The organism is Pseudomonas sp. NFXW11, from assembly GCF_049887815.1.
GTDB lineage: Bacteria > Pseudomonadota > Gammaproteobacteria > Pseudomonadales > Pseudomonadaceae > Aquipseudomonas.
On record NZ_JAGEKI010000004.1, the window covers coordinates 226,043 to 281,695 of the forward strand.

General features: G+C 62.7%; 53 protein-coding genes and 1 pseudogene (2 of these 54 only partly in view). 33 read left to right on the forward strand and 21 right to left on the reverse strand.

Annotation, left to right across the window (positions count from 1 at the left end; all coding sequences use genetic code 11):
• The 6 genes from J4P02_RS08930 to J4P02_RS08955 all read left to right on the forward strand — a co-directional run.
• Window positions 1-108, forward strand: the 3' end of a protein-coding gene (locus tag J4P02_RS08930; RefSeq protein WP_426189253.1) for a heme lyase CcmF/NrfE family subunit. 1,881 nt of this gene lie to the left of the window's left edge; 108 of the gene's 1,989 nt are visible here — the last part of the coding sequence; the start codon falls outside the window, past its left edge; the stop codon is at window positions 106-108.
• Complete coding sequence (locus tag J4P02_RS08935) at window positions 105-641, forward strand: DsbE family thiol:disulfide interchange protein (RefSeq protein WP_426189255.1); 537 nt, start codon at window positions 105-107, stop codon at window positions 639-641. Before J4P02_RS08930 ends, J4P02_RS08935 begins: the two co-directional genes overlap by 4 nt.
• Window positions 638-1,108: a cytochrome c-type biogenesis protein gene (locus J4P02_RS08940; protein WP_426189257.1), complete on the forward strand. Its 471-nt coding sequence runs from the start codon at window positions 638-640 to the stop codon at window positions 1,106-1,108. The genes J4P02_RS08935 and J4P02_RS08940 overlap by 4 nt, the downstream gene beginning before the upstream one ends.
• Window positions 1,105-2,310, forward strand: coding sequence for a c-type cytochrome biogenesis protein CcmI (gene ccmI, locus J4P02_RS08945; RefSeq protein WP_426189259.1), 1,206 nt, complete (start codon window positions 1,105-1,107; stop codon window positions 2,308-2,310). The genes J4P02_RS08940 and ccmI overlap by 4 nt, the downstream gene beginning before the upstream one ends.
• Before the next feature lie 14 nt (window positions 2,311-2,324).
• On the forward strand, window positions 2,325-2,726 hold the full coding sequence (locus J4P02_RS08950) for a hypothetical protein (protein WP_426189261.1): 402 nt from the start codon (window positions 2,325-2,327) through the stop codon (window positions 2,724-2,726).
• A gap of 124 nt (window positions 2,727-2,850) precedes the next feature.
• The gene (locus J4P02_RS08955) at window positions 2,851-3,993 is read left to right on the forward strand and encodes a hypothetical protein (protein ID WP_426189263.1); all 1,143 of its coding nucleotides are present in this window, start codon (window positions 2,851-2,853) and stop codon (window positions 3,991-3,993) included.
• A gap of 34 nt (window positions 3,994-4,027) precedes the next feature.
• On the opposite strand, the gene J4P02_RS08960 is transcribed toward J4P02_RS08955, so the two are convergent.
• A complete protein-coding gene (locus J4P02_RS08960; RefSeq protein WP_426189265.1) occupies window positions 4,028-5,233 on the reverse strand; it encodes an MFS transporter in 1,206 nt (401 codons plus the stop codon).
• A gap of 238 nt (window positions 5,234-5,471) precedes the next feature.
• Here J4P02_RS08960 and J4P02_RS08965 point away from each other — a divergent pair, with 238 nt between their 5' ends.
• The gene (locus J4P02_RS08965; protein ID WP_426189267.1) at window positions 5,472-6,101 is read left to right on the forward strand and encodes a hypothetical protein; all 630 of its coding nucleotides are present in this window, start codon (window positions 5,472-5,474) and stop codon (window positions 6,099-6,101) included.
• 134 nt (window positions 6,102-6,235) lie between these two features.
• A complete protein-coding gene (locus tag J4P02_RS08970; protein WP_426189269.1) occupies window positions 6,236-6,685 on the forward strand; it encodes a RidA family protein in 450 nt (149 codons plus the stop codon).
• Between the two features lie 63 nt (window positions 6,686-6,748).
• Here the strand turns inward: J4P02_RS08970 and J4P02_RS08975 are convergent, their stop codons facing one another.
• The 8 genes from J4P02_RS08975 to gcl all read right to left on the reverse strand — a co-directional run bounded on the left by J4P02_RS08975 (window position 6,749) and on the right by gcl (window position 16,254).
• The gene (locus J4P02_RS08975) at window positions 6,749-7,750 is read right to left on the reverse strand and encodes a sulfate ABC transporter substrate-binding protein (RefSeq protein WP_426189271.1); all 1,002 of its coding nucleotides are present in this window, start codon (window positions 7,748-7,750) and stop codon (window positions 6,749-6,751) included.
• A 90-nt stretch (window positions 7,751-7,840) separates the two neighbouring features.
• Window positions 7,841-8,665, reverse strand: coding sequence for an ion transporter (locus J4P02_RS08980; RefSeq protein WP_426189273.1), 825 nt, complete (start codon window positions 8,663-8,665; stop codon window positions 7,841-7,843).
• A 21-nt stretch (window positions 8,666-8,686) separates the two neighbouring features.
• Window positions 8,687-9,598 carry an urea transporter gene (locus J4P02_RS08985; RefSeq protein ID WP_426189275.1) on the reverse strand — a complete coding sequence of 304 codons (912 nt, stop codon included), beginning with the start codon at window positions 9,596-9,598 and terminating at the stop codon, window positions 8,687-8,689.
• A 140-nt stretch (window positions 9,599-9,738) separates the two neighbouring features.
• Window positions 9,739-11,154, reverse strand: coding sequence for a pyruvate kinase (pyk, locus tag J4P02_RS08990; RefSeq protein WP_426189277.1), 1,416 nt, complete (start codon window positions 11,152-11,154; stop codon window positions 9,739-9,741).
• Window positions 11,144-12,424, reverse strand: coding sequence for a glycerate kinase type-2 family protein (locus tag J4P02_RS08995; RefSeq protein ID WP_426189279.1), 1,281 nt, complete (start codon window positions 12,422-12,424; stop codon window positions 11,144-11,146). The genes pyk and J4P02_RS08995 overlap by 11 nt, the downstream gene beginning before the upstream one ends.
• Before the next feature lie 143 nt (window positions 12,425-12,567).
• Entirely contained in the window at window positions 12,568-13,461 is an 894-nt protein-coding gene (locus J4P02_RS09000; RefSeq protein WP_426189281.1) for a 2-hydroxy-3-oxopropionate reductase, read from the reverse strand.
• A 114-nt stretch (window positions 13,462-13,575) separates the two neighbouring features.
• Complete coding sequence (gene hyi, locus J4P02_RS09005) at window positions 13,576-14,358, reverse strand: hydroxypyruvate isomerase (RefSeq protein WP_426189283.1); 783 nt, start codon at window positions 14,356-14,358, stop codon at window positions 13,576-13,578.
• Window positions 14,359-14,478: 120 nt separating this feature from the next.
• Entirely contained in the window at window positions 14,479-16,254 is a 1,776-nt protein-coding gene (gene gcl / locus J4P02_RS09010) for a glyoxylate carboligase (protein WP_426189285.1), read from the reverse strand.
• A gap of 268 nt (window positions 16,255-16,522) precedes the next feature.
• Between gcl and J4P02_RS09015 the strand changes: the two genes are divergently transcribed.
• On the forward strand, window positions 16,523-16,951 hold the full coding sequence (locus J4P02_RS09015) for a GlcG/HbpS family heme-binding protein (RefSeq protein WP_426189287.1): 429 nt from the start codon (window positions 16,523-16,525) through the stop codon (window positions 16,949-16,951).
• 70 nt (window positions 16,952-17,021) lie between these two features.
• Here the strand turns inward: J4P02_RS09015 and J4P02_RS09020 are convergent, their stop codons facing one another.
• Complete coding sequence (locus tag J4P02_RS09020; protein ID WP_426189289.1) at window positions 17,022-17,636, reverse strand: TetR/AcrR family transcriptional regulator; 615 nt, start codon at window positions 17,634-17,636, stop codon at window positions 17,022-17,024.
• A 169-nt stretch (window positions 17,637-17,805) separates the two neighbouring features.
• Here J4P02_RS09020 and J4P02_RS09025 point away from each other — a divergent pair, with 169 nt between their 5' ends.
• Window positions 17,806-18,729: a DUF808 domain-containing protein gene (locus J4P02_RS09025; RefSeq protein WP_426189291.1), complete on the forward strand. Its 924-nt coding sequence runs from the start codon at window positions 17,806-17,808 to the stop codon at window positions 18,727-18,729.
• A gap of 90 nt (window positions 18,730-18,819) precedes the next feature.
• Here the strand turns inward: J4P02_RS09025 and J4P02_RS09030 are convergent, their stop codons facing one another.
• Window positions 18,820-19,608, reverse strand: coding sequence for an MlaA family lipoprotein (locus J4P02_RS09030; RefSeq protein WP_426189293.1), 789 nt, complete (start codon window positions 19,606-19,608; stop codon window positions 18,820-18,822).
• On the reverse strand, window positions 19,601-20,899 hold the full coding sequence (locus J4P02_RS09035) for a serine/threonine protein kinase (protein WP_426189295.1): 1,299 nt from the start codon (window positions 20,897-20,899) through the stop codon (window positions 19,601-19,603). Before J4P02_RS09035 ends, J4P02_RS09030 begins: the two co-directional genes overlap by 8 nt.
• A gap of 232 nt (window positions 20,900-21,131) precedes the next feature.
• On the opposite strand from J4P02_RS09035, the gene J4P02_RS09040 reads away from it, so the two are divergent.
• Entirely contained in the window at window positions 21,132-21,497 is a 366-nt protein-coding gene (locus J4P02_RS09040; RefSeq protein ID WP_426189297.1) for a hypothetical protein, read from the forward strand.
• A 29-nt stretch (window positions 21,498-21,526) separates the two neighbouring features.
• Here the strand turns inward: J4P02_RS09040 and J4P02_RS09045 are convergent, their stop codons facing one another.
• Window positions 21,527-23,077 (reverse strand): beta (1-6) glucans synthase, encoded by a 1,551-nt coding sequence (locus J4P02_RS09045; protein ID WP_426189299.1) that lies wholly within the window; start codon window positions 23,075-23,077, stop codon window positions 21,527-21,529.
• A gap of 328 nt (window positions 23,078-23,405) precedes the next feature.
• Here J4P02_RS09045 and J4P02_RS09050 point away from each other — a divergent pair, with 328 nt between their 5' ends.
• The 3 genes from J4P02_RS09050 (at window position 23,406) to J4P02_RS09060 (ending at window position 26,414) form a co-directional block, all read left to right on the forward strand.
• A complete protein-coding gene (locus tag J4P02_RS09050) occupies window positions 23,406-24,257 on the forward strand; it encodes a glycine betaine ABC transporter substrate-binding protein (protein ID WP_426189301.1) in 852 nt (283 codons plus the stop codon).
• 190 nt (window positions 24,258-24,447) lie between these two features.
• On the forward strand, window positions 24,448-24,759 hold the full coding sequence (locus tag J4P02_RS09055; protein ID WP_426189303.1) for a DUF485 domain-containing protein: 312 nt from the start codon (window positions 24,448-24,450) through the stop codon (window positions 24,757-24,759).
• On the forward strand, window positions 24,756-26,414 hold the full coding sequence (locus tag J4P02_RS09060) for a cation acetate symporter (RefSeq protein ID WP_426189305.1): 1,659 nt from the start codon (window positions 24,756-24,758) through the stop codon (window positions 26,412-26,414). Before J4P02_RS09055 ends, J4P02_RS09060 begins: the two co-directional genes overlap by 4 nt.
• A 293-nt stretch (window positions 26,415-26,707) precedes the next feature.
• Here the strand turns inward: J4P02_RS09060 and gltA are convergent, their stop codons facing one another.
• Window positions 26,708-27,997: a citrate synthase gene (gene gltA / locus J4P02_RS09065; protein ID WP_426189307.1), complete on the reverse strand. Its 1,290-nt coding sequence runs from the start codon at window positions 27,995-27,997 to the stop codon at window positions 26,708-26,710.
• Window positions 27,998-28,360: 363 nt separating this feature from the next.
• On the opposite strand from gltA, the gene sdhC reads away from it, so the two are divergent.
• The 12 genes from sdhC to J4P02_RS09125 all read left to right on the forward strand — a co-directional run bounded on the left by sdhC (window position 28,361) and on the right by J4P02_RS09125 (window position 42,751).
• Window positions 28,361-28,735, forward strand: coding sequence for a succinate dehydrogenase, cytochrome b556 subunit (gene sdhC / locus J4P02_RS09070; RefSeq protein ID WP_025128632.1), 375 nt, complete (start codon window positions 28,361-28,363; stop codon window positions 28,733-28,735).
• Window positions 28,729-29,097, forward strand: a complete 369-nt coding sequence (gene sdhD / locus J4P02_RS09075; RefSeq protein ID WP_159897100.1) for a succinate dehydrogenase, hydrophobic membrane anchor protein — start codon at window positions 28,729-28,731, stop codon at window positions 29,095-29,097. Before sdhC ends, sdhD begins: the two co-directional genes overlap by 7 nt.
• Window positions 29,098-29,100: 3 nt before the next feature.
• Window positions 29,101-30,873: a succinate dehydrogenase flavoprotein subunit gene (gene sdhA / locus J4P02_RS09080; protein ID WP_426189310.1), complete on the forward strand. Its 1,773-nt coding sequence runs from the start codon at window positions 29,101-29,103 to the stop codon at window positions 30,871-30,873.
• Between the two features lie 12 nt (window positions 30,874-30,885).
• Window positions 30,886-31,590, forward strand: a complete 705-nt coding sequence (locus J4P02_RS09085) for a succinate dehydrogenase iron-sulfur subunit (protein ID WP_011060051.1) — start codon at window positions 30,886-30,888, stop codon at window positions 31,588-31,590.
• A 261-nt stretch (window positions 31,591-31,851) separates the two neighbouring features.
• Complete coding sequence (locus J4P02_RS09090; RefSeq protein ID WP_426189312.1) at window positions 31,852-34,683, forward strand: 2-oxoglutarate dehydrogenase E1 component; 2,832 nt, start codon at window positions 31,852-31,854, stop codon at window positions 34,681-34,683.
• Window positions 34,684-34,725: 42 nt separating this feature from the next.
• Complete coding sequence (gene odhB, locus J4P02_RS09095) at window positions 34,726-35,946, forward strand: 2-oxoglutarate dehydrogenase complex dihydrolipoyllysine-residue succinyltransferase (protein WP_426189314.1); 1,221 nt, start codon at window positions 34,726-34,728, stop codon at window positions 35,944-35,946.
• 102 nt (window positions 35,947-36,048) lie between these two features.
• Window positions 36,049-37,485 carry a dihydrolipoyl dehydrogenase gene (gene lpdA / locus J4P02_RS09100; protein WP_426189316.1) on the forward strand — a complete coding sequence of 479 codons (1,437 nt, stop codon included), beginning with the start codon at window positions 36,049-36,051 and terminating at the stop codon, window positions 37,483-37,485.
• Window positions 37,486-37,715: 230 nt separating this feature from the next.
• A complete protein-coding gene (gene sucC, locus J4P02_RS09105) occupies window positions 37,716-38,882 on the forward strand; it encodes an ADP-forming succinate--CoA ligase subunit beta (RefSeq protein ID WP_025128638.1) in 1,167 nt (388 codons plus the stop codon).
• A complete protein-coding gene (gene sucD / locus J4P02_RS09110; RefSeq protein WP_007931513.1) occupies window positions 38,882-39,763 on the forward strand; it encodes a succinate--CoA ligase subunit alpha in 882 nt (293 codons plus the stop codon). The genes sucC and sucD overlap by 1 nt, the downstream gene beginning before the upstream one ends.
• A 363-nt stretch (window positions 39,764-40,126) precedes the next feature.
• Window positions 40,127-41,440 carry a branched-chain amino acid transport system II carrier protein gene (gene brnQ, locus J4P02_RS09115; protein WP_426189319.1) on the forward strand — a complete coding sequence of 438 codons (1,314 nt, stop codon included), beginning with the start codon at window positions 40,127-40,129 and terminating at the stop codon, window positions 41,438-41,440.
• 169 nt (window positions 41,441-41,609) lie between these two features.
• Window positions 41,610-42,347 carry a DUF599 domain-containing protein gene (locus J4P02_RS09120; RefSeq protein ID WP_426189321.1) on the forward strand — a complete coding sequence of 246 codons (738 nt, stop codon included), beginning with the start codon at window positions 41,610-41,612 and terminating at the stop codon, window positions 42,345-42,347.
• Complete coding sequence (locus J4P02_RS09125) at window positions 42,347-42,751, forward strand: MAPEG family protein (RefSeq protein WP_426189323.1); 405 nt, start codon at window positions 42,347-42,349, stop codon at window positions 42,749-42,751. The genes J4P02_RS09120 and J4P02_RS09125 overlap by 1 nt, the downstream gene beginning before the upstream one ends.
• A 64-nt stretch (window positions 42,752-42,815) precedes the next feature.
• On the opposite strand, the gene J4P02_RS09130 is transcribed toward J4P02_RS09125, so the two are convergent.
• On the reverse strand, window positions 42,816-43,067 hold the full coding sequence (locus tag J4P02_RS09130) for a hypothetical protein (protein ID WP_016968094.1): 252 nt from the start codon (window positions 43,065-43,067) through the stop codon (window positions 42,816-42,818).
• A gap of 158 nt (window positions 43,068-43,225) precedes the next feature.
• On the opposite strand from J4P02_RS09130, the gene J4P02_RS09135 reads away from it, so the two are divergent.
• The 4 genes from J4P02_RS09135 to J4P02_RS09150 all read left to right on the forward strand — a co-directional run bounded on the left by J4P02_RS09135 (window position 43,226) and on the right by J4P02_RS09150 (window position 46,937).
• Window positions 43,226-43,702, forward strand: coding sequence for a PaaI family thioesterase (locus J4P02_RS09135; protein WP_426189325.1), 477 nt, complete (start codon window positions 43,226-43,228; stop codon window positions 43,700-43,702).
• Window positions 43,699-44,151 carry a PaaI family thioesterase gene (locus J4P02_RS09140; protein ID WP_426189327.1) on the forward strand — a complete coding sequence of 151 codons (453 nt, stop codon included), beginning with the start codon at window positions 43,699-43,701 and terminating at the stop codon, window positions 44,149-44,151. Before J4P02_RS09135 ends, J4P02_RS09140 begins: the two co-directional genes overlap by 4 nt.
• 81 nt (window positions 44,152-44,232) lie before the next feature.
• Window positions 44,233-46,137 (forward strand): molecular chaperone HtpG, encoded by a 1,905-nt coding sequence (htpG, locus tag J4P02_RS09145; RefSeq protein ID WP_426189329.1) that lies wholly within the window; start codon window positions 44,233-44,235, stop codon window positions 46,135-46,137.
• 71 nt (window positions 46,138-46,208) lie between these two features.
• Window positions 46,209-46,937 (forward strand): dienelactone hydrolase family protein, encoded by a 729-nt coding sequence (locus J4P02_RS09150; protein WP_426189331.1) that lies wholly within the window; start codon window positions 46,209-46,211, stop codon window positions 46,935-46,937.
• A 118-nt stretch (window positions 46,938-47,055) separates the two neighbouring features.
• On the opposite strand, the gene J4P02_RS09155 is transcribed toward J4P02_RS09150, so the two are convergent.
• Together J4P02_RS09155 and J4P02_RS09160 are read right to left on the reverse strand one after the other, a co-directional pair.
• On the reverse strand, window positions 47,056-47,928 hold the full coding sequence (locus J4P02_RS09155) for a pirin family protein (RefSeq protein ID WP_426189333.1): 873 nt from the start codon (window positions 47,926-47,928) through the stop codon (window positions 47,056-47,058).
• A 62-nt stretch (window positions 47,929-47,990) separates the two neighbouring features.
• Complete coding sequence (locus J4P02_RS09160; protein ID WP_426189335.1) at window positions 47,991-48,407, reverse strand: OsmC family protein; 417 nt, start codon at window positions 48,405-48,407, stop codon at window positions 47,991-47,993.
• Window positions 48,408-48,581: 174 nt separating this feature from the next.
• Between J4P02_RS09160 and J4P02_RS09165 the strand changes: the two genes are divergently transcribed.
• The 3 genes and pseudogenes from J4P02_RS09165 (at window position 48,582) to J4P02_RS09175 (ending at window position 50,811) form a co-directional block, all read left to right on the forward strand.
• Window positions 48,582-49,046 carry a DUF3859 domain-containing protein gene (locus J4P02_RS09165; RefSeq protein WP_426189337.1) on the forward strand — a complete coding sequence of 155 codons (465 nt, stop codon included), beginning with the start codon at window positions 48,582-48,584 and terminating at the stop codon, window positions 49,044-49,046.
• Window positions 49,047-49,185: 139 nt separating this feature from the next.
• Window positions 49,186-49,956: pseudogene (locus J4P02_RS09170) on the forward strand (MCP four helix bundle domain-containing protein); the annotation flags it as partial.
• On the forward strand, window positions 49,948-50,811 hold the full coding sequence (locus tag J4P02_RS09175) for a methyl-accepting chemotaxis protein (RefSeq protein ID WP_426189480.1): 864 nt from the start codon (window positions 49,948-49,950) through the stop codon (window positions 50,809-50,811). The pseudogene J4P02_RS09170 and the gene J4P02_RS09175, both read left to right, overlap by 9 nt.
• A gap of 70 nt (window positions 50,812-50,881) precedes the next feature.
• Here the strand turns inward: J4P02_RS09175 and fabB are convergent, their stop codons facing one another.
• From fabB to J4P02_RS09195, 4 genes are all read right to left on the reverse strand, one after another.
• Window positions 50,882-52,102 (reverse strand): beta-ketoacyl-ACP synthase I, encoded by a 1,221-nt coding sequence (gene fabB / locus J4P02_RS09180; RefSeq protein WP_426189339.1) that lies wholly within the window; start codon window positions 52,100-52,102, stop codon window positions 50,882-50,884.
• An 11-nt stretch (window positions 52,103-52,113) separates the two neighbouring features.
• Window positions 52,114-52,629, reverse strand: a complete 516-nt coding sequence (gene fabA / locus J4P02_RS09185; RefSeq protein ID WP_038996198.1) for a 3-hydroxyacyl-[acyl-carrier-protein] dehydratase FabA — start codon at window positions 52,627-52,629, stop codon at window positions 52,114-52,116.
• A gap of 248 nt (window positions 52,630-52,877) precedes the next feature.
• Window positions 52,878-54,779: an ATP-binding protein gene (locus tag J4P02_RS09190; RefSeq protein WP_426189341.1), complete on the reverse strand. Its 1,902-nt coding sequence runs from the start codon at window positions 54,777-54,779 to the stop codon at window positions 52,878-52,880.
• On the reverse strand, window positions 54,776-55,653 hold the 3' portion of the coding sequence (locus J4P02_RS09195; protein WP_426189343.1) for an ABC transporter substrate-binding protein. Its footprint extends 52 nt past the window's final position; only the last 878 of its 930 coding nucleotides appear in the window; its start codon lies off the right edge, out of view — the gene reads right to left on this strand; its stop codon occupies window positions 54,776-54,778. The genes J4P02_RS09190 and J4P02_RS09195 overlap by 4 nt, the downstream gene beginning before the upstream one ends.

Sequence of the window (55,653 nt, forward strand, 5' to 3'; positions counted from 1 at the left end):
CTGCTCACCGGCTTTGGTGGCTTGCTGGCGGCGCTGGACCGACGTTATCGGGTCAAGGTTAAAAGCCGCGTGCGCGAAGCACTGGGCATGACAGGAGCGACCGCATGAGACGCTGGATAATGATGCTGCCCCTGGCGGTGTTCCTGGTGGTGGCGGTGTTCCTCTACCGCGGGTTGTACCTGGACCCGGCCGAGCTGCCGTCGGCGATGATCGGCAAGCCGTTTCCGGAGTTTTCCCTGGCGGCGGTCGAAGGCAAGAGCCTGCTGACCCGCGCCGACCTCCTCGGCAAGCCGGCGCTGGTCAACGTCTGGGGCACCTGGTGCATTTCCTGCCGTGTCGAGCACCCGGTGCTGAACAAGCTGGCTGAGAAGGGCGTGGTGATCTATGGCATCAACTACAAGGACGTCAACGAAGATGCGCGCAAATGGCTGGCGGAATTCCACAACCCCTATCAGCTGAATATCCGCGACGAGGAGGGCTCCCTGGGCCTGAACCTCGGCGTCTATGGCGCCCCGGAAACCTTCTTTATCGATGCCAAGGGCATCATCCGCGACAAGTACGTCGGGGTGATCGACGAGGTGGTGTGGCGCGAGCAACTGGCCGCCAAGTACCAGGCCCTGGTAGACGAGGCCAAGCCATGAAGCGCTGGTTGATCGCCGCGGTGTTCGGCCTTGCTCTTACCGGTGTGGCCCATGCCGCCATCGACACCTATCAGTTCGCGAACGATGCGGAGCGCGAAAGGTTCCACGAACTGACCAAGGAACTGCGCTGCCCCAAGTGCCAGAACCAGGACATCGCCGATTCCAACGCACCGATTGCCGCGGACCTGCGCAAAGAGATTTTCCGCATGCTCGGCGAGGGCAAGGACAATCAGCAGATCATCGACTTCATGGTCGACCGCTACGGTGACTTCGTGCGCTACAGGCCGGCCCTGACCGGCAAGACCGCCTTGCTCTGGTTCGGCCCCGCCGGGCTGTTGCTGGGCGGCCTGGTGACCATCGCCGTGATTGTCCGGCGTCGCCGCGCCCAGCGCAGCGACAGCCCGAACACGCTTTCCATCGAAGAGCGTCAGCGCCTCGACCAACTGCTGGATAAAAACCACCCATGATTGATTTCTGGCTTGCGGCAGGCTTGCTGCTCCTGATCGCCCTGAGTTTCCTGTTGATCCCGGTGCTGCGCGAGCGGCGTGCCCAGCGTGAAGAGGACCGCACCGCGCTCAACGTGGCGCTTTATGAAGAACGCGTGGCCGAGTTGCGCGGCCAGCAGGAAGAGGGCGTGCTCAGTGCCGAGCAGCTCGACAGCGGCCGCGCCGAAGCGGCCCGTGAACTGCTGGCGGACACCGAGGGTGGCGAGGCAGCGCGCAGCTCGCGCCTGGGCAAGCCGCTGCCGCTGCTGGCGGCGCTACTGGTGCCGGTGCTGGGCCTGGGCCTGTACCTGCATTTCGGTGCCAGTGACAAGGTCGAGCTGACCCGGGAGTTCGCCCAGGCGCCGCAGTCCATGGAAGAAATGACCCGGCGCCTGGAGCGTGCGGTGGCGGCCCAGCCGGATTCAGCCGAGGGCCTGTACTTCCTCGGTCGCACCTACATGGCCCAGGATCGTCCGGCGGACGCGGCGAAGATCTTCGAGCGCACCGTAGCCGTGGCCGGGCGTCAGCCCGAGCTGCTTGGGCAGTGGGCCCAGGCGCAGTACTTTGCCGACAACAAGCAATGGTCACAGAAGGTCCAGGGCCTGACCGACGAAGCCCTGAAAGCCGATCCCAATGAAGTCACCAGCCTGGGCTTGCTGGGCATCGCGGCGTTCGAAGGCGAGCGTTTCCAGGAGGCCATCGATTACTGGAAGCGCCTGCAGGCGCAGCTGCCGCCGGACGACAATTCCCGTGCCGCGCTGCAAGGCGGTATCGACCGCGCCAGCGAGAAGCTGGTGGCGGCGGGTGGCAAGGTCGCCAGCGAACCGGCCGCCAAGGCCAAGGGTGCATTGCTCAAGGTGCGGGTCGACCTGGCTGCGGAGCTCAAGGCCAAGGTCCAGCCGGGCGACAGCGTGTTTATCTTCGCCCGCGCCACCCAGGGCCCGCCCGCGCCGCTGGCGGCCAAGCGCCTGACCGTGGCCGACTTGCCGGCGACCGTCGAGCTGGGCGATGCCGATGCGATGGTGCCGCAGTTGAAACTGTCGAACTTTCCCGAAGTCCAACTGGTGGCGCGGATTTCCCGCGCCGGTCAGCCAACGGCCGGTGAGTGGGTCGGGCACAGCCAGCCCCTGGCCAGCAGCACCAGCGCCGCGCAACAGCTGACCATCGACAGCCCGGATAAATAACCAGAGAAGCCGCCATGACCGCCATCGCTCGTATCACCCTGTTATCACTGGTCCTGGGGGTGAGCGCTTGTACGGTCCAGCGGCCGGCACCGACTTCCTCCGAGCCGATTCCACCTTCGCTACCTACCACTCGCCCGGTTCCCTCCCAGGCTCCGGGCAAGCCAGCCACCACGATTCCAGCGGCCAAGCCGCTGCCTCGCACTTCCGCCAGCTTTGCCCCGCCACCGGGTGGTCACAGCCACTGGGATGCACGGCTGGGGGTCTATGTGCTGGATAACCAGAGCAACACCTTCTACCGCCAGCGCACCTATTACCGCTGGAACAACGGCTGGAGCCGCTCCATCAGCCCCGACGGCCCTTGGGAAGACACCGACATCCACGGTGTGCCCGCAGGCCTTGGGCGTCAGTTCCAGTAATTCGCGCCCCCTGGCAGCAGCACGGCGGTGCAGGCCCGGGCCTGCGCCGAGGGGCATTATTTAAGCCGCGCAGCACCTGGCCGATACAGCGGGGTGTTCCCCAGTAGCAGCCCTAGAGCGCCCGATGAAGAAAGACCTGAACAAACCCTATTTCGTGCCGATGCTGTTCTGGCTGCTGGTGCTCTGTGTGCTGTTGCTGGTGTATGGCCTGGGGCCGGCCGAAGTGCCGGAGTTGATCTACCTGTCGGTGCAGCCGCTGTCGCTGCTGGTGGTCTTTGCCTTCTTCTACTACTTCTGCTGCTGGAGCCTGATCTCGGTGTTCCGACTCGGCGAGGTGGGCTGGAAGAAGGTCGACTATGTTTGGCTGGCCCTGGCTTCCCTGGCCCTGGTTGGCGCCACCCAGGTGGTGCGGGTGGACTGGTTCCAGTTCGACTATCGCCAGGCGCAGAGTGCCGAGGCGGGGCTGCAGCGCCGGACCCTGGCGGATCTCGATGACATGCTGGCCGCGGAGCACTGCAAGGCGGCTACCGAGCGCTACGAGCCCCAGGACGCGGCCCAGGTTACGAGCCTGTGCGAGCGTTTCGCCAACCTGCCGCGCATGGCCGACGGGCGCCTGTCGCCGCTGGCAGTGATCCAGGTGGAGCAGGCCCTGGGGGATCTGCGGGGTGAGTATTCCTCGCCACTGGTCAGCCAATGGCTGCAGCGCCTGAGTGAGGATTTTGCCGAACGCCCCAGGTTGCAGGCCGATGTGCAGCGCTTGCATGGCCTGACCAACGCCAGCCGGGCCGAAAAGCTCTACAGCTATTTCGCGCCATTGCTGCTGGTGGTCGCCCTGGCCTTGCGCGCCGCCAAGGTCACCGGCGAGGTGCTGCTCAAGGCGCCACGGCGGCGCAAGCTGTGGCTGATCGTCAATCGTCGGGTGGTGCTCGATGGCCTTGGTTTTGTCCGCGGCGCCCGCGCCCGGTTCGATGAAGCCCTGAGGAACTGGCGTGTGGCGCAATGGGGAGTGGTGCACCTGGCCTGTCCGTTCATTGCCCCGCCCAGCCCGCAGGACACCCCGGTGGCGGTGACGCCGGGCTTCTACGAGAACGAATTCCAGATGGCGACCCTGGCCGACTTCGACAGCAGTGGTTTTGTCGAGTGGGCCGCCACCCAGACCATCGATATCCTCTACCTGGTGGGTGAAACCGATGCCGGGCTGATCGAGCGCGTGCGGCGCTGGGGCGAGGCGGCGAAGATCGAGGTGCTGGTGCGCGAGCGCATCTGAGGCGCCCGCGACCATTAGCCGGGTAGGCGTGGTCTCAGTTACGGGGGTGGGGCTTGTCTCGCACCCAGAGGAAACGCAGCAGCGCCAGCAGCGGCAGGGCGCTGCCGACCCAGACCACCCCCGGCCAGCCGCCCCGTTCGTAGACCAGGCTGGCAATCGACGAGCCACAGGCGCCGCCGATAAAGATGCTGGTCATGTACAGGGCATTGAGGCGTCCGCGGCTGTGGGCGTCCAGGGCATACACCGCCCGTTGTCCGAGCACCATGTTCATCTGCACGCAGAAATCCAGGACCACCCCGGTCACGGCCATGCCGATCACGCTGTAGGCGGGATGCACCAGGCTCGGCACAAAGCTCAGGGCCGCCAGCAGCATGGCCAGCAACGAGGCGATGCGGGTATGGCCGGCATCCGCCAGGCGACCGCTGATGGGCGCGGCGATGGCGCCGATGGCTCCCACCAGGGCGAATATCGCGATCTGGCTTTGCGACAGGCCATGCTGGCGTGCCAGTTCCAGGGGCGCCGCGGTCCAGAACAGGCTGAAGGTGGCGAACAGGCAGGCCTGGTAGAAGGCCCGTTGCCGCAGCACGGGTTGCTGGCGCAGCAGGCTGCCCAGGGAACCCAGCAACTGCCCGTAGCTGGCACTGTGGGCCGGCTGGCGCTTGGGTATGGTCAGCAGCAGCACCAGGCTGATGGCGGCCATCAGCGCCGCGGCCATCACGAACATGGCGCGCCAACCGAAGTGGTCGGCCACCAGGCTCGACACCGGGCGTGCCAGTAGAATCCCCAGCAGCAACCCGCCCATGATCCCGCCCACCACCCGACCGCGAGAGGCCTCGGGGGCCAGGTGCGCCGCCAGGGGAATCAGGATCTGCACCGACACCGAACTGAAACCGATCAGCAGCGATACCAGCAGAAAGGCATTGGGCTGCTGGGTGCAGGCCGCGGCCAGCAGGCTGAAGATGGCCAGCAGGGTGGTGCAGATCATCAGCCGACGGTTTTCCAGCAGGTCGCCCAGGGGCACCAGGAACAGCAGCCCCAGTGCGTAGCCGATCTGGGTCAGGGAAACGATCAGGCTGGCCAGGGAGCTGGACAGGCCGAGGTCCGGGGCGATCAGCTCGATGATGGGTTGCGCGTAGTAGATATTGGCGACTATGGCCCCGCAGCAAAAGGCGAACAGCAGCACCATGCCGCGGGTCATGCTCAGGCTGGCGGCGGGCAGCGCCTGGGGAATCGAGGACATCTTGGCTCTCATGGCGGTAAAGGGGGGCGCAGGCTGGGTGCTGGCGCAGGGGCGGAACTGCAGGTCGCTGGGCGGTGCAGTGGTGTTTCAAGGCGTCCCGGTGCATTGGGAAGGTGCCGCGACCGAGGGCTGATGATACATTTACTTACATCTTGTTCGATAGCTTGCTTATGTTCTTCCGGGCCCAGGTGCCGGTTTCCCGGCTCCGTCGCTGGCCTTCCTGTCGAGGAGCCACCTGATGAATCGATCGTTGCAGGGTCTGTTGTACCGCCTTCCAGCCATTGCCCTGGCGCTGGCCCTGGGCTGTGTCGGGGCCCTGGCCCAGGAGGCCCCGGGCATGCGTATCGGGGTACGTGGAGAAATCACCGGCGTCGGCGGCGACCTGCTCAAGGTGCATGCCAGCACTGGCGAGACGGTCAGTGTCGAGCTCACGCCCCAGACCCAGGTGCGCGCCGTGACCCTGGCCAATATCGAGGACATCAAGCCCGGCAGCTACATCGGCACGGCGGCCATGCCCATGGCCGACGGCAGTCTCAAGGCCCTGGAGGTGCATGTGTTCCCGCCGCAGATGGTCGGCACCGGCGAGGGGCATCGGCCCTTCGACCTGGTCAAGGGCAGCAGCATGACCAATGGCAGCGTTGGCGACCTGGTGGTGAGCAACGGCCGCACCCTGACCGTCAACTACAAGGGCGGGCAGCAGAAGATCCTGGTGCCGGATGACGTACCCATCGTCAACCTCGCGCCGGGGGATCGTAGCCTGCTCAAGCCCGGGGTCAAGGTGGTGATGTTCGTCACCCAGAGCGCCGACGGCAAACTCACCGCGCAATCGATTTCCGCCGGCAAGGATGGGGTCGCCCCGCCCATGTAAAGGCGCCGTGCAGCCGCCTCTGGTGGCGTTGGCCGAGCCTTGCATTGCCAAATGTTGCAGCGACGCCCCGGCAGTGGCACTCGACCGGGCCTTGGTTTAGGGTTTGCGGTCGTTCAACGCGGCGGGAGCGCCTTATGGAAAAGTCAACGTTCAATCCGGCCAGTGTGTTCAATTCACTGCAGTACGGCTTCAGCCAGGCGGTGGAAGTGCGTGGCGGCCGGCGCCTGCTGCTGTCCGGGCAGGTGGGGGTGGATGCACAGGAGCGCACGGTCGGGCCGGGCCTGCGAGCGCAGACCGAGCAGGCATTCGACAATATCGAGAAGGTGCTGGCCGAGGCCGGTGGCCAGCTGGCGGATGTGGTGATGCTGCGCATCTATATCGCCGAAGCGGCGCGGGAGCAGCAGGAGCACATCAGCGCGGTGCTGCTGGAGCGTTTTGCCAGCCAGCCGCCGGCGTCTTCCTGGATCATCGTCAGTGGCCTGTCGCTGCCTGAATGGCTGATCGAGGTCGAGGCCGAAGCGGTGCTAGAGGAGCGCCAGCAGGCGGTGGAAACGGCCTTGTTCAGCCCGGCGCGAGCGCTGTGAGGGCCTTGATCGCAGGATGAAAAAAGCGACCTTGAAGGTCGCTTTTTCATGTGCGGTATCCGCTTACTTGGCGTTGGTGTAGATCTGGTCGAAGATCCCGCCGTCGTTGAAGTGAGTCTTCTGCACGCTGCGCCAGTCGCCGAAGGTTTTCTCCACTGAGAGGAAGTCGACTTTCGGGAAGCGGTCGGTGTACTTGGCCAGCACTTGCGGGTCCCGTGGGCGCAGGTAGTTGTTGGCGGCGATTTCCTGGCCTTCCGGCGACCACAGGTATTTCAGGTATTCCTCGGCGGCGGCGCGAGTGCCTTTCTTCTCTACCACCTTGTCCACCACCGATACCGGTGGCTCGGCTTCGGCGGACACGCTTGGGTAGATCACCTCGAACTGATCGCGGCCAAATTCCCGGGCGATCATTTCCGCTTCGTTCTCGAAGGTCACCAGTACGTCGCCGATCTGGTTGGTCATGAAGGTGGTGGTGGCGGCGCGGCCGCCGGTATCCAGCACCGGTGCCTGCTTGAACAGCTTGCCGACGAAGTCCTTGGCCTTGTTCTCGTCGCCACCGTTCTTCAGCACATAACCCCAGGCCGAAAGGTAGGTGTAGCGGCCGTTACCCGAGGTCTTGGGGTTGGGCACAATCACTTGCACGCCATCCTTGAGCAGGTCCGGCCAGTCTTTCAGGGCCTTGGGGTTGCCCTTGCGCACGATAAACACCGTGGCCGAGGTGAAGGGTGCGCTGTTGTTCGGCAGGCGGGTGACCCAGTTGTCCGGCACCAGCTTGCCGTTGTCGGCCAGGGCGTTGATGTCGGTGGCCATGTTCATGGTGATGACGTCCGCCGGCAGGCCATCGATCACCGAGCGCGCCTGTTTGCTGGAACCGCCGAAGGACATCTGCAGGGTGATGTTTTCGTTGTGCTCGGCTTTCCAGTGTTTCTGGAAGGCGGCGTTGTAGTCCTTGTAGAAATCGCGCATCACGTCGTAGGACACGTTGAGCAGGGTCGGTGCGGCCTGGGCAACGCTGCCCAGGGCCAGGCCGGCGGCCAGAAGCGAGGCGCTGAAGAGTTTTTTCACTGCACATTCCTTTTGTTCGAGAGTGAAGGCAATTTGCCGCCGACTATAGCCGGGGCGATATATCTCTTTAAAGATTAAAAAGTACTTTGCTTATTCCATTTTCTTGAACAGCGCATTACCACAACGGGAGCAGAACGCGGCGGCCGGTTCATGGCTGTTCTTGCGGCACACCGGGCAGTCGTGCTTGAGCTGTTCGCCGCGCATGGCGCTGGCCAGTTCCGCGGTGAAGATCCCGGTGGGCACGGCGATGATCGAGTAACCGGTGATCATTACCATGGACGAGATCATCTGGCCGATCACGGTCTTGGGCACTATGTCGCCATAACCCACGGTGGTCAGGGTGACGATGGCCCAGTAGATGCTCTTGGGAATGCTGGTGAAGCCATGCTCCGGGCCTTCGACCACGTACATCAGGGTGCCGAACACCGTGACCAGGGTGCAGACGCAGAGCAGGAACACCAGGATCTTCTGCTTGCTGCCGCGCAGCGCATCCAGCAGGTAGTGGGCCTGCTTGAGGTAGGGCGCCAGCTTGAGCACGCGGAAGATCCGTAGCATGCGGATGATGCGGATGATCAGCAGGTACTGGGCGTCGCTGTAGTAGAGGGCGAGGATGCCGGGGACAATCGCCAGCAAATCCACCAGGCCATAGAAGCTGAAGGCATAGCGCAGCGGCTTGGGCGAGCAGTACAGGCGCAGGCCGTACTCCAGGGCGAAGATCAGGGTGAAGCCCCATTCGATATAGGCCAGCACATTCGCGTAGTTGCGGTGCACCTCGTCGATGCTGTCGAGGATCACTATCACCAGGCTGGCGAGGATGATCAGCAGCAAGGTGCTGTCGAAGCGTCTTCCAGCCACGGTATCGGTCTGGAAGATCATCACGTAGAGGCGTTGCCGCCAGTTGTCGCTGTTACCCATGGAAATCGCCTGGATCAAAGATCAGCGAAGCCTAGGGGGTGTGGCCGGGGGAGCGCAAGGTGCGCGGTGGCGGGCCAGGACCCGGTCGCCGGCGTGCACCAGCCAGCAGGCCAGGACAAAGGGCGCGGTCAGCGGTGCCAGGCCCAGGGCAAGCAGCCCGGGGGTGATCAGCAGTGCCAGGCCGATGCCCAGCAATGGCCGCCACGGGCCGCGGGCTTGCTGCCCCAGTGCCAGGGCCGCCAGGGCACTGTTATAGCCGGCGAGCCCCAGCAGGGCCTGGCCGGGTTCCCCTTGCAGCAGCGCCAGCAGCAGCCCGCAGGTTGAGCCGAGCAGGGCCCAGGCCGCTGCGCGGCGATTGGCCAGCAGCAAGCCGAAGGCAATTAACAGCCCGGCCAGGGGCGAGGCGAGGAACATGATCTGCCCCAGGCCCTGGAACAGGCTGCCCAGAACACTCCAGGGCGATAGCTCTGCAAGTGTTGGCGGCGCCGCCGGCAGCGGTTGCAGCAGGCTCAGCAGCAACCAGCCAAGGCCGACGAAAGGTGCGGTATAGGCCGGCAGGCTGGTGGGGTGGCGGGCACGCTTGAGCCATTGCTGGGTGATGATCGCGCTGAGGCCGCCAGCGGCGATGATCAGCGGCGCCAACAGCACCGACCAGGGCAGGTACAGGCTCAGCAGCAGGCCCAGCAGTACGCCGTTGTAGCTGAACAGCCCGGCCTGGCGATCGGCCTTGGCATAGCCGCGCCGTTGCGCGGTGAGCAATCCGGCCAGGGCACCGAGCAGGGCACCGCCAAGCAGCGTGGGCGCGCAGATCAGGATCGCCAGCAGGCACAGCAGGCCGCACAGCGGGTGGCGCTGGAGGAAGATCTGGCTGAAGCCGTTGAGCAGGGCAGTGGCCCAGTCAGGGCAGAAGGCATTGAAGGATTGGGCAGGCATGGCAGACGTCATTGGTTGCGGCCGGTGCTGCTGGCGGCGAATGATCGGTGACCTCTGAAGGGTCTTGGGATCGTTGCGCGGCCCGGCGTATTGCTGCTCCGGGCTCGCGCGGTTCGTCGCCTGCGGCAACGGCTACAGGTCTAGAGAAGGGTTTCGACACGCAGGGAGTTAGTCGTCCCCGGCTGGCCAAAGGGCACGCCAGTGGTGATCACCACGGTATCGCCGCGCTTGGCCAGGCCCTGGGCCTGGGCAATTTCCAGGGCCGTGGAGCAAACCTCGTCGACCTGGCGCAAACGGTCGTTGACCACCGAATGCACGCCCCAGGCCAGGCTCAGGCGGCGCGCGGTGGCCAGGTTTGGCGTCAGGTTGAGGATCGGCACCGCAGGTCGCTCGCGGGCGGCGCGCAGGGTCGAGGCCCCGGATTCGCTGTAGTTCACCAGCACCGCCACCGGCAGGATGCTGCACACCCGGCGGATCGCGCAGCTGATGGCGTCCGACACCGTGGCTTCGGCCTGGGGGCGGCTGACATCCAGCTGGGTTTGGTAGTCCGGGCCGCTTTCCACCTGGCGGATGATCTTGCTCATCATCTGCACCGCCTCCAGCGGGTATTCGCCGGACGCGGTTTCCGCCGACAGCATGACCGCGTCGGCGCCCTCGGCCACGGCATTGGCCACGTCGGTGACCTCGGCGCGGGTGGGGGCCGGGGAAAAACGCATCGATTCGAGCATTTGCGTGGCCACCACCACCGGCTTGCCCAGCTGGCGGCAGGTGCCGATGATGTTTTTCTGGATCTGCGGCACGCTTTCCGCCGGCACCTCCACCCCCAGGTCACCCCGGGCCACCATGATCGCGTCGCTCAGCTCGGCGATTTGCCGCAGTTGTGTGACGGCCGAAGGCTTCTCGATCTTGGCCATCAGGTAGGCCCGGTCGCCGATCAGCGCGCGGGCCTCGCGGATGTCTTCCGGGCGCTGCACGAAGGACAGCGCCACCCAGTCCACCCCCAGTTCCAGGCCGAAGCTCAGGTCGCGGCGGTCCTTGGCGGTCAGCGGGCTGAGGTCGAGCACCGCCTGGGGCACGTTGACCCCCTTGCGGTCGGAGAGCTCGCCGCCATTGAGCACCGTGGTGTCGATGGCGTCGTCCTGCTTGGCAATGACCCGCAGGCGCAGCTTGCCGTCGTCCAGCAGCAGGTCCATGCCGGGTTCCAGGGCGGCGATGATTTCCGGGTGTGGCAGGTTGACCCGCTGGGCGTTGCCCGGGCTTGGGTCGAGGTCCAGGCGCAGGGCCTGGCCACGCACCAGCTGGACCTTGCCGTCGGCGAAGGTGCCGACCCGCAGCTTCGGCCCCTGCAGGTCCATGAGGATGCCCAGGGGATGGTTCAGCTCACGTTCGAGCTGGCGGATCCATTCATAGCGCTGGGCATGATCGGCGTGGCTGCCGTGGCTGAAGTTGAGGCGGAAGATGTTCACTCCGGCTTGCACCAGTTCACGGATGTCCTCGATGCCGTCAGTGGCCGGGCCCAGGGTGGCAAGGATCTTGACCTTCTTGTCAGGCGTCATGTTTGGGGCTCTCGAGAATCAGGATGGCGCGGAAGTCGTTGACGTTGGTGCGGGTCGGCTCGGTGACAATCAGGTCGCCCAGGGCGGCGAAGTAGCCGTAGCCGTTGTTGTTGTCCAGCTCATCGCTGGCGCAGAGGCCCAGGGCCGCGGCGCGGGCGTAGCTGTCCGGGGTCATGATTGCCCCGGCGTTGTCCTCGGAGCCGTCGATGCCGTCGGTATCACCGGCCAGGGCGTAGATGCCCGGGTGGCCCTTGAGGCTGTCGGTGAGGCTCAGGAGGAATTCGGCGTTGCGTCCGCCACGGCCGTTGCCGCGCACCGTCACCGTGGTTTCACCACCGGACAGAATCACGCAGGGCGCCGCCAGGGGCTGGCCATGCAGGGCCACCTGGCGGGCGATGCCGGCGTGGACCTTGGCCACCTCGCGGGATTCGCCCTCCAGGTCGCCGAGGATCAGCGGGCTGAAGCCGGCCCGACGGGCTTTCACCGCGGCGGCTTCGAGGGATTGCTGGGGCCGGGCGATCAACTGGAAGTGGCTGCGTTCCAGGCACGGGTCGCCGGGCTTGACGGTTTCCGACGCGGGGCTCTGCAACCAGTTGCGCACCGCCGCCGGCACTTCAATGGCGTAGCGCTTGAGGATCGCCAGGGCTTCGGCCGAGGTGCTGGGGTCGGCCACCGTGGGGCCGGAGGCGATGACCGTGGCCAGGTCGCCAGGGACATCGGAAATTGCGTAGGTGTAGACCGTGGCCGGCCAGCAGGCCTTGGCCAGGCGTCCGCCCTTGATCGCCGAGAGGTGCTTGCGCACGCAGTTCATCTCGCCGATGGTGGCGCCGGATTTCAGCAGCGCCTTGTTGATCGCCTGCTTGTCGGCCAGGGTGATGCCCGCGGCGGGCAGGGCCAATAGCGCCGAACCGCCGCCGGAGAGGAGGAAGATCACCCGGTCCTGTTCGCTCAGGTCGCTGACCAGCGCCAGCACGCGCTGGGCCACGGCCAGGCCGGCGGCATCGGGCACCGGGTGGGCGGCTTCCACCACTTCGATCTTGGTGCAGGGCGCGCCGTGGCCGTAGCGGGTGACCACCAGCCCTGAGACTTCGCCCTGCCAGTGGCGCTCCACCACCTGGGCCATGGCCGCGGCAGCCTTGCCGGCGCCGATGACGATCACCCGGCCGCTGCGGTCGCTGGGCAGATGAGCCTCGAGCACCTGTTGCGGATGGGCGGCATCGATGGCTGTGGCGAACAGCTCACGGAGGAATTGTTGCGGATCGACCGACATGGCGGACTCCCGGAGTTCTTGTTATTGGGGGCTTGAAGCGGGGGTGTAGCCACTGCCGAAGGCCCGCAGGGCCTATCCATGGCCCGCCGTGAGGCGTTTCCTGCGGTGCATTGCGCAGCCATCGGCAGCGGCTACAAAGAGGCTTACTGCTTGTCGCGGATCGAGAAGTTGGCCATGTGTTCCAGGCCCTTGATCAGTGCCGAGTGGTCCCAGTTGCCGCCGCCCAGGGCGACGCAGGTGCTGAACACTTGCTGGGCGTTGGAGGTGTTGGGCAGGTTGATGCCCAGCTCCTTGGCGCCTTGCAGGGCCAGGTTCAGGTCCTTCTGGTGCAGGTTGATGCGGAAGCCCGGGTCGAAGGTGCCCTTGATCATGCGTTCGGCGTGCACTTCGAGGATCTTCGACGAGGCAAAGCCGCCCATCAGCGCTTCGCGAACCTTGGCCGGGTCGGCGCCGTTCTTCGCCGCGAACAGCAGGGCTTCGCCCACGGCCTGGATATTCAGGGCGACGATGATCTGGTTGGCCACCTTGGCGGTCTGGCCGTCACCGTTGCCACCCACCAGGGTGATGTTCTTGCCCATGCTCTGGAACAGCGGCAGGGCGCGCTCGAAGGCCTGGGCGTCGCCGCCGACCATGATGCTGAGGGTGGCGGCCTTGGCCCCGACTTCGCCACCGGACACCGGGGCGTCCAGGTACTGCGCGCCTTTCTCGTTGATCTTGGCGGCGAAGGCCTTGGTCGCGGTGGGCGAGATCGAGCTCATGTCGATGACGATCTTGCCCTTGCCGATCCCGGCGGCAATGCCGTCGGCACGCAGCAGTACGTCTTCGACCTGCGGGGTGTCGGGGACCATGATGATGACGAATTCGGCTTCCTGGGCCACGTCCTTGGGCGAGGCCAGGGCCACGGCGCCGGCGCTGATCAGCTCGGCCGGGGCCTTGCCGTAGTGCTCGGAGAGAAACAGCTGGTGACCGGCCTTCTGCAGGTTTGCTGCCATGGGCAGGCCCATGATGCCGGTGCCGATAAATCCGATTTTAGCCATGATAAACATCCTCTATTCAACGGGACCTGGTAGCAGCTGGCCGGGCGGCGTTCCGCTTGCTAGCGAAGGCGTACGGGCGTGTTCGCCGGTAGCCGGCTCCTACAGGGTGCGGTTTCAGATTGCGTTGTGGGATTTCAGCCAGCCGAGGCCCGCTTCAGTGGTGGTCAGCGGCTTGTACTCGCAGCCCACCCAGCCCTGGTAGCCGATGCTGTCCAGGTGCTCGAAGAGAAAGCGATAGTTGATCTCGCCGGTGCCCGGCTCGTTGCGCCCGGGGTTGTCCGCCAGCTGGATGTGGTTGATCTGGCCAAGGTGGTTGGCCATGGTCCGGGCCAGGTCACCTTCCATGATTTGCATGTGGTAGATGTCGTACTGCAGGAACAGGTTGTCGCTGCCGACTTCGGCCTGGATCTCCAGGGCCTGGGCGGTGGTGTTGAGGTAAAAACCCGGGATATCGCGGGTGTTGATCATTTCCATGACCAGGCGGATGCCGGCGGCCTTGAGCTTGTCGGCGGCGTACTTGAGGTTGGCGACGAAGGTCTGGCGCAGGCTGGCGCAGTCCGCGTCTTGCGGGCGGATACCGGCCAGGCAGTTGACCTGGGTGTTGCCCAGTACCTGGGCGTAGGCGATGGCCAGGTCGACCCCGGCGCGGAACTCCTCGACCCGCTCGGGCAGGCAGGCGATGCCGCGCTCGCCCTTGCCCCAGTCGCCGGCCGGCAGGTTGAACAGCACCTGGGTCAGGCGGTGGGCATCGAGCTGGGCCTTGATCTCGGCGGAGCTGAATTCATAGGGGAACAGGTATTCGACACCGCTGAAGCCGGCGTTGGCGGCGGCCTTGAAGCGGGCGAGGAAGTCCTGTTCGGTGAACAGCATGGACAGGTTGGCGGCAAAGCGCGGCATGGTGGTCTCCTGTGAGTCGGTCAAGCCTGGGGCTGGCGCAAGCGTGCGGGCAGTGCGCGGGCAACCTCCGGGCAGGGGTTGCCCAGCGCGTGCCGGGCCTGGGTCAGCGGCCAGGGGCAATCAGTCGAGCAGGGAAATCGCGGTGGGGGCGTCGTTGCCCACCAGCGCCAGGTCTTCGAATTCGTTGACCGCGTTGATTTCGGTGCCCATGGAAATGTTGGTCACGCGCTCCAGGATGATTTCCACCACCACCGGTACCTTGTAGGTCTGGAGCATTTCCTGGGCCTGGCGCAGGGCCGGCTGGATGTCCTTGGGTTCGAACACTCGCAGCGCCTTGCAGCCCAGGCCTTCGGCCACCGCCACGTGATCCACGCCGTAGCCGTTGAGTTCCGGGGCGTTGAGGTTGTCGAAGGACAGCTGCACGCAGTAGTCCATCTCGAAACCGCGTTGGGCCTGGCGGATCAGGCCGAGGTAGGAGTTGTTCACCACCACATGGATGTAGGGCAGGTTGAACTGCGCGCCCACCGCCAGTTCCTCAATCATGAACTGGAAGTCGTAGTCGCCGGACAGCGCCACCACCTGGCGGCTCGGGTCGGCCTTGACCACGCCCAGGGCGGCGGGAATGGTCCAGCCCAGCGGGCCGGCCTGGCCGCAGTTGATCCAGTGGCGTGGCTTGTAGACGTGCAGGAACTGCGCGCCGGCAATCTGCGACAGGCCAATGGTGCTGACGTAGCAGGTGTCCTTGCCGAACACCTGGTTCATTTCTTCGTAGACCCGCTGCGGCTTGATCGGCACGTTGTCGAAGTGGGTCTTGCGATGCAGGCTGGCCTTGCGCTGCTGGCAGTCATGCAGCCAGGCGCTGCGATCCTTGAGCTTGCCGGCCGCCTGCCATTCGCGAGCCACTTCCAGCAGGACGGTGAGGGCGCTGCCGGCGTCGGAAACGATGCCGAGGTCCGGGGTGAAGACGCGGCCGATCTGGGTCGGCTCGATGTCCACATGGATGAAGGTGCGGCCTTCGGTGTAGACGTCCACCGAGCCGGTGTGGCGGTTGGCCCAGCGGTTGCCGATGCCCAGCACGGTGTCGGACTTGAGCAGGGTGGCGTTGCCATAGCGGTGCGAGGTCTGCAGGCCGACCATGCCCACCATCAGCGGGTGATCGTCGGGGATGGCGCCCCAGCCCATCAGGGTCGGGATCACCGGGATGCCGGTCAGTTCGGCGAACTCCACCAGCAGTTCGCTGGCGTCGGCGTTGATCACTCCGCCACCGGCGACCAGCAGCGGACGCTCGGCCTGGTCCAGCAGGGCCAGGGCCTTCTCGGCCTGGATCCGTGTAGCGCTGGGCTTGGCCAGGGGCAGGGGCTGGTAGGCGTCGATATCGAATTCGATCTCGGCCATCTGCACGTCGAACGGCAGGTCGATCAGCACCGGGCCAGGGCGGCCGGAGCGCATTTCATAAAAGGCTTTCTGGAAGGCGTAGGGCACCTGGCCCGGCTCCAGCACGGTGGTGGCCCACTTGGTCACCGGCTTGACGATGCTGGTGATGTCCACGGCCTGGAAGTCTTCCTTGTGCAGGCGCGCACGGGGGGCCTGGCCGGTGATGCAGAGAATCGGGATCGAGTCGGCGGAGGCGCTGTACAGGCCGGTGACCATGTCGGTGCCGGCCGGGCCGGACGTACCGATGCACACGCCGATATTGCCGGCCTTGGTACGGGTGTAGCCCTCGGCCATGTGCGAGGCGCCCTCGACGTGACGGGCGAGCACGTGATCGATGCCGCCGACCTTCTGCAGTGCCGAGTACAACGGGTTGATGGCGGCACCGGGGATGCCGAAAGCGGTATCGACCCCTTCACGGCGCATCACCAGAACGGCGGCTTCGATTGCTCTCATTTTGCTCATGGTTTTGTGCCTCTTAGGTTTTGTAATTGTATACAAGTGGCTTTGCGCAAAGTGTATTCATGGCTGGCTGTGCCGGTCAATCCATTTTCTCGAGCGCTCGTCGCCTTGGCTCAAGGTCCCGTGTAACGGCGGCCTTTTGTCGCATGGGTGATTTTTCTGGATTTATTGTATACAAAAACTAAATTCATTGTGTTCTATTTGAGGTATAGGATTTCTCCAAAGAGGGGCATCCAAAGACTTTCCCCATAACAAGATAAGGACGGCACCCATGAGCGCTTTAACCTTGAAAGTCGCAGTCAACCTGGCCAACCAGGCCATCAGTGAGGGGCGCAAGATCAGCGCGGCCCCGTTGACCGTCGCGGTGCTGGATGCCGGCGGGCATCTGGTGACCCTGCAGCGGGAGGATGGCGCCAGCCTGTTACGACCGCAGATCGCCATCGGCAAGGCCTGGGGCGCGATCGCCCTGGGCAAGGACTCGCGTCAGCTGGCGCTGGACGCGCAGCAGCGCCCGGCGTTTATCGGGGCCTTGAATGGCCTGGGGCAGGGCAGCGTGGTGCCGGCCCCGGGCGGGGTGCTGATTCGTGATCAGAATGGGGATGTGTTGGGTGCCATCGGCATCAGTGGCGACACCTCGGACATCGATGAGCAATGCGCCATCAGCGCCATTGAGGCCCAGGTCCAGGCAGTGGAGGCATAACGGCAGCGGCAAGCTGCAAGTGGCCAGCTACAAGTGATGACTGCCAGGCTTGTAGCTTGCCGCTTGTAGCTTACAGCTGCTTCTCTGGCTCACAGCCCTTGAGCACTAGGCGAATGATGGTCTGCGCCGCTGCCTCGTAGTCTTCCTCGGCCAGCTTGGCCTTGCCGGTGACCACCGAGATCTGCCAGTCGAAGTCGGCGTAGGTCTGGGTCGCGGCCCAGATGCTGAACATCAGGTGATGGGGGTCGAGCGGGGCGATCTGGCCACGGTCGATCCAGGTCTGGATGCACTCGATATTGTGCTTGGCCTGGGCGTTGAGCTGCTCCACCTGTTCCGGGCTCAGGTGTGGCGCGCCGTGCATGATCTCGCTGGCGAACACCTTGGAGGCGAAGGGCAGGTCGCGGGAGATGCGGATCTTCGAGCGGATGTAGCCGCTGAGCACTTCGTTGGGTTCACCGTCGGCGTTGAACGGGGTGGAGGCCTGGAGGATCGGCTCGATGATGCTTTCCAGCACCTCGCGGTAGAGGTTTTCCTTGGACTTGAAGTAGTAGTAGACGTTGGGCTTGGGCAACCCGGCCTTGGCGGCGATGTCGCTGGTCTTGGTCGCGGCGAAGCCCTTGTCGGCAAACTCTTCACTGGCGGCCCGCAGGATCAGTTCTTTATTGCGCTCGCGGATGGTGCTCATAAACCGGGGGATTCCTTGCCTGTACGGGCGGTTGCGCATGGTAGCACCGGCGTTGCGAGGGGCTCAAGAATGCCCGCTGGCCGCGGTTTTCCTGCCCTTGCCGGCTCGCCGGCGCAGCTTGCGGCACGCTATGCTGCGCACCTTATTTTCATGCAGGGAAGCCTGGCCCATGGCTGGAAGCAGTTTGCTGGTTTTGCTCGACGATATCGCCGCGGTGCTCGACGACGTGGCCCTGATGACCAAGATGGCGGCGAAGAAGACCGCCGGGGTGCTGGGCGATGACCTGGCGCTCAACGCCCAGCAGGTGTCGGGGGTTCGCGCCGAGCGGGAAATCCCGGTGGTCTGGGCGGTGGCCAAGGGTTCGTTGCGCAACAAGCTGATCCTGGTGCCGGCGGCGCTGGTCATCAGTGCCCTGGCACCGTGGCTGGTGATCCCATTGCTGATGATCGGTGGTGCCTACCTGTGTTTCGAAGGTTTCGAAAAGCTGGCGCACAAGTTTCTGCCCCACGCCGATGATGCGGCCGAACACCAGCAGACCTTGCAGGCGCTGGCCGACCCCGAGGTGGATCTGGTGGCCTTTGAAAAGGACAAGATCAAGGGCGCGATCCGTACCGACTTCATTCTTTCTGCGGAAATCATCGCTATTACCCTGGGCACGGTGGCGGGTGCTTCCCTGAGCCAGCAGGTGGTGGTGCTTTCGGGCATCGCACTGGTGATGACCGTGGGCGTCTATGGCCTGGTGGCGGGCATCGTCAAGCTCGATGACCTGGGGTTGTGGCTGGCGCACAAGCCAGGCGCCCTGGCCAAGCGCATTGGTGGGGCGATCCTGCGGGCGGCGCCACTGTTGATGAAGAGCCTGTCGGTGATCGGCACCGCGGCGATGTTCATGGTCGGTGGCGGCATCCTCACCCATGGCGTGCCGGCCGCCCATCACTTTATCGAGGGCCTGGCCGCACGCAGCGCCGAGGTGATCGGGGGGGTGTCGGTGATCATGCCGACCCTGCTCAATGCCGTGGCCGGGATCATCGCCGGAGCGCTGGTGCTGTTGGCAGTGACCTGCCTGGGCAAGGGCTGGCGGGCAATCCGCGGCTGAGCCGGGTTCAGCCTGGAGTGGCGCCAGCATGATGGAGCATTGGCGGTTTCCAGGCTGTGGTGACCGCCCCGCCGAATAGCGGGGCTGGGATTACTCGGCGATCTGCAGCTTGCGGGCTTCGGTGTAGACGTAGCGCACCTGCTCGTATTCGAACGGCGAGTTCAGCTGGCCGTAGCCGAAGCTGGTCTGGTAACGCTTGTCGATCCCGCGCAGCAACCAGACTTCCGGGTGGTTGCTGCTGACTTCCGAGACATTGAGGAAGTTGATCGCCGATTCGGCGCTGTAGTCCACCGCCAGCCCCGCCGTATCCCGCAGGTTCGACGGGCCGAGGACCGGCAGCATCAGGTAGGCGCCGGCCGGAACCCCGTAGAAGCCCAAAGTCTGGCCGAAGTCTTCGCTCTGGCGCTGCAGGCCCATCTTGGTTGCCGGGTCCCAGAGCCCGGCAATGCCGATGGTGGTGTTGAGCAGCAGGCGCGCGGTGGTATCCATCGAACGCTTGCCCTTGAGCTGCAGCAGGCTGTTGAGCAGGTTGGGCACATCACCCAGGTTGTTGAAGAAATTGCTCACGCCGGTGCGCAGGAAGCTCGGTGTCACATAGCGGTAGCCATCCACCACCGGCAGCAGCACCCACTGGTCGAGGCGGTAGTTGAAGTGGTAGACCCGGCGGTTCCACGACTCCAGTGGGTCGTAGACATTCAGCGCGCTGAGGGTCGAGCGCTCGAATTCGCGCTGGTCGAGCCCCGGGTTGAGCTTGAGCTGCTTCAATGGCTCGGTGAAGCCGTCGGGGTCTGGGGTTATCGGGGTGTTGGCCTTGCTGTTGTCGGCCTGGGCATAGCCTGCGCAGAGCAACGCAGCGATCAGCAGGAGATGTTTAGCCACGGAAGAACTCCAGCATGGCGTCGCTGTTGACGCGGTAATTGAGGTTGCCGCAGTGGCCGCCATGGGGGTAGACGGTCAGGCGGTCGCCAAAGGTCTTGCGCAGGAAGCCCAGGTCGCCCGGGCCGAGGATCACGTCGTCGGCATTGTGCATCACGGCGATTTTCGGGCTGGCCTTGAGGTAGTCCTGCAGGGCGTAGAGGCTCACCTGGTCGATCAGTTGCAGCAGGCTGCCACCGTCGGTGCGGGCGCGCCACATCGGGATCACCTGTTCGGTGAGGTAGCAGTCGAAGTCGCATTGCAGGGCGCGCTTGAAGAACGGCGTGAGGCTGGTGCCTTCGCGAATCGGGTACTTGGGCGGGGTGATCAGGCCGCGGCGGTTGATCAGGTCCGAGGTGAAGGCGATATCCGCCGCGGAGAAGCGGAACGAAGTGCCGATCAGCATCGCCAACTGCTCGTTGCTCAGGTGCTGCTTGGATTGCTGCAGGTCGTAGAGCAGGGCGTCGTTGAGGTCGATGTAGCCTTTCTGCTGGAAGTAGCGGGTCAGCTTGGCCAGCACCAGTTCATAGAAGGTGGTGCTGTTGTTGATGCCCTTGACCTCGGTCTGCACCAAACGGTCGAGGTTGCTGATGGAGGTGTAGAGGTTGACCGGCGGGTTGAGCAGCAGAACTTTCTTGAAGTTGAAGCTGCGTCGGGTCTCGTCCAGCTTGCTGACGAAGGCCGCGTCCAGGGCGCCCAGGCTGTAGCCGGTGAGGTAATAGTCGGTGACCGGCAGCTTGGGGTTCTGCGCGCGCACGGCCTGCATCACCCGGTACATGTCCTCGGCATCTTCCTGGGTCACGCCGGGGGTGGCGAAGCGCGAGGCGGCGCTGATGAAGTCGAAGCTGGTGGGCGAGGACAGCTGCACCACGTGGTAGCCGGCCTTGTAGTAGAGCTTCTTCAGGTATTCGTTGAGGCTGCTGTCAAAGCGCGCCCCGGTGCCGGCGATCAGGAAGATCAGCGGCGCGGCATGGTCCTGGGTGGCGATGCGGTAGGTGAGCTTCTTCACCGCCCAGAAATTGTCCGGGAGGATGAACTCGCGTTCCGGGCGCAGTTTCAGGCTCTGGTCGGACTGGCGGATGTCGTCGTCGGCGGGCAGTTCCGGGCGCAGTTCCGGTGGCGTGGTGGCAATGGTGGCTTCGAAGGGATTGGTCAGCGGATAGCCATAGCTGGCCGGATCGATATCGACCGCCAGTGCGGACGCACTCAGGATAAGGCCGCCGCACAGGGCGGCGAGGCGCAAGGAACGAAGCATGACTGTATCCCTAGAGAGGAAGGTTCCGAATAAGGTTCGCAGGCTATGACCACCGTGCTGCTGCCGAAGTGCCATGGCGGGCTGCAAATAACCCCGGCTGTCGGTTTGCCGGAGCAATAGTACCGGTACGATAAGGTTGCCGCCATTTGCTGAGCAGCTATCTGTGCGTGGCGCTTGCCAAGCGCTGGTGGCGCATTATGCTGGGCGCCGTTTTGATTCTTCGGAGTGTTTCATGTCTCGCCGTCTGCCCCTGATTCTGTTGCTTGTGGTTCTACCATTGTGGCTGGCCGCCAGTTATGGCCTGCGCTACGGCTTTATGGAGGATGCGCGCTGGGTCGGGGCCTGTGTCGATGAGGCCAGCCGCTGGGAGTGCTCGTTGCGCTCGAGCCTGGGCTGGATGATTCATTTCAAGGTGCTGGGCTGGAGTGCAGTGGCGCTGGCGCTGCTGGGCTTCGTGATGCCGGGGCGCCTGGGGCGGGCGCTGGCGGTGCTGGCCCTGCTGGCCGGTTTCCCGGCCCTGGCCCTGTACAACACCAGCCTGGCGGTATTCGCCGTGGTGCTGGCCGGCTTGCGTCTGGTACGTGCCGGCAAGCCCTGAAGTTCCGGGCTTGCCTCTCGCGGCGCCTGTTATGCGCGAGCCCGCAGATTGCGCCATAGCGCGGCGACCATCAGCAGGCAGACCAGGGCCCAGCCCCAGGCCTGCTGGTTGGCCAGGCCTTCCTGATACAGCTGCGGGGCGATGCCGGCGCCGACCATAAAGGTCAGCAGGGCGATCTCGCGGCGTGGCACGCGCACCGGGCGGCACAGGTAGACCAGCGCTGGCAGCAGCAGGGCGGCGCTGGGGAAGCTGCGATAGCGCGGGTCGAATACCAGTTCCAGCATCATTACCGCGGCGGCGAAGCCGGCAGTTGCCAGCAACCAGCCGGCCCGGCGTTCCAGGGCGTTGAAGGCGCGCAGGCGCCAGCCTTGGCGCGGGCTCAGGGTCAGGGCGGCATGGGCCAGCACCAGCAGGTTCAGGCCCAGCAGCAGGGCGGCCCAGACCCATTCACCGGCGAAGCGGCTGGTGACCCGAGCCAGCTCGCCCCAGGTGCCAATGGCGCAGGCCGCCAACGCACCCAGCAGGGGTACCAGCAGCGCTGCGCGACGGCTCTGCACTCGGCCACCGAGCACCAGGGTGCCGAGCAAAATCAGCCCGCCGAGCCCCAGCCACAGTGGCCAGTAGGGCAGGTTGGACACCGGGCCGGCGAGGATGCCCTTGTCTTGCCGGTCGGCATCGAACAGCCCCCAGTAACCCCCCACTGCACCTTCGCTGGCGCGTTTCCAGGGCTGGTCGAAGGCTTCGATCAGGTTGTAGTGCCAGCCATTGTGTTCCGCCAGGGCGACGAAACCGCGGATGAAGCGGGCTTCGTTGACCCGGCTTGGCACTGCGGTTTCCCGCTGGCGGCCTTCGCTGGGCCAGCCGGTTTCGCCAATCAGCACGTCCTTGGGGGCGAAGCGGTTGCCGAACACCTGGCGCACTTCGGCCACATGGTTCAGGGCGGCGTCGATGTTCGACGGATCGTCTTCCCAGTAGGGCAGCAGGTGGATGGTGAGGAAGTCCACCGCCGGGGCGATTTCCGGGTGCTTGAGCCAGAACTCCCAGACGTCGGCGTAGGTCACCGGCTGCTTGACCCCGGCCTTGACCTTGAGGATCAACCGCGCCAGCTGCGCACCAGTGACTTCCTTGCGGAGCAGGGTCTCGTTGCCGACGATCACCGCGCTGACCACGTCGGGGTTGGCGTTGGCCGAGGCGATCAGCAGGTCGACTTCTTTCTCGGTGTCCACCGGGTTGCTGTTGACCCAGGCGCCGATCATCAGCTTCAGGCCGTGCTTGCGCGCCAGTTCCGGCAGGGCTTCGAGGCCGGTCATCGAATAGGTGCGGATGCATTCGAAGCGCGTGGCCAGCAGCGCCAGGTCGGCGTCCATGCGCTCGGGGCGCAGCTTGAACGGCTGGTCGAAGGGCGACTGGTCCTTGTCGAAAGGGGTGTAGGAGGCGCATTGCAGCTTGTGGCTGGCGCTGGCGACATCCGGCAGGTGCACCGGCCGGCCGAGGCCGTACCAGTAACCGCAGAGGGCCAGCAGGCCGAGCAGGCAGGCGAACAGATAAACAAGGGCAGGAAAGCGAGGGGTGGCGGGCATGGTCGGGCCGTCGTGGAACAAAGCCGGGCATCTTACCCGCATTTGCCCATGGCTTGGTGGGCCGGATGATCTGCCCATGCAAAGTTCACGCTGAGCCCTGGCGGGATCGGGAAGGGCGCGATTACTGGCTATCTGATGTCGCTGCTTGTTGTCTTGAGGTCGCAGACAGAGCAGGTTCCCGGCCAAGGCAGGTTGATGATCGAGGCATCAGTACTCCGCTGATGATCGAAGGCGTTCGCGGTGCGGCGTGATGGGCGCGCCGTGCACCATAACCATAGGTTGATGTGCCTGGCAGCCGCCTTGCACTGCACTTTTCGGGGAAGTAACGATGATGATGCGACGACTCTTAGGCGCAGGTGCCGCACTGGTGCTTGCCATCAGTTCCACTCTGGCCAGTGCCGACAGCAAGACCCTGAGCATCGGCTATGTCGATGGCTGGTCCGACAGTGTGGCGACCACCTATGTGGCGGCCGAGGTGATCAAGCAGAAGCTCGGTTATGACGTCAAGCTGCAAGCGGTGGCGACCGGGATCATGTGGCAGGGCGTGGCCACCGGCAAGCTCGATGCCATGCTGTCGGCCTGGCTGCCGGTGACCCACGGCGAGTACTGGGCCAAGAACAAGGACAAAGTGGTGGACTACGGTCCCAACTTCAAGGACGCCAAGATCGGCCTGATCGTGCCGGAGTACGTCAAGGCCAAGAGCATCGAGGACCTCAAGGGCGATGCCAGCTTCAAGAACAAGATCGTCGGTATCGACGCCGGCTCGGGGGTGATGCTCAAGACCGAGCAGGCGATCAAGGACTACGGCCTGGACTACAAGCTGCAGGCCAGCTCCGGGGCGGCGATGATCGCTGAACTGACCCGCGCCGAGGAGAAGCAGGAGTCGATCGCGGTGACTGGCTGGGTGCCGCACTGGATGTTCGCCAAGTGGAAGCTGCGCTTCCTCGACGACCCGAAAGGCGTGTACGGCGCTGCGGAAACCGTCAACAGCATCGGCAGCAAGGGCCTGGAGAAGAAGGCTCCGGAAGTGGCAGCGTTCCTGAAGAAATTCCAGTGGGCTTCCAAGGACGAGATCGGCGCAGTGATGCTGGCCATTCAGGATGGCGCCAAGCCCGATGCGGCGGCCAAGGATTGGGTGAGCAAGCACCCGGAGCGGGTTGCCGAATGGACCGCTAAATAATCTCCAAGCGTCTAGAACAGGCTTCTTCAGGCCGCCCCCGGGAAACCGCGGGCGGCCTTGCAATTTCTGCGGGAAAAACTCGGCGCCAGGGCTAATGTCGTTCTAATACTAAGGTCGTCTGGAACCTGTCCGAGAGCTGCATAGAGTGGATTAGGTTCCACCTAAAATCTGTGCTGCGAGGATAAAAACAATGAACGACAGCATTTACCTCTCGATTCAAAACAGCCCGCGTTTCAAGGAGCTGGTCAGCAAGCGAGAGCGGTTCGCCTGGATTCTCTCGGCGATCATGCTTGGGCTTTACTCGGCTTTCATCCTGTTGATCGCCTACGGGCCCCAGATCCTGGGTGCCAAAATCAGTCCGACTTCATCCATCACCTGGGGCATTCCCATCGGTGTGGGCCTGATTGTCTCGGCCTTCATCCTGACGGCCATCTATGTGCGGCGCGCCAACGGCGAGTTCGACGAGCTGAACAACGCGATCCTGAAGGAGGCTCAGCAATGATCCGACGTCTATTCGCAGCACTCGGTCTTGCCGCCTTCGCACCTGCCCTCTGGGCCGCCGACGCCTTGACCGGCGAAGTGCACAAGCAACCCCTCAACGTATCGGCGATCGTGATGTTCGTGGTCTTTGTCGGTGCCACCCTGTGCATCACCTACTGGGCCTCCAAGCGCAACAAGTCGGCCGCCGACTATTACGCGGCGGGTGGCAAGATCACCGGCTTCCAGAACGGCCTGGCGATTGCTGGCGACTATATGTCGGCGGCGTCCTTCCTGGGTATTTCCGCCCTGGTGTTCACTTCCGGTTATGACGGTTTGATCTACTCCATCGGCTTCCTGGTGGGCTGGCCGATCATTCTGTTCCTGATCGCCGAGCGCCTGCGCAACCTGGGTAAATACACCTTTGCCGACGTGGCGTCCTATCGCCTCGGGCAGACCCAGATCCGTACCCTGTCGGCCTGTGGCTCGCTGGTGGTGGTGGCGTTCTACCTGATCGCGCAGATGGTAGGGGCGGGCAAGCTGATCCAGCTGCTGTTCGGCCTCGACTACCATGTGGCGGTGATCCTGGTGGGTATCCTGATGTGCCTGTATGTGCTGTTCGGCGGCATGCTGGCCACCACTTGGGTACAGATCATCAAGGCGGTTTTGCTGCTGTCCGGCGCCTCCTTCATGGCGCTGATGGTGATGAAGCACGTCAACTTCGACTTCAATACCCTGTTCTCCGAAGCGGTCAAGGTTCACCCCAAGGGTGAAGCGATCATGAGCCCGGGCGGCCTGGTCAAGGACCCGATCTCGGCGTTCTCCCTGGGTCTCGCGCTGATGTTCGGTACTGCCGGCCTGCCGCATATCCTGATGCGCTTCTTCACCGTGAGCGATGCCAAGGAAGCCCGCAAGAGTGTGCTCTATGCCACAGGGTTCATCGGCTACTTCTACATCCTGACCTTTATCATCGGTTTTGGCGCGATCCTGCTGGTAAGCACCAACCCGGACTTCAAGGATGCGGCGGGCGCCTTGCTCGGCGGTAACAACATGGCGGCGGTGCACCTGGCCAATGCCGTGGGTGGCAGCGTGTTCCTCGGCTTTATCTCGGCAGTGGCCTTCGCCACCATTCTGGCGGTAGTGGCGGGGCTGACTCTGGCGGGTGCCTCGGCGGTGTCCCACGACCTGTATGCCAGCGTGATCAAGAAGGGCAAGGCCAACGAGAAGGACGAGATCCGCGTATCGAAGATCACCACCGTGGCCCTGGGCGTTCTGGCCATCGGCCTGGGCATTCTCTTCGAGAGCCAGAACATCGCGTTCATGGTGGGCCTGGCGTTCTCCATCGCTGCCAGCTGCAACTTCCCGGTGCTGCTGCTTTCCATGTACTGGAAGAAACTCACCACCCGCGGCGCGATGATTGGCGGCTGGATGGGCCTGGTCAGTGCCGTGGCGCTGATGATTCTCGGCCCAACCATCTGGGTGCAGATCCTGCATCACGAGAAGGCGATCTTCCCGTACGAGTACCCGGCGCTGTTCTCGATGATGATTGCCTTCATCGGTATCTGGTTCTTCTCCATTACCGACAAGTCGGCTTCGGCGGCCAACGAGCGGGCGCTGTTCTTCCCGCAGTTCGTGCGTTCGCAGACCGGCCTTGGCGCCAGTGGGGCGGTGTCGCACTAAGTGAGATGAAAGCATCGGCTTCTATATAGAAGCAGCGTAATAGCCAAATGCCTCGATCGACAGATCGGGGCATTTTTTATGGCTGCTTTTTCGGCCTGCAGGAACTGGCCGGGCGGCGTTCCGCTTGCCAGCGAAGGCGTCGGTCGGATTGGTGCAGGGCTTGAGGGCGTCTTCGCCGGCAAGCCGGCTCCTACAGGAGGATAGGCGGGGAAGAGGAGCAGGCTGCAGAAACAAATACGACCTCTATTAGAGGCCGTATCCGCTGCAGCTAAGACAGGATTGCAAGACAGGTCTTACTTGCGGTCTTCCAGCTTGCTGATGTCGCGCGACTCGTAGCCGGTGTACAGCTGACGTGGACGGCCGATCTTGTAAGGGCTGGAGAGCATTTCCTTCCAGTGCGAGATCCAGCCGACGGTCCGCGCCAGGGCGAAGATCACGGTGAACATGCTGGTTGGAATACCGATCGCCTTGAGGATGATCCCCGAGTAGAAGTCGACGTTCGGGTACAGCGAGCGCTCGATGAAGTACGGATCGGTAAGGGCGATCTCTTCCAGGCGCATGGCCAGTTCCAGCTGCGGATCATTGTTGATGCCCAGCTCTTTCAGTACTTCGTCGCAGGTCTGCTTCATCACGGTGGCGCGCGGGTCGCGGTTCTTGTATACGCGGTGACCGAAGCCCATGAGCTTGAACGGATCGTTCTTGTCCTTGGCCTTGGCGATGAAGGTGTCGATGTTCGAAACGTCGCCGATTTCATCCAGCATGGTCAGCACGGCTTCGTTGGCGCCGCCGTGAGCCGGGCCCCAGAGGGCCGCGATACCGGCAGCGATACAGGCGAACGGGTTGGCACCCGAGGAGCCTGCCAGGCGTACGGTGGACGTCGAGGCGTTCTGCTCGTGGTCGGCGTGGAGGATGAAGATCCGGTCCATTGCCTTGGCCAGCACCGGGCTGATCGGTTTGATCTCGCACGGGGTGTTGAACATCATGTGCAGGAAGTTTTCCGCGTACGACAGGTCGTTGCGCGGGTACATCATCGGCTGGCCCATGGAGTACTTGTAAACCATCGCTGCCAGGGTCGGCATCTTGGCCACCAGGCGCACGGCGGAGATTTCGCGGTGCTGCGGGTTATTGATGTCCAGGGAGTCGTGGTAGAACGCCGACAGTGCGCCGACTACGCCGCACATCACCGCCATTGGGTGGGCGTCGCGACGGAAACCGTTGAAGAAGCTCTTCAGCTGCTCGTGAACCATGGTGTGGTTCTTCACGGTGCTGACGAACTGGGCCTTCTGCTCGGCATTCGGTAGTTCGCCGTTGAGCAGCAGGTAGCAGGTTTCCAGGTAGTCCGACTTTTCAGCCAGTTGTTCGATCGGGTAGCCGCGGTGCAGCAGGATACCCTGGTCGCCGTCGATGTAGGTGATCTTCGACTCGCAGGACGCGGTCGACATGAAGCCCGGGTCAAATGTGAAGCGGCCCGTGGCCGTCAGACCCCGAACATCGATTACATCGGGACCAACGGTGCCGGTTAAAATGGGCAGCTCGACGGGGGCTGCGCCCTCGATGATCAACTGCGCTTTTTTGTCAGCCATGTGGCCTCCTATTTATGCTTGAAATCATCAGACAGACCCCCCACGCAGGGCCCGCACCACTATAGTGAGATAAATCTGAATGTCAATTTGCCTAAAGTCTTGTCCCAGAAGGCTTTGGGAGGGATTTTTGAGCGAAATTCACTGCCATTTACGCCTTTTATAAGGCGAGCGCAATCAGCTATTTGGGGTAGGGGTTTGCGTTGTCATTAGTAGCCTAACTGTCTATACTCGGCCACCGACCGCCATGGGCTTCTGGGCCCGGTTTGATGGGGGTCGCACTCCCTGGGTGGTGGTTACCTGACCAGTGCACTCCCCAACAACTTTGCCCTGATTGTTAGGGGCTCTTCAGTGTGAAAAAAAGCCGTGAATAGCCAACGACCTGTAAACCTAGACCTAAGGACCATCAAACTCCCCATCACCGGCGTTACGTCGTTTCTCCACCGTGTTTCCGGCATCATCCTCTTCCTGGGCCTGGGCATCATGCTTTACGCATTGAGCAAGTCTCTGGGTTCCGAGGAAGGTTATGCCGAGGTGAAGGCGTGCTTGACCAGTCCGCTGGCCAAATTCGTTGCATGGGGCCTCCTGTCCGCCTTGCTGTATCACTTGGTGGCCGGTGTGCGCCATCTGATTATGGACATGGGCATCGGTGAAACGCTGGAAGGCGGCAAGCTGGGCTCGAAAATCGTAATCGCCGTATCCGTGGTGATTATCGTTCTGGCGGGAGTTTGGATATGGTAACCAGCGTTACGAACCTGTCGCGTTCGGGCCTTTATGACTGGATGGCACAGCGTGTGTCTGCGGTCGTTCTCGCGGCTTATTTCATCTTCCTGATCGGGTACCTCGTAGCGAATCCGGGCATTGACTACGCACAGTGGCATGGCCTGTTCGCAAACAACTGGATGCGTATCTTCAGTCTGCTGGCCATGGTGGCCCTGGGCGCTCACGCCTGGGTCGGCATGTGGACCATCTCGACTGACTACCTGACGCCAATGGCGCTGGGCAAGTCGGCGACAGCAGTACGTTTCCTTTTCCAGGCAGTATGCGGCGTCGCGATGTTCGCTTACTTCGTCTGGGGTGTGCAGATTCTCTGGGGTATCTGATTCATGGCTAACATTCCAACCATTTCTTTCGACGCCATCATCATTGGCGGCGGCGGCGCAGGCATGCGCGCTGCACTGCAGCTGGCCCAGGGTGGCCACAAGACTGCAGTGATCACCAAAGTGTTCCCGACCCGTTCGCACACTGTGTCGGCCCAGGGCGGCATCACCTGCGCGATCGCCTCGGCGGACCCGAACGATGACTGGCGCTGGCACATGTACGATACCGTCAAGGGTTCCGACTACATCGGTGACCAGGACGCTATCGAATACATGTGTCAGGAAGGCCCGGCTGCGGTCTTCGAACTGGACCACATGGGTCTGCCGTTCTCCCGTACCGAAACCGGTCGTATCTATCAGCGTCCGTTCGGCGGTCAGTCCAAGGACTACGGCAAGGGCGGCCAGGCTGCTCGTACCTGCGCAGCGTCCGACCGTACCGGTCACGCACTGCTGCACACCCTGTACCAGGGCAACCTGAAGGCCGGCACCACCTTCCTCAACGAGTGGTACGCGGTCGATCTGGTGAAGAACCAGGACGGCGCCTTCGTCGGCGTGATCGCCATCTGCATCGAAACCGGCGAAACCACCTACATCCGCTCCAAGGCCACCGTACTGGCTACCGGCGGTGCAGGTCGTATCTACGCGTCCACCACCAACGCCCTGATCAACACCGGTGATGGTGTCGGCATGGCGCTGCGTGCCGGCGTGCCGGTACAAGACATCGAAATGTGGCAGTTCCACCCGACCGGCATCGCCGGCGCCGGTGTACTGGTGACCGAAGGTTGCCGCGGTGAAGGTGGTTACCTGATCAACAAGCACGGCGAGCGTTTCATGGAGCGTTATGCTCCGAACGCCAAGGACCTGGCAGGCCGCGACGTGGTTGCGCGCTCCATGGTCAAGGAAATCATCGCCGGCAACGGCTGTGGCCCTAACGGCGACCACGTGATGCTCAAGCTCGATCACCTGGGCGAGGAAGTGCTGCACAGCCGCCTGCCAGGTATCTGTGAGCTGTCCAAGACCTTCGCCCACGTTGACCCGGTGGTTGCTCCGGTCCCGGTGGTTCCAACCTGCCATTACATGATGGGCGGCGTTGCCACCAACATTCATGGCCAGGCCATCACCCAGAACGCCGAAGGCGTAGACACCATCATCCCTGGCCTGTTCGCAGTGGGTGAAGTGGCTTGCGTATCGGTACACGGTGCCAACCGCCTGGGCGGCAACTCGCTGCTGGACCTGGTGGTATTCGGCCGCGCTGCCGGCCTGCACCTGGAAAAAGCGCTGAGCGACGGTATCGAATACCGCGACGCCAGCGACACCGACGTGGACGTTGCCCTGAACCGCCTGGCCAAGCTCAACGAGCGCACCACCGGTGAAGACGTGGCGACCCTGCGTCGCGAGCTGCAGAGCTGCATGCAGAACTACTTCGGTGTATTCCGTACCGGCGAATACATGCAGAAGGGTATCGCCCAGCTGGCTGACCTGCGCGAGCGTATCGCCAACGTCAAGATCAACGACAAGTCTCAAGCTTTCAACACTGCGCGTATCGAAGCACTTGAGCTGCAGAACCTGCTGGAAGTGGCCGAAGCCACCGCCATCGCTGCCGAAGTGCGCAAAGAGTCCCGCGGCGCTCACGCCCGTGAAGACTTTGAAGACCGTGACGACGAAAACTGGCTGTGCCACACCCTGTACTTCCCGGGTGAGAAGCGCGTTGCCAAGCGTGCGGTCAACTTCTCGCCGAAGACTGTTCCGACTTTCGAACCAAAAGTCCGGACTTACTAAAGGGTGATCGATATGTTGCAAGTTGAAGTTTATCGTTACAACCCTGACACCGACTCCGCCCCGAAAACCCAGGTTTTCCAGGTCGACACCGGTGGCAAGGACTTGATGGTGCTGGACGTGCTGGCCCTGATCAAAGAGCAGGACGAGGGTTTCTCCTACCGTCGCTCCTGCCGTGAAGGCGTTTGCGGTTCCGATGGCATGAACATCAACGGCAAGAACGGCCTGGCGTGCATCACGCCGCTGTCTGCCGTGGTGAAGAAGAACAAGCTGGTTGTGCGTCCGCTGCCAGGTCTGCCGGTTATCCGTGACCTGGTCGTCGATATGAGCATCTTCTACAAGCAATACGAGAAGGTGAAGCCATTCCTGCAGAACGACACGCCGGCTCCGGCCATCGAGCGTCTGCAGTCCCCTGAAGAGCGTGAAAAGCTCGACGGTCTGTACGAGTGCATCCTGTGCGCCTGCTGCTCGACCTCGTGCCCGTCCTTCTGGTGGAACCCGGACAAGTTCCTGGGTCCAGCTGCCCTGCTGCAAGCCTACCGCTTCCTGGCAGACAGCCGTGACACCAAGACGTCCGAGCGCCTGGCGTCCCTGGATGACCCGTTCAGCGTATTCCGCTGCCGGGGGATCATGAACTGCGTCAACGTTTGTCCGAAAGGCCTGAACCCGACTAAGGCCATCGGTCACATTCGTAACATGCTTCTGCAAAGCGGCGTGTGATACAGGTTGTACCCGTAGGACCGCTGTACCCGTAAAAGCCACGGCGCGGGCTTCAACCCGCGTCATGGCTCTAACCTGAGCAGCAGCTCACAAAGTGGCTGCTCTTATTTTTGAAGAAATGAGACAAGCAGGGGCATCCGGGCTGGTACCCGGACTATCAGCGTGATCCTAAGTGGCTTGTTTTGGTCGCTGCATTCGGACTTCTGCAAGCTTGCTCGGTGTCTTCGCCGATGGTGTTCCCCTAACCGAGGGTGACCAAGCATGCAAGAAAGCGTGATGCAGCGCATGTGGAACAGCGCCTACCTATCCGGTAGTAACGCTGCCTATGTGGAAGAGCTCTACGAGCTCTACCTGCACGACCCTAACGCTGTGCCAGAAGAGTGGCGCACTTACTTTGAGAAGTTGCCTACCGACGGCAGCACTGCCATCGATGTTTCGCACTCGACAATCCGCGATCATTTCGTCTTGCTGGCAAAGAACCAGCGCCGCGCCCAACCGGTATCCGCCGGTAGCGTGAGCAGTGAGCACGAGAAGAAGCAAGTTGAAGTGCTGCGATTGATCCAGGCCTATCGGATGCGTGGCCACCAGGCATCCCAGCTGGACCCGCTGGGACTGTGGCAGCGTCCTGCACCTGCAGACCTGTCGATCAATCATTACGGCTTGACCAATGCCGATCTTGATACGACCTTCCGTGCCGGCGACCTGTTCATCGGCAAAGAGGAAGCGAGCCTACGCGAAATTCACGAAGCGTTGCAGCAGACATATTGCCGCACCATCGGCGCTGAATTCACGCACATCACCGATTCCGAGCAGCGCCAGTGGTTCCAGCAGCGTCTGGAAAGCGTACGCGGCCGTCCGACCTATTCCGCCGACATCAAGAGCCACCTGCTCGAGCGCGTCACCGCGGCTGAAGGCCTGGAGAAGTACCTGGGCACCAAGTACCCGGGCACCAAGCGTTTCGGCCTGGAAGGCGGCGAAAGCCTGATCCCGATGCTCGACGAGCTGATCCAGCGTTCCGGTTCCTACGGCACCAAGGAAGTGGTGATCGGCATGGCCCACCGTGGCCGTCTGAACGTGCTGGTCAACACCTTCGGCAAGAACCCGCGCGAGCTGTTCGACGAGTTCGAAGGCAAGAAGAAGGTCGAGCTGGGTTCCGGTGACGTGAAATACCACCAGGGCTTCTCGTCCAACGTCATGACCACAGGTGGCGAAGTGCACCTGGCCATGGCGTTCAACCCGTCCCACCTGGAAATCGTTTCTCCAGTGGTCGAAGGTTCGGTGCGCGCTCGTCAGGATCGCCGCAACGACCAGACCGGCGACAAGGTTCTGCCGATCTCGATCCACGGTGACGCGGCATTCGCCGGCCAGGGCGTGGTGATGGAAACCTTCCAGATGTCCCAGACCCGCGGTTTCAAGACCGGCGGTACTGTGCACATCGTGATCAACAACCAGGTTGGTTTCACCATCAGCAACCCGCTGGACTCGCGCTCCACCGAGTACGCCACCGACGTGGCGAAGATGATCCAGGCGCCGATCCTCCATGTGAATGGCGATGATCCGGAAGCCGTGCTGTTCGTCACCCAGCTGGCCATCGACTACCGCATGCAGTTCAAGCGCGACGTGGTCATCGACCTGGTCTGCTACCGTCGTCGCGGCCACAACGAGGCCGACGAGCCAAACGGCACCCAGCCACTGATGTACCAGCAGATCAGCAAGCAGCGCACCACCCGTGAGCTGTATGCCGATCGCCTGACCCAGGGCGGCGTGCTCGATGCCGAGCGCGTCCAGGCCAAGGTCGATGAGTACCGCAATGCGCTGGACAACGGCCTGCATGTGGTCAAGAGCCTGGTCAAGGAACCCAACAAGGAACTGTTCGTCGACTGGCGTCCATACCTGGGCCACACCTGGACCGCGCGTCACGACACCCGTTTCGATCTCAAGACCCTGCAGGAACTGTCGGCCAAGCTGCTGGAGCTGCCGGAGGGTTTCCTGGTTCAGCGTCAGGTGGCGAAGATCTACGAAGACCGTCAGAAGATGCAAGCCGGCGGCCTGCCGATCAACTGGGGTTACGCCGAAACCATGGCGTACGCGACCCTGGCGTTCGAAGGTCACCCGATCCGCATGACCGGCCAGGACATCGGCCGCGGCACCTTCTCGCACCGTCACGCGGTTCTGCACAACCAGAAAGATGCCAGCACCTACGTGCCGCTCAAGCATCTGTTCGACGGTCAGCCACGTTTCGACCTGTATGACTCCTTCCTCTCGGAAGAAGCCGTGCTGGCGTTCGAATACGGCTACTCCACCACCACGCCGAACGCGCTGGTGATCTGGGAAGCCCAGTTCGGCGACTTCGCCAACGGTGCGCAAGTGGTGATCGACCAGTTCATCACCAGTGGCGAGCACAAGTGGGGCCGCCTGTGCGGTCTGACCATGCTGCTGCCACACGGCTACGAAGGCCAGGGCCCCGAGCACTCCTCGGCACGCCTGGAGCGCTACCTGCAGCTGTGCGCCGAGCACAACATCCAGGTGTGCATGCCGACCACGCCGGCACAGATCTACCACCTGCTGCGTCGTCAGGTGATTCGCCCGCTGCGCAAGCCGCTGGTGGTCCTGACTCCGAAGTCGCTGCTGCGTCACAAGCTGGCCATCTCGACCCTGGAAGATCTGGCCGAAGGCTCGTTCCAGACCGTGATCCCGGAAATCGACGTGCTGGACCCGAAAAAGGTCGAGCGTCTGGTTCTGTGCAGCGGCAAGGTCTACTACGACCTGCTGGAAAAACGCCGTGCCGAAGGCCGCGAAGACATCGCCGTCGTGCGTATCGAGCAGCTGTATCCGTTCCCTGAGGACGACTTGAACGAAGTCCTGGCTCCGTACACCAACCTCAAGCACGTGGTCTGGTGTCAGGAAGAGCCGATGAACCAGGGCGCCTGGTACTGCAGCCAGCACCACATGCGTCGCATCGTTGGTAATCATGACAAGTCGCTCGTACTCGAGTACGCCGGTCGTGACGCCTCCGCTGCACCTGCATGCGGTTACGCATCGATGCACGCCGAGCAGCAGGAAAAACTGCTGCAAGATGCCTTCACTGTTTAACGCCTTCGCGCACCTGAAACCGAATTTAAGGAACCACAGATAATGGCTATCGAGATCAAAGCCCCCACTTTCCCGGAATCGGTTGCCGATGGCACCGTTGCCACCTGGCACAAGCAACCGGGCGACGCCGTCAAGCGTGACGAGCTGATCGTCGACATCGAGACCGACAAGGTCGTGCTGGAAGTGCTGGCCACCGCCGACGGCGTGCTGGGCGCTATCGTCAAGAACGAAGGCGACACCGTTCTGTCCGACGAAGTCCTGGGCTCCATCGTTGAAGGCGGCGCTGCTCCAGCTGCTCCAGCTGCCGCAGCTCCAGCCGCTGCCGCTGCTGCCCCGGCTGCTGCCGATGGCGAAGACGATCCAGTTGCCGCGCCTGCCGCGCGCAAGCTGGCTGAAGAGAACGGCATCAACATCGCTTCCGTTGCCGGCACCGGCAAAGGCGGTCGTGTGACCAAGGAAGACGTGGTGGCTGCGGTTGCCGCGAAGAAAGCCGCTCCGGCTGCCGCGCCTGCCAAGGCTGCCGCTCCAGCCGCCGCTGCTCCAGTGTTCGCTGCCGGCGACCGCGTCGAGAAGCGCGTACCCATGACCCGCCTGCGGGCCAAGGTTGCCGAGCGTCTGGTTGAAGCCCAGTCGAACATGGCGATGCTGACCACCTTCAACGAAGTCGACATGACCGAAGTCATGGCCCTGCGTTCGAAGTACAAGGACCTGTTCGAGAAGTCCCACAACGGCGTACGCCTGGGCTTCATGTCGTTCTTCGTCAAGGCCGCCACCGAAGCCCTGAAGCGCTTCCCGGCCGTCAACGCCTCGATCGACGGCGCCGACATCGTCTACCACGGCTACGCCGACATCGGTGTTGCGGTCTCCAGCGACCGTGGCCTGGTGGTTCCGGTTCTGCGTAACGCCGAACTGATGAGCCTGGCTGAAATCGAAGGCGGCATCGCCACCTTCGGCAAGAAGGCCCGCGACGGCAAGCTGTCGATGGAAGAGATGACTGGCGGTACTTTCACCATCACCAACGGTGGTACTTTCGGTTCGATGATGTCGACCCCGATCGTCAACCCGCCGCAAGCCGCGATCCTGGGCATGCACAACATCATCCAGCGTCCTATGGCGATCAACGGTCAGGTAGTGATCCGTCCGATGATGTACCTGGCGCTGTCCTACGACCACCGTCTGATCGACGGTAAAGAAGCCGTGACGTTCCTGGTGACCATCAAGAACCTGCTGGAAGACCCAGCGCGTCTGCTCCTGGACATCTAAAAAGCAGCTGCAAGCTGCAAGCGACAAGCTTCAGGCCGTAGGGCAGGGGGCTTCCAGCTTGTGGCTTGTGGCTTCTAGCTTGCCGCTAAAAGGAACCTTTTTATGACTCAGAAATTCGACGTGGTAGTGATTGGTGCGGGCCCAGGCGGCTACGTTGCCGCAATCAAGGCCGCACAACTCGGTTTCACCACCGCCTGCATCGAGAAGTACACCGACAAGGAGGGCAAGCTGGCCCTCGGCGGTACTTGCCTGAACGTCGGTTGCATTCCTTCCAAGGCGCTGCTGGATAGCTCGTGGAAATTCCACGAAGCCCAGGACGGTTTTGCCATCCACGGCATCAACCACGCTGGCGTGACCATGGACGTTCCAGCGATGGTCGGCCGCAAGGCCAACATCGTGAAGAACCTGACCGGCGGTGTTGCCACCCTGTTCAAGGCCAACGGCGTCACTTCGATCCAGGGCCACGGCAAACTGCTGGCTGGCAAGAAGGTTGAAGTCACCAAGGCTGACGGTACGGTCGAAGTGATCGAAGCCGAGAACGTGATCCTGGCTCCAGGCTCGCGTCCAATCGACATTCCACCGGCTCCAGTCGATCAGAACGTGATCGTCGACTCCACCGGCGCCCTGGAATTCCAAGCCGTGCCAAAACGCCTGGGCGTGATCGGCGCTGGCGTGATCGGCCTGGAGCTGGGTTCGGTATGGTCGCGCCTCGGCGCGCAAGTGACCGTTCTGGAAGCCCTGGACACCTTCCTGATGGCGGCTGATACCGCTGTTTCCAAGGAAGCGCTGAAAACCCTGACCAAGCAGGGCTTGGACATCAAGCTGGGCGCCCGTGTGACCGGCTCCAAGGTCAATGGCGAAGAAGTGGTAGTGACCTACACCGACGCCAACGGCGAACAGACCATCACTTTCGACAAGCTGATCGTTGCCGTTGGTCGCCGTCCGGTGACCACTGATCTGCTGGCTGCCGACTGCGGCGTGACCCTGGACGAGCGCGGTTTCGTGCACGTCGACGATCACTGCGCTACCACCGTACCGGGCGTCTACGCCATCGGCGACGTGGTTCGCGGCATGATGCTGGCGCACAAGGCCTCGGAAGAGGGCATCATGGTCGTCGAGCGCATCAAGGGCCACAAGGCCCAGATGAACTACGATCTGATCCCTTCGGTTATCTATACTCACCCGGAAATCGCGTGGGTCGGCAAGACCGAGCAGGCCTTGAAAGCTGAAGGCGTTGACGTTAACGTCGGCACCTTCCCGTTTGCCGCCAGTGGCCGTGCCATGGCAGCGAACGACACCGGCGGTTTCGTCAAGGTCATCGCCGATGCCAAGACCGATCGCGTATTGGGCGTCCATGTGATTGGCCCAAGCGCTGCGGAACTGGTTCAGCAAGGTGCGATCGGCATGGAATTCGGCACCAGCGCCGAAGACCTGGGCATGATGGTTTTCTCCCATCCGACCCTGTCCGAAGCCCTGCACGAAGCAGCCCTGGCAGTGAATGGCGGCGCCATCCACATTGCCAACCGCAAGAAACGCTAAGCAATAATAAGAAACCACGGCGGATGGCCCGTCGTGAGCCTTGTGCGCAAGACTCACCGCGGAATATCCGCTGGACTCGACCTCTCGAGGTGGTGCCACACAGTGGATCGGGGCCCAGGCTCCGGTTTCCGGGTGTGGTGCTGGTTCGAGAGTAGCGGTCACAGGTGGTGCGGCACTCAATCTTGAGTGCAGCGCCGAATGCGCAGTACCTAACGAAGACGGTAAAAAGCATGAATCTTCACGAGTATCAGGGTAAGCAGCTGTTCGCTGAGTACGGCCTGCCAGTATCCAAAGGTTACGCGGTAGACACCCCGGAAGAAGCAGCAGAAGCTTGCGACAAAATCGGCGGCTCCGAGTGGGTGGTCAAAGCCCAGGTTCACGCCGGTGGTCGCGGTAAAGCGGGCGGCGTTAAGCTGGTTCGCAGCAAAGAAGACGCTAAGGCCTTCGCTCAGCAGTGGTTGGGCAAGCGTCTGGTGACCTATCAGACTGATGCCAATGGCCAGCCTGTCACCAAGATCCTGGTTGAATCGTGCACTGATATCGCTAAAGAGCTGTACCTGGGCGCTGTCGTTGACCGTTCGAGCCGTCGCATCGTGTTCATGGCTTCCACCGAAGGTGGCGTGGACATCGAGAAGATCGCTCACGACACTCCAGAAAAAATTCTCAAGGCCACTATCGATCCACTGGTTGGCGCTCAGCCATTCCAGGGTCGCGAGCTGGCATTCCAGCTGGGTCTGGAAGGCAAGCAAGTTGCCCAGTTCGCCAAGATCTTCGTAGGTCTGGCCAAACTGTTCCAGGATCACGATCTGGCCCTGCTGGAAGTGAACCCGCTGGTGATCAAGGCCGACGGCGATCTGCACTGCCTGGATGCGAAGATCAACATCGACGCCAACGCCATGTACCGTCAGCCTAAGCTGAAAACCTTCCACGATCCGTCCCAGGACGATCCGCGCGAAGCCCACGCTGCCAAGTTCGAACTGAACTACGTAGCCCTGGAAGGCAACATCGGCTGCATGGTCAACGGTGCTGGCCTGGCCATGGGTACCATGGACATCGTCAACCTGCACGGCGGCAAGCCAGCCAACTTCCTCGACGTAGGTGGCGGCGCGACCAAAGAGCGCGTGACCGAAGCCTTCAAGATCATCCTGTCCGACGCCAACGTCGCTGCAGTACTGGTCAACATCTTCGGCGGCATCGTTCGCTGCGACATGATTGCCGAAGGCATCATCGGCGCCGTGAAAGAAGTAGGCGTGAAAATCCCGGTTGTTGTGCGCCTTGAAGGCAACAACGCTGAACTGGGCGCTAAAGTACTGGCAGAAAGCGGTCTGAACATCATCGCTGCTACCAGCCTGACCGACGCTGCTCAACAAGTTGTCAAAGCTGCGGAGGGCAAATAATGAGCGTCCTGATCAATAAAGACACCAAGGTTATCTGCCAGGGCATCACCGGTTCGCAGGGCAGCTTCCACACCCAGCAAGCCATCGAGTACGGCACCAAGATGGTCGGTGGCGTAACTCCGGGCAAAGGCGGCACCGAGCACCTGGGCCTGCCAGTGTTCAACACCGTGAAAGACGCCGTAGCTGCCACTGGCGCCACCGCCAGCGTGATCTACGTTCCGGCTCCTTTCTGCAAGGACTCGATCCTGGAAGCGGCATTCGGCGGCATCAAGCTGATCGTCTGCATCACCGAAGGCATTCCTACCCTGGACATGCTGGACGCCAAGGTTAAGTGCGACGAGCTGGGCGTGACCCTGATCGGCCCTAACTGCCCAGGCGTGATCACTCCGGGCGAGTGCAAGATCGGCATCATGCCAGGTCACATTCACTTGCCAGGCAAGGTCGGTATTGTTTCCCGTTCCGGCACCCTGACCTACGAAGCTGTCAAGCAGACCACTGACGCCGGTTTCGGTCAGTCCACCTGCGTCGGCATCGGCGGTGACCCGATCCCGGGCTCCAACTTCATCGACATCCTGAAGCTGTTCCAGGAAGACCCGAAGACCGAGGCGATCGTGATGATCGGCGAGATCGGCGGTTCGGCTGAAGAAGAAGCGGCTGCCTACATCAAGGCTAACGTGACCAAGCCGGTTGTTTCCTACATCGCTGGTGTGACTGCTCCTCCGGGCAAGCGCATGGGCCATGCTGGTGCAATCATCTCCGGCGGCAAAGGCACTGCAGACGAGAAATTCGCTGCGCTGCAAGACGCAGGCGTGAAAACCGTGCGTTCGCTGGCAGACATCGGCAAGGCCCTGGCCGAGCTGACTGGCTGGGCTGTCAAGTAAGCCTCGCGCTTAGCTTGTAGCTCTGTCGGCAAAGGCCACCTTCGGGTGGCCTTTGTGCTTTTAAGGCAGTGGCAAGTTGCAAGCGGCGAGCCTCAAGTCGGAAACATGCAAGCGGCTTCTTGCAAGCTGTGGTTGTTCTTCTTTCAAAAATGCGACATCGCGACGTCGCATATCAGATAGTTCGCCCTCCAACGGTGCGTTCGCCTTGCAGATTCTGTAATCTAGCCGCCTCTTTGATGTGTCTGCTGCCCACAAGGTCGCGGCACGCTAAACGGGTCAGTCTTATACGGATTGACAGCATTTCCCTCACCCATAAGGGAAATCCCTCTCTAAATTCCGATTCAGTAGTGTGGTATTTCCTTAATGAAAGTGTTGAAAGGCCAGGACATCCTGGCACTCGGCTTTATGACCTTTGCCCTCTTCGTCGGGGCTGGCAACATCATCTTCCCTCCTATCGTCGGCTTGCAGTCCGGACCTCATGTCTGGATGGCGGCGCTGGGTTTCCTGATTACCGCAGTCGGTCTGCCGGTGATCACCGTGGTGGCCCTGGCCAAGGTCGGCGGCGCCATGGATGCCTTGAGCACGCCCATAGGTAAAGTCGCCGGCGGCTTGCTGGCGGCGGTCTCCTACCTGGCGGTGGGCCCGCTGTTCGCCACTCCGCGGACCGCTACCGTGTCCTTTGAAGTGGGCCTGGCGCCGCTGACCGGCGAAAGCCCGCTGGCCCTGTTCCTTTACAGCTCGGTGTACTTCCTGCTGGTGTTCTTCATCTCCCTTTACCCAGGGCGCCTGCTGGACACTGTTGGGCGCTTCCTCGCGCCCCTGAAAATCATCGCCCTGGCGGTGCTGGGCATTGCCGCCTTCGCCCTGCCGGCGGGTACCATCGGCAACGCCACCCCTGAATACGTGGCGGCGCCTTTCTCCCAGGGCTTTATCAATGGCTACCTGACCATGGACACCCTGGGTGCCCTGGTATTCGGCATCGTCATCGTCAACGCCATTCGTTCGCGTGGGGTCGAGTCGCCGCGTCTGATCACCCGCTACGCGGTGATCGCCGGCCTGATCGCCGGGGTTGGCCTGGCGCTGGTGTATGTCAGCCTGTTCCGTCTCGGTTCTGGTGCCCATGAAGTGGCCGCCGGTGCCAGCAATGGCGCGGCGGTGCTGCATGCCTATGTGCAGCACACCTTCGGTTCCCTGGGCAGCGGCTTCCTCGCGGTGCTGATCTCCCTGGCCTGCCTGGTCACCGCCGTGGGCCTGACCTGCGCCTGCGCCGAGTACTTCAGCCGGGTGCTGCCACTGTCCTACAAGACCCTGGTGGTGATCCTCGTGGCCTTCTCGCTGCTGATCTCGAACCTGGGCCTGACCAAGCTGATCGCCTTCTCGATCCCGGTACTGACGGCCATCTACCCGCCGTGCATCGTTCTGGTGGCCCTAAGCTTCTGCAAGGACTTCTGGCAGGACCAGCGCCGTATCGTCGGTCCGGTGATGCTGGTGTCCTTTATCTTCGGCTTGATCGATGCGCTCAAGGGCGCCGGGCTGGTGGATGGCTTGCCTAGCCAGCTATCCCACTTGCCGCTGAGCGAGCAGGGCCTGGCTTGGCTGGTGCCTTCGGTACTGGTGCTGGCGGTTGCGGTGATCTCCGACCGCATGCTCGGCAAGCCGGCCGAAGCCCTGGCCTGATCCATCGCTAAGGGTTGCGGGGCGTCACAAGCGCTCCGCGAGCAGCAAGAACAATGCCCCGTGCCCAAAGGCACGGGGCATTTTTTATGGCGCTGGTGCGGTGTCTTTTTCCCCGGCTCGGCGTCGAAGCAGTGTCCTTGTCCTCTGCCTATGCCTTACAGGAATCTGCATGTCGTTTGTCCAAGCCAATCTGATCCATCTACTGGCCGCCCTGTGGTTTATCGTCTGCTGGGCCGGCTATACCCGCTACGCCACCTGGAAGGCCCGGGACACCGCGTGCCTGGCCAGCGTGCTGCACCTGTATCGCGAGGACTGGATGCGCCGCATGCTGCTGCGCGACAACCGCATCGCCGACGCCAGCGTGATCGGCAATCTGGAGCGCAATGCCTCGTTCTTCGCCTCCAGTACCCTGATCATCCTGGCCGGCATCATCACCGTGCTGGGCGCCTCGGAACGCGCGGTTTCACTGCTGGCGGACATTCCCATGGTCCAGCAGGCTTCCCAGGGCATGTCGGAGATCAAGCTGCTGTGCCTGGCGCTGGTGTTCGTCTATGCCTTCTTCACCTTCAGCTGGTGCATGCGCCAGTACAACTTCGCCGCGGTGCTGGTGGGCTCGGCACCGATGATCGGCGAACGCCAGGTCTCGGAGCAGGAGCGCAAGGCCTTTGCCGCGCGGGCGGCACGGGTGATATCGATGGCCGCCAACCAGTTCAACTTCGGCCTGCGCTCCTATTACTTCGGCATGAGCATGCTGGTCTGGTTCGTCAGCCCCTGGCTGTTCATGCTGATGAGCGCCGGGGTGGTGCTGGTGCTCTACCGTCGCGAGTTTCACTCCGATGTGCTGGACGTCATGGTCTATACCCCTACAGAGGCGCCATTGCCTGAGGCGAGCAAGGAGATGAGCTGATGAGCATTGCGTTCTGGTGCGTGTTTATCAGCGCCTTGCTGATCTACATCGCGCGCATGCCGGTGGCCAAGGCCATGAAGGAGCAGGGCGGTTACAACAACCACTTGCCGCGCCAGCAGCAGGCACAACTGACCGGGCGCGGCGCACGAGCCCTGGCGGCGCACCAGAACAGCTTCGAGGCCTTTATCCTGTTCGCCGTCGGGGTGCTGACGGCGCATACCACCCAGACTCAGGGTTGGTTGATCGACGGCCTGGCGATTCTCTTCGTGATTGCCCGGGTGCTCTATGTGCTGTGCTATCTGGCTGATCGGCCCTGGCAGCGAAGTTTGTGCTGGGGTGTCGGATTTTTGTGTTCGCTACTGTTGATGCTCAGCCCAACTTTTCGTTGGTTACTGATCCAGTAGTTTCTCGCAGATATAATAAAGCCCGCACTTGGCGGGCTTTATTCTGGCTTGCGCTAAATCCAACTTAGTTGGTTTTAGGTGCTGCTTCCTTGGCGCTTTCTTCGGCTGCAGCTTTGTTGGATTCAGCCTGATCTTTGGCAGCTTCGGCGTTTTCCTTGGCTGCTTCGTTCACTTTATCCTGAGCTTCGTTCATTTTCTGTTGAGCTTGCTCAGCATGTTGGTTGGCATCTTGAGCTTTGTCCTCGGATTTTTTGTCGCAGGCAGCCAGACCGAGGGAAGCGGTCAGCATCAGGGCAATAGCTAAAGTCTTACGCATTGGGTGTTTCTCCGTTGTGAAGATATCTACTGGCCTTTCGATCATGCTCCTGTGAGTTAAGTTCCTCGGGTTCCTCAGATATATAAAGTATTTGTTGCACGGAACTTTTGTCGTACCGAACAACTGCAGATTCCTGACACTAACAAGAGACATTCGCCATGGCGCAGAACCCAATTTTTGAGCGTGCGACGCGCTTTCTTTCGGCGTTACGCCATTGCCAGGTGCTGGGTATCAGTGTGCACAGCGCTTCGCCGGAAGGCCTGACCCTGACCTTGCCCTACAGCCCGCAGATCGTCGGCGATCCGCACAGCGGCATCATCCATGGCGGCGCCCTGACCACGCTGATGGACAGCGCCTGCGGCATGGCCACCCTGTGCGTACTGGCGGAATTCGAGGTGTGCCCGACCCTGGACCTGCGCATCGACTATATGCACCCGGCGCTGCCACACCACGACGTGCACGGCTTTGCCCAGTGTTACCGGGTCACCACCGATGTGATCTTCACCCGCGGCTATGCCTACCAGGACGATCCCGAGCGCCCGGTGGCCCATGTGGTGGGCACCTTCATGCGGATGGGCAAGGGCCTCAGGGGGGTTCCAGGTTTCTCCAAGGCGCTCAAGGGAGAACGGGCATGAGCGAGGACCTCAAGGCATTGCTCGACCAGGCCCATCAGCAGGGCGAGTACGGGCCCTTGCTGCAGAAAATTCCCTACGCCGCGCTGATCGGCATCGAGTGCTCGCGCCTGGGCGACGAATTGCTGTTCCGCCTGCCGGCTAACAAGGACAACATCGGCAACCCTTTGCTGCCGGCACTGCATGGCGGGGTGATTGCCGGTTTCATGGAATTGGCGGCAGCCTTGCACCTGCTGATCTTCACCGGTTCGCCCGGGGTGCCGAAGATCATCGACTTCTCCCTGGACTACCTGCGCGCCGGCCAGTTTCGCGACACCTTCGCCCGTTGCCAGGTGTGGCGTCAGGGGCGGCGAGTGGCCAATGTCGCCATCACCGCCTGGCAGAGTACCGCCGACGAGCCGATTGCCACCGCCCGGGCACATTTCAAGATCGAAGAAATTTCCGCCCCTTGAAATCTGTCGAGCGACCCCCACCTTCTTGTCATCCCGCCGCTCCCCATGCGGCCACAGCCATCTGATCGGAGTTTGATGACCATGAGTGTGGAAACTCAAAAGGAAACCCTGGGCTTCCAGACCGAGGTGAAGCAGCTGCTGCACCTCATGATCCATTCGCTGTATTCCAACAAGGAAATCTTCCTTCGCGAATTGATCTCGAACGCCTCTGACGCCGTCGACAAATTGCGCTTCGAAGCCCTGTCCAAGCCTGAGTTGCTGGAAGGTGGCGGCGAACTGAAAATCCGTGTGAGCTTCGACAAGGACGCGAAAACCGTCACCCTCGAAGACAACGGTATCGGCATGAGCCGCGAAGATGTGATCACCCACCTGGGGACCATCGCCAAATCCGGCACTGCCGATTTCATGAAGAACCTCAGCGGCGACCAGAAGAAGGACTCGCACCTGATCGGTCAGTTCGGCGTGGGCTTCTACTCGGCGTTTATCGTCGCCGACCAGGTTGAAGTGTTCAGCCGTCGTGCCGGTCAGCCGGCAAGCGAAGGCGTGCACTGGTCGTCCAAGGGCGAAGGCGAGTTCGAAGTCGCGACCCTCGACAAGGCCGAGCGCGGCACCCGCATCGTGCTGCACTTGAAGTCCGGCGAAGAAGAGTTCGCTGACGGCTGGCGCCTGCGCAACATCATCAAGAAGTACTCCGACCATATCGCCCTGCCGATCGAGCTGCCGAAAGAGGCCGCTGCCGCCGAGGGTGAAGAACAACCTGCGCTGGAATGGGAAACCGTCAACCGCGCCAGTGCCCTGTGGACCCGTCCGCGTACCGAGATCAAGGACGAGGAATACCAGGAGTTCTACAAGCACATCGCCCACGACTTCGAGAACCCGCTGAGCTGGAGCCACAACAAGGTCGAAGGCAAGCTGGAATATAGCTCGCTGCTCTATGTGCCGGCCCGCGCGCCGTTCGACCTGTACCAGCGTGAAGCGCCGAAGGGCCTGAAGCTCTATGTGCAGCGCGTGTTCGTCATGGACCAGGCCGAATCCTTCCTGCCGCTGTACCTGCGCTTTATCAAGGGCGTGGTGGACTCCAACGACCTGTCGCTGAACGTGTCGCGGGAAATCCTGCAGAAAGACCCGATCATCGATTCGATGAAATCGGCCCTGACCAAGCGTGTCCTCGACATGCTGGAAAAACTGGCGAAGAACGAGCCTGAGCAATACCAGGGCTTCTGGAAGAACTTCGGCCAGGTGATGAAGGAAGGCCCGGCCGAGGACTTCGCCAACAAGGAGAAGATCGCCGGCCTGCTGCGCTTCGCTTCCACCCAGGGCGACGACGGCGAGCAGAACGTATCCCTGGCCGACTACCTGGCCCGGGCCAAGGAAGGTCAGGACAAGATCTACTTCCTCACCGGCGAATCCTACGCCCAGGTGAAGAACAGCCCGCACCTGGAAGTCTTCCGCAAGAAAGGCATCGAAGTGCTGCTGCTCACCGACCGTATCGACGAGTGGCTGATGAGCTACCTCAACGAATTCGACGGCAAGAGCTTTGTCGACGTGGCGCGTGGCGACCTGGACCTGGGCAACCTCGACTCCGAAGAGGACAAGAAGGCTGCCGAGGAAGTCGCCAAGGCCAAAGAGGGCCTGGTGGAGCGGATCAAGTCCGCCCTGGGTGAGAACGTCAGCGAAGTGCGGGTTTCCCACCGCCTGACCGACTCGCCGGCGATCCTGGCCATTGGCGAGCAGGACCTGGGGCTGCAAATGCGCCAGATCCTCGAAGCCAGCGGGCAGAAGGTTCCGGATTCCAAGCCGATCTTCGAATTCAACCCGAGCCACCCGCTGATCGAGAAACTCGATGGCGAGCAGAGCGAAGAGCGGTTTGGCGACCTGTCGCACATCCTCTTCGATCAGGCGGCCCTGGCGGCCGGCGACAGCTTGAAGGACCCGGCGGCCTATGTACGCCGGCTGAACAAGCTGCTGGTTGAGCTGTCGGTTTAATCAGGTTGCAAGAAAAACCCGCTTCGGCGGGTTTTTTCATTCAGGTGTCCCCCTACTGGAGAAGCACAACCATGAGTCAGATCACACTGCGTTCCGTGGCCTACCAGATCGATGGCCAACCCTACGAAGGGCGCCTGGCCTTCGATGCCAGCCACCAAGGGGCCCGTCCGGGCCTGTTGATGGCGCCGAACTGGATGGGGGTCAGCGCCGGGGCCGAGAAGCTTGCCGAAGCGGTAGCGGCCAAGGGTTATGTGGTGCTGGTCGCCGACCTGTACGGCCAGGCGCTGCGCCCCAGCGATGCGGCTCAGGCGGGGGCGGCAATGATGCCCCTGAAGGATGACCGGGCGCTGCTGCGCAAGCGCATGCAGGCGGCTTTCAGCGCCTTGCAGAGCCAGGGCGAGGCGGCGGTGGACACCACCCGGTTGGCCACCTTCGGTTTCTGCTTCGGCGGCTGTTGCGCCCTGGAGCTGGCCCGCAGCGGCGCGCCGGTGAAGGCCGCGGTGTCCTTCCACGGCACCCTGGACACACCGAACCCGGCCGATGCGCAGAACATCAAGGGCGCGGTGCTGGTGCTGCACGGTGCCGCCGATCCCTTCGTGGCCAAGGAGCAACTGCCGGCCTTCGAGGCGGAAATGGACGCCGCGGGCGTGGATTGGCAACTGGTCAGCTACGGCGGCGCGGTGCATTCCTTCACCGATACCCACGCCAATATCCCGGGCAAGATGATGTACGACGCCAAGGTCTCGGCCCGGGCCTTCGCCACCCTGCATCATCTGCTGGATGAAGTGTTCCAGAACTGACCGCAACCCCTTGATGCCGTAGGAGCTGGCCGGGCGGCGTTCTGCTTGTCAGCGAAGGCGTCGGTGAGAGCAATGCCAGGCTCACGGGCCTGTTCGCCGGCAAGCCGGCTCCTACGAATCAGTGGCGGGAAGGCGGCAGTTCGATCCGCTCGCTTTCCCCCGGCACCTGCGGCCAATCCCCTACAGCCCAGCGTTGCCGGGCGGCGTCGATCAGCGCCGGATCGCTGGCGACGAAGTTCCAGTTGATCCGCCGTGGCCCGTCCAGTGGCGCGCCGCCGATCAGCACCGCATGGCAGTCGCTCTCGGCGAACAGGGTGAGGCTTTCTCCTTCCGGCAGAACCACCAGCGCATGCGCCTCCAGCGTTTCGCCATCCAGCTGTGCCTCGCCGTCCAGCAGGTACAGGGCGCGCTGCTGATGCTCGGGGGGAATCACCAGGCTGGTGGCGGTCTGCAACTTCAGCTCGGCGTACAGGGTGGGGGAGAGCACCGGCACCGGTGATTCCAGGCAGAAACCACTGCCGGCGATCAGACGGATGCTCACACCCAGGCTTTCGCTCACCGGCAGGCTGGCGGCCGGGTGATGGCTATAGTGCCCGGGCCCCTGTTCCTGTTCCTTGGGCGAGGCCAGCCAGACCTGCAAGCCATGCATCTTGAAATCTTCCGCCAGCTGCGCCGCGGGGGTGCGTTCAACATGGGCGATGGCACTGCCAGCGGTCATCCAGCTGACGTCCCCGGCTGCGACGACCTGGTCGGAGCCCAGGCTGTCCTTGTGCTGGATTTGCCCGGCAAACAGGTAGGTAAGGGTGGACAGGCCAATATGCGGGTGCTGGCGGATATTCATGCCCTGGCCCGCCGGATAGACGGTTTCCAGCATATGGTCGAAAAACACGAAGGGCCCGACGCTGCGGCATTGTGCCGAGGGCAAGGGGCGCAGTATGGGTTGGCCTTCGACGTCCTCGGGGCGAGGGCGGATCACGAGGGGAGAGTGCATGGCGGCTTCCAGGCTGGGCGGATTATGCCCGGGAGCATAACCCGCCAGCGTCCGCCTTGGCGCTACTGGCTGAAGGCGCCTTCGGAGAGGTGAGTTTCGATGCTGACTTCGCTGCTGGTCATCAGTTTGTGGATCGGGCAGCGGTCGGCCACGCGGTGCAATTCGTCGCGCTGGGCATCGGTGAGCACGCCCTTGAGGGTCAGCTTCACATGCAGGGCGTACTTGCCCTGGGCTTCCTGGCTGTTGTCGTGCTTGAGCTCCACCGTGACCCCGGTCAGCGGAATGTTCTTCTTCTGTGCATAGAGCTTCAGGGTCAGGGCCTTGCAGGCCCCGAGTGCGGCGTCGAAGTAGTCGTGGGGTTCGGGGGCGGTGCCTTCGCCGCCGGCGTATTGGGGCAGGTCGGTGAACAACTGATGGTCGTCGACCTGGATGCTGTGGCGGAAACCTTCGCTGGACTCGGTATTGACGGTGATGGTCATGGCAAACCTCAGGCAGTGATAAAGAAAGGATCAGGCTTCAAAGGTGCTGACGTTATAGAGCATCGGCACGGATAGGCGTTCATCTTTTTCTCGATCGATGCCTCGCTGGCGAACTGTCATCAGCCTGTCATGCCTGCTTCATAAGCTCGCGCCATCTCAATCAAGGAGCGCGGTATGCACCTCAGTCGTTTGGGCGCCCTGGCGGCGCTGATGATCTTCAGTGGCCTGGCCAGTGCCGAAGTGCGGGTCGAAGGTCCCGTGGAATACGGGGTGTTCGAAGGGCCCAAGGCCGAGTTGCAATCGGGGGAGCGGGTGTTGCGCCGCAGCAACGAGAAGATCCAGCCGACCCAGGTGGTGCCGGCGCGCCTGGGCACCAAGTTCGGCATGCGCTACCAGTTGCTGGGCAAGGTCGCCGAGGACCAGCCCCTGACCCTGCTGTACCTGACCCCGGGAATCCGCACCCCGGACGGCGTACGCCATGACAAATTCGAGATCACCCAGAAGCTGGTGCCCAATGCGCCGCAGGATGTGATGGCCTACGAGTTCACGGAAAATCACGAAGTGGTGCCGGGTGAGTGGCACTTTATGGTGTTCCAGGGCGATCGTTTGTTGGCAGAACAGCGATTTTCTGTGCGCTGAATCGTTTTACGCCCATGTATCGAAGTGCTTGGGCGTTTTGATATCACGTTTTTGTCTTACGCAAATTTCCGCCGGCCCGATACCGTCTAAGAGCACCCTGCTGCAAGCTTTTGCAGCGCTCTAGGAAGGAGCCAGAGGAATGAGCCTCAGACGTCTCAATATTGCGCCACGCGCCAGCCTGGGTTTCGGCTTGCTGGCGCTGATGGTGTTTGCCCTCGGGGCGTTCGCCCTGATGCAGATGGCCAATATGCGCCAGCAGTCCGATGAAGTGGAAAACAATTGGCTGCCCAGCGTCATGTCGGTCGGGGAAATGAGCCAGGACCTGTTGCGGATCCGCGCCTTGACCCTGCGCCTGCTGATCAATCGCGATCCCCAGGCGATCACCCAGAATGAAAACAAGATCAACGAGATCAAGAGTGTCCTGGGAGTGGCCCAGGGGCGCTACGAGTCGCTGATCATCCTGCCCCAGGAGCGATCGCTGTTCGAGCGCTTCAAGACTGTGGAGAAGCAGTACCTGGAGCGTCAGGCCGAGGTCATGGCGTTTTCCAGCCAGAACCGCCTGGACGATGCAGTGAAGGTGGTCAATGGCGAGATGAACCAGCTGGCCGATGAAATGGCCGCCACCCTGCATGACCTGGTGGAGCTGAACAAACAGAGTGCGACCCAGGCCACCGACCTGGCCCAGGCGGTGTTCAGCAAGTCGCGGGTCTGGGTGGTGGGGATGATAGTGCTGGCGGCCCTGGTGACCGTTGGCCTGGCCTTGCTGCTGACCCGCAGCATTGTCCTGCCGCTGGCGCAGTCGCTGAAGGTCGCCGAGGTAGTGGCGGGCGGCGACCTCACTGGCACCATCACGGTGGTCGGCAAGGACGAGCCGGCTCGGCTGTTGCAGGCGCTCAAGGCCATGCAGCAGAGCCTGCGAGATACCATTCGGCGCATTTCCGACTCCTCCAGCCAGCTGGCCTCGGCCTCCGAGGAACTGAGCTGCGTGACCGAGGATGCCACCCGTGGCCTGCACCAGCAGAGCCTGGAGATCGAGCAGGCGGCCACCGCGGTGAACCAGATGACGGTGGCGGTGGAGGAGGTGGCGAGCAACGCCGTGGCGACGTCCGAGGCCTCTCGCGAATCCGACCGGATCGCCCAGCACGGCCGCGAGCAGGTGCAGCAGACGGTGCAGTCCATCGAGTCGCTGGCTGAGGAAGTGACGACCAACGCCAGCCAGGTAGAAGACCTGGCGCAGAAGGTCTATGGCATCAGCAAGGTGCTGGAGGTGATTCGCTCCATCGCCGAGCAGACCAACCTGCTGGCGCTGAACGCGGCCATCGAGGCGGCCCGGGCCGGTGATGCCGGGCGCGGCTTTGCTGTGGTCGCCGATGAGGTGCGGGCCCTGGCCCACAGGACCCAGCAGTCGACCCAGGAAATCGAGCAGATGATCGGCGGCATTCAGCAAGGCACCGACCTGGCGGTCAGTTCCATGCAGCAGAGCAACACCCGTGCCCGCTCGACCCTGGAAGTGGCCAAGGCGGCGGGGCAGGCGCTGGAGGAGATCGCCTCGGCCTTCACCCAGATCAACGAGCGCAATATCGTGATTGCCAGCGCCTCGGAGCAGCAGGCTGCAGTGGCCCGGGAAGTGGACCGTAACCTGATGAACATTCGCGACCTGGCAATGCAGACGTCGGCCGGTGCCAACCAGACCAGCGCCGCCAGCCAGGAGCTGTCGCGGCTGGCGGTGGACCTCAATACCATGGTGGCGCGCTTCTCGGTCTGAGCCGGCAGCTCGCAGGTGAAAAAAAGCCCCGAACCAGTCGGGGCTTTTTCATTGCGCGAAGCGGCGAGGCTTACTTGCCCTGCCAGCGCTTCAGTACCAGGGTGGCGTTGGTGCCACCGAAGCCGAAGCTGTTGCTCATCACGGTGTCGATGGTGGCGTTTTCGCGGGTCTGGGTCAGGATCGGCATATCGGCCACTTCCGGGTCCAGCTCGTCGATGTTGGCCGAACCGGCCATGAAGTTGCCTTCCATCATCAGCATGCAGTAGATCGCTTCGTGAACGCCTGCGGCGCCCAGGGAGTGACCCGACAGGCTCTTGGTGGAGCTGATGGCCGGGGCCTTGTCGCCGAACACTTCACGCACGCCTTTCATCTCGGCAACGTCGCCGACCGGAGTCGAGGTACCGTGGGTGTTCAGGTAGTCGATCGGTGCGTCGACAGTGGACATGGCCATCTGCATGCAGCGGATCGCACCTTCGCCGCTAGGCGCTACCATGTCGTAGCCATCGGAAGTGGCGCCGTAGCCGACGATTTCCGCGTAGATCTTGGCACCACGGGCCAGGGCGTGTTCCAGCTCCTCGACCACCACCATGCCGCCGCCGCCGGCAATGACGAAACCGTCACGCTTGGCATCATAGGCGCGGGAGGCCTTGTCCGGAGTGTCGTTGTACTGGCTGGACAGGGCGCCCATGGCGTCGAACAGGAACGACTGGCTCCAGTGCTCTTCTTCACCGCCGCCGGCGAAGACGATGTCCTGCTTGCCCATCTGGATCTGTTCCATGGCGGTACCGATGCAGTGAGCACTGGTGGCGCAGGCAGAAGCGATGGAGTAGTTCAGGCCCTTGATCTTGAACGGGGTGGCCAGACAGGCGGAAACCGTGCTGCTCATGGTGCGGGTGACGCGGTACGGGCCAACGCGCTTGACGCCTTTCTCGCGCAGGATGTCCAGCGCTTCCATCTGGTTCAGGGTCGAGGCACCGCCGGAGCCGGCGATCAGGCCGGTACGCGGGTTGGACACTTGTTCTTCGCTCAGGCCGGAGTCGGCGATGGCGTCTTTCATGGCCAGGTAGGCGTAAGCCGCCGCGTGGCCGACGAAGCGATAGATCTTGCGATCGATCAGTTCTTCGAGGTTCAGGTCAATGGAGCCGGAAACCTGGCTACGCAGACCCATTTCGGCATATTCCGGGTTGAAGCGGATGCCAGGGCGACTTGCACGCAGGTTAGCGGAGACGGTCTCTTTGTCATTGCCCAGGCACGAAACGATGCCAAGACCAGTGATAACGACGCGGCGCATGCGGATAACCCTTAGAAGTTGTCAGTTGAAGTAAACACGCCGACCCGAAGGCCTTCGGCGGTATAGATTTCGCGGCCGTCAACGCTGACCGAACCATCGGCGATGGCCATGTTCAGCTTGCCCTTGAGCACGCGCTTGATATGAATGTTGTAGGTGACTTTTTTCGCGGTCGGCAGTACTTGGCCGAAAAACTTCACTTCGCCCGAGCCCAGGGCGCGGCCGCGGCCCGGCAGGCCTTGCCAGCCGAGGAAGAAACCGACCAGCTGCCACATGGCATCCAGGCCCAGGCAGCCCGGCATCACCGGATCGCCTTCGAAGTGACACGCGAAGAACCACAGGTCCGGAGTGATATCCAGCTCGGCGACCAATTCACCTTTGCCGTACTTGCCGCCCTCTTCGCTGATATGGGCGATACGATCGACCATCAGCATGTTGGGGGCGGGCAGTTGCGCGTTACCTGGGCCGAACAGCTCACCGCGACTGCAGCGCAGCAGATCTTCCCGAGTAAAGGCGTTTTGTTTGGTCATGCGAGCTCCTCAATAGTCCCGTGCGGCAGGGTTGGGCAAATCATCCCGGCCGATCGAAGCGTTCATGCCTCGAGCCGGCAGCCTACTCATAGACTATTGCGTTGTAGTGAAAGTCACAGCGCCAAGGGCATGAATGTACACTTGTGCACTGAAATTTTTTTCAAGGGCCTTTTCAGGGCCCCAACGGGTGCCTAAGACTGCCGCACTTTCGCCCTTCACGCCAGTCGCAGCTGTTGGAAAATAGCCGGTTACTGCACCCAACGCTGGAGAATCTGCTGCAGATCGGCACGCTTGAACGGCTTGGCCAGATAGTCGTTCATGCCCGCCTCCAGGCAGGCCTCGCGGTCGCCCTGCAAGGCGTTGGCGGTCAGGGCGATGATCGGTAGATCGGCACAGCCGGGCAGTTGGCGAATCTGCCGAGTGGCTTGGTAGCCGTCGACCAACGGCAGCCGGCAATCCATCAAGATGGCTTCGAAAATCAGGCTTTCGGCGCTGCGTATCGCCTGGGCGCCATCGGTGACAACGCTCACGGTGAAACCCAGGCTGCGCAGCATCGCCTGGATCACCGTCTGGTTCACCGGGTTGTCCTCCACCAGCAGCACATTGCGCCCTTCACCGGCCTGCGGGTTGCTGCTGACCCGCGGCGCCAGCACCGGCAGGCTCTGTTGGAACAGCGCCAGGGGGATTTCCAGGGTGAACACCGAGCCGTGGCCTTCCTCGCTCTGCGCCCGCAAGGTGCCGCCCATGCGTTCGGCCAGGGTGCGGGCGATGGGCAGGCCCAGGCCGGTGCCGCCGTAGCGCCGGGAAATCGAGCTGTCGGCTTGCTGGAAGGCGTCGAACATCAGCTCCAGGCTGTCCGGGCTGATACCGATGCCGCTGTCGCGCACCGCGCAGGTGAACCACAGCAGCTCGTGATCCAGGGCCTGCCATTGCGCCTCGATGCTGACCGTGCCGCGCTCGGTGAACTTCAGGGCGTTGCCGATCAGGTTGACCAGGATTTGCCGGATCCGCGTCGGGTCGCCCTTGACCTGCAGCGACTCCATGCCCGGCGGCAGCCGCAGTTGCAGCTCCAGGCCGCGTTGCAGGGCGCTGTGCTGGAAGGCCTGGGCCGAGCTGCTGATCAGTTCGGCGAGGTTGAACGGAATATGCTCCAGTTCCAGGGCCGAGCGTTCGATGCGCGAGAAGTCGAGGATGTCGTTGATCACCTTCAGCAGGTGCTCGGTGGATTCCGACGCCAGCGCCGCGTACTCGCTCTGCTCCTGGGTCATCTCGGTGGTTTCCAGCAGTTGCAGCATGCCCAGTACGCCGTTCATCGGGGTGCGCAGCTCGTGGCTCATCATCGCCAGGAAGTCCGACTTGGCCTTGTTTGCCCGTTCCGCTTCCTCACGGGTGTGGATCAGTTGCGACATGGCCTGTTGCTGCTCGCGGCTGGCCAACTCGAGGCCGGCGGCGAGGTTGTTGATATGCCGGGCCAGATTGCCCAGCTCGCCGTCGTCGACGATCGGCAGCGGGGTCTTGAAATCGCCTTCCTGAATGGCCTTGACCGCGTCGCCCATGGCGCGGATCGGATGTGCCAGGCCGGCCGCCAGGCGCCGCGCCAGAAGAAAGGTGAAGAGCAGGGCGAACAGCGCCAGGATCCCGGCCTTGAGGAGGATTTCCTGCTGGCGCTGGCTGAAGGCGTCATTCGACATGCCGACTATCACCCGACCCAGGTAGCCATCGCCCTGGGAGCTGAAGGCGGCCGGGGCATTCTGCAGGAAGTCGTTGTGCACCTGGATTCGCTGCAGGCGCACCGGGGCCTGGAACACCTTGATCTGCTGGGCCCGGTCATGGCTGGCCGAGGGCTGCTCGACATACACCAGAATATTGTTGGCGCTGTCCTGGACCTCGACAAAATGCACGTGAGGCGTGGCCAGGGTGGCTTGCAGCAGGCTTTCCAGGCCCTCGTTGTTGCCGGAAATCACCCCGTATTCGGTGGCCGGCGCCAGTTGGTTGGCGATCAATTGCCCGGTGTGATTCAGTTCCTGGCGCAGGTCCTGGATGCGCACGAAGGTAAAGAAACTGATCAGCAGCAGAGTCAGCAGCAGGGCCGGGCCCAGGCTGATGAGCTGAGTGCGGGTCTGGATGTCCCATCGGCGACGCAGGGTCATGGGCGTTGCTCTCCTTCACTCAACTGGCGCGCGACGGCTTGCGGGTCGATTTCCTCGATGCCCAGGGAGCGTGCCACCTGTGGGTTGCTCAATACTTTGAAGGCCGCCGGGTAGAGTGCCCGGGGCCAGTGCGCGGGCGCCTGGTCGAGCAGGCTGTCCAGGGTTTGCAGCCAGTCCTGCTGGTCGCTGTAGGTGCTGACCAGGCTGCCGGCCCGAACGAAACCGGCATTCGGGCCGATCAGCGCCTGTTGCCGGGCGTAGCTGCTTAGCAGCAGGTTCTTCACCGTCTTGGGGTTGAACAGCTGGGGGTCGTCCAGGCCCAGCAGCACATCGCTGTTGCGCAGCAGTTCCTGCAGCGGGCGGCTGTCGCTGGTGCTGTCCCAGGCTTGGCTGAGCAGCTCCAGGCCCAGGGCTTGCGCTGCCGGTTGCAGTTCCTTGAGCAGGAACTGGCTGTCGGCGCTGTACAGCACGCCGACCCGGCGCACTTGCGGCAATACCTGGCGGATCAAGCGCAACTGGCGGGCCAGGGGCGGATCGCTCCAGAGCAGGCTGAGCCGTGGATGGGGCGTGTTCTGCAGGCGCTGCTGAGCTTGCAGGCGGCTGATGCGCAGCACCAGGGTGGCCGGGCCCTGGGGTTCTTGCAGACGCCAGTCGAGGCTTTGCGGGTCCAGCAGGATCAGACGCACACCCGCAGGCAACTGGCCCGGTGCCGGCAGCTCGGCCAGGGGCCGGAAATGCACCTGGTCCTGGGGCCGCCGGGCCGCCAGTTCCTCGCTGAAGCCGCGTACGCTGGGATTGTCCTCGCTGGCGGTCAGCAGCACTTCGGCGGCCTGCAGCGGGACGCCCAGCAGCAGGCCCAGCAACGCCAGGCAGA

Bases quoted from the DNA above. Each gene is read 5' to 3' on its own strand.
- fabA (WP_038996198.1), bottom strand. From the start codon at position 52,629: ATGACCAAACAAAACGCCTTTACTCGGGAAGATCTGCTGCGCTGCAGT.
- J4P02_RS09190 (WP_426189341.1), bottom strand. From the start codon at position 54,779: ATGACCCTGCGTCGCCGATGGGACATCCAGACCCGCACTCAGCTCATC.
- odhB (WP_426189314.1), top strand. From the start codon at position 34,726: ATGGCTATCGAGATCAAAGCCCCCACTTTCCCGGAATCGGTTGCCGAT.
- J4P02_RS09140 (WP_426189327.1), top strand. From the start codon at position 43,699: ATGAGCGAGGACCTCAAGGCATTGCTCGACCAGGCCCATCAGCAGGGC.
- J4P02_RS09000 (WP_426189281.1), bottom strand. From the start codon at position 13,461: ATGGCTAAAATCGGATTTATCGGCACCGGCATCATGGGCCTGCCCATG.
- J4P02_RS09125 (WP_426189323.1), top strand. From the start codon at position 42,347: ATGAGCATTGCGTTCTGGTGCGTGTTTATCAGCGCCTTGCTGATCTAC.
- brnQ (WP_426189319.1), top strand. From the start codon at position 40,127: ATGAAAGTGTTGAAAGGCCAGGACATCCTGGCACTCGGCTTTATGACC.
- htpG (WP_426189329.1), top strand. From the start codon at position 44,233: ATGAGTGTGGAAACTCAAAAGGAAACCCTGGGCTTCCAGACCGAGGTG.
- J4P02_RS09090 (WP_426189312.1), top strand. From the start codon at position 31,852: ATGCAAGAAAGCGTGATGCAGCGCATGTGGAACAGCGCCTACCTATCC.
- sucC (WP_025128638.1), top strand. From the start codon at position 37,716: ATGAATCTTCACGAGTATCAGGGTAAGCAGCTGTTCGCTGAGTACGGC.
- J4P02_RS09050 (WP_426189301.1), top strand. From the start codon at position 23,406: ATGATGATGCGACGACTCTTAGGCGCAGGTGCCGCACTGGTGCTTGCC.
- J4P02_RS08950 (WP_426189261.1), top strand. From the start codon at position 2,325: ATGACCGCCATCGCTCGTATCACCCTGTTATCACTGGTCCTGGGGGTG.
- J4P02_RS09020 (WP_426189289.1), bottom strand. From the start codon at position 17,636: ATGAGCACCATCCGCGAGCGCAATAAAGAACTGATCCTGCGGGCCGCC.
- J4P02_RS09120 (WP_426189321.1), top strand. From the start codon at position 41,610: ATGTCGTTTGTCCAAGCCAATCTGATCCATCTACTGGCCGCCCTGTGG.
- fabB (WP_426189339.1), bottom strand. From the start codon at position 52,102: ATGCGCCGCGTCGTTATCACTGGTCTTGGCATCGTTTCGTGCCTGGGC.
- J4P02_RS08955 (WP_426189263.1), top strand. From the start codon at position 2,851: ATGAAGAAAGACCTGAACAAACCCTATTTCGTGCCGATGCTGTTCTGG.
- ccmI (WP_426189259.1), top strand. From the start codon at position 1,105: ATGATTGATTTCTGGCTTGCGGCAGGCTTGCTGCTCCTGATCGCCCTG.
- pyk (WP_426189277.1), bottom strand. From the start codon at position 11,154: ATGACGCCTGACAAGAAGGTCAAGATCCTTGCCACCCTGGGCCCGGCC.
- J4P02_RS09040 (WP_426189297.1), top strand. From the start codon at position 21,132: ATGTCTCGCCGTCTGCCCCTGATTCTGTTGCTTGTGGTTCTACCATTG.
- J4P02_RS08980 (WP_426189273.1), bottom strand. From the start codon at position 8,665: ATGGGTAACAGCGACAACTGGCGGCAACGCCTCTACGTGATGATCTTC.
- J4P02_RS09155 (WP_426189333.1), bottom strand. From the start codon at position 47,928: ATGCACTCTCCCCTCGTGATCCGCCCTCGCCCCGAGGACGTCGAAGGC.
- J4P02_RS08960 (WP_426189265.1), bottom strand. From the start codon at position 5,233: ATGTCCTCGATTCCCCAGGCGCTGCCCGCCGCCAGCCTGAGCATGACC.
- J4P02_RS08940 (WP_426189257.1), top strand. From the start codon at position 638: ATGAAGCGCTGGTTGATCGCCGCGGTGTTCGGCCTTGCTCTTACCGGT.
- hyi (WP_426189283.1), bottom strand. From the start codon at position 14,358: ATGCCGCGCTTTGCCGCCAACCTGTCCATGCTGTTCACCGAACAGGAC.
- J4P02_RS09025 (WP_426189291.1), top strand. From the start codon at position 17,806: ATGGCTGGAAGCAGTTTGCTGGTTTTGCTCGACGATATCGCCGCGGTG.
- J4P02_RS08935 (WP_426189255.1), top strand. From the start codon at position 105: ATGAGACGCTGGATAATGATGCTGCCCCTGGCGGTGTTCCTGGTGGTG.
- J4P02_RS09055 (WP_426189303.1), top strand. From the start codon at position 24,448: ATGAACGACAGCATTTACCTCTCGATTCAAAACAGCCCGCGTTTCAAG.
- J4P02_RS09085 (WP_011060051.1), top strand. From the start codon at position 30,886: ATGTTGCAAGTTGAAGTTTATCGTTACAACCCTGACACCGACTCCGCC.
- J4P02_RS09130 (WP_016968094.1), bottom strand. From the start codon at position 43,067: ATGCGTAAGACTTTAGCTATTGCCCTGATGCTGACCGCTTCCCTCGGT.
- J4P02_RS09165 (WP_426189337.1), top strand. From the start codon at position 48,582: ATGCACCTCAGTCGTTTGGGCGCCCTGGCGGCGCTGATGATCTTCAGT.
- J4P02_RS08995 (WP_426189279.1), bottom strand. From the start codon at position 12,424: ATGTCGGTCGATCCGCAACAATTCCTCCGTGAGCTGTTCGCCACAGCC.
- J4P02_RS09175 (WP_426189480.1), top strand. From the start codon at position 49,948: ATGCAGCAGAGCCTGCGAGATACCATTCGGCGCATTTCCGACTCCTCC.
- sdhA (WP_426189310.1), top strand. From the start codon at position 29,101: ATGGCTAACATTCCAACCATTTCTTTCGACGCCATCATCATTGGCGGC.
- J4P02_RS09015 (WP_426189287.1), top strand. From the start codon at position 16,523: ATGAGCGCTTTAACCTTGAAAGTCGCAGTCAACCTGGCCAACCAGGCC.
- lpdA (WP_426189316.1), top strand. From the start codon at position 36,049: ATGACTCAGAAATTCGACGTGGTAGTGATTGGTGCGGGCCCAGGCGGC.
- J4P02_RS08985 (WP_426189275.1), bottom strand. From the start codon at position 9,598: ATGCCTGCCCAATCCTTCAATGCCTTCTGCCCTGACTGGGCCACTGCC.
- sdhD (WP_159897100.1), top strand. From the start codon at position 28,729: ATGGTAACCAGCGTTACGAACCTGTCGCGTTCGGGCCTTTATGACTGG.
- J4P02_RS09135 (WP_426189325.1), top strand. From the start codon at position 43,226: ATGGCGCAGAACCCAATTTTTGAGCGTGCGACGCGCTTTCTTTCGGCG.
- sucD (WP_007931513.1), top strand. From the start codon at position 38,882: ATGAGCGTCCTGATCAATAAAGACACCAAGGTTATCTGCCAGGGCATC.
- J4P02_RS09045 (WP_426189299.1), bottom strand. From the start codon at position 23,077: ATGCCCGCCACCCCTCGCTTTCCTGCCCTTGTTTATCTGTTCGCCTGC.
- J4P02_RS08965 (WP_426189267.1), top strand. From the start codon at position 5,472: ATGAATCGATCGTTGCAGGGTCTGTTGTACCGCCTTCCAGCCATTGCC.
- gltA (WP_426189307.1), bottom strand. From the start codon at position 27,997: ATGGCTGACAAAAAAGCGCAGTTGATCATCGAGGGCGCAGCCCCCGTC.
- J4P02_RS09160 (WP_426189335.1), bottom strand. From the start codon at position 48,407: ATGACCATCACCGTCAATACCGAGTCCAGCGAAGGTTTCCGCCACAGC.
- J4P02_RS09035 (WP_426189295.1), bottom strand. From the start codon at position 20,899: ATGCTTCGTTCCTTGCGCCTCGCCGCCCTGTGCGGCGGCCTTATCCTG.
- J4P02_RS09150 (WP_426189331.1), top strand. From the start codon at position 46,209: ATGAGTCAGATCACACTGCGTTCCGTGGCCTACCAGATCGATGGCCAA.
- J4P02_RS09060 (WP_426189305.1), top strand. From the start codon at position 24,756: ATGATCCGACGTCTATTCGCAGCACTCGGTCTTGCCGCCTTCGCACCT.
- J4P02_RS08970 (WP_426189269.1), top strand. From the start codon at position 6,236: ATGGAAAAGTCAACGTTCAATCCGGCCAGTGTGTTCAATTCACTGCAG.
- gcl (WP_426189285.1), bottom strand. From the start codon at position 16,254: ATGAGCAAAATGAGAGCAATCGAAGCCGCCGTTCTGGTGATGCGCCGT.